This window comes from Bacteroidota bacterium (genome assembly GCA_016195025.1).
Taxonomy (GTDB): domain Bacteria; phylum Bacteroidota; class Bacteroidia; order Palsa-948; family Palsa-948; genus Palsa-948.
Genome location: JACQAL010000038.1, coordinates 1 through 57,671, shown reverse-complemented (window position 1 = coordinate 57,671; position 57,671 = coordinate 1). Strand labels below are relative to the sequence as shown.

The 57,671-nt window shown below is 40.5% G+C and carries 53 protein-coding genes (1 of these 53 running past the window's edge); 28 read left to right on the top strand and 25 right to left on the bottom strand.

The features are described from left to right. The 7 genes in view from HY063_07965 to HY063_07935 are tightly spaced (at most 60 nt apart) and all read right to left on the bottom strand, a layout consistent with a single transcriptional unit that may run on beyond the window. Positions 1 to 24: the beginning of a nucleotide sugar dehydrogenase gene (locus HY063_07965; GenBank protein MBI3501716.1), read on the bottom strand. Its footprint begins 1,266 nt before the window's first position; the window shows 24 of its 1,290 coding nt (coding positions 1–24); the start codon lies at positions 22 to 24; its stop codon lies beyond the left edge, outside the window. Then, positions 5 to 1,051 (bottom strand): Gfo/Idh/MocA family oxidoreductase, encoded by a 1,047-nt coding sequence (locus HY063_07960; GenBank protein ID MBI3501715.1) that lies wholly within the window; start codon positions 1,049 to 1,051, stop codon positions 5 to 7. Before HY063_07960 ends, HY063_07965 begins: the two co-directional genes overlap by 20 nt. Beyond that, positions 1,048 to 1,617, bottom strand: coding sequence for an N-acetyltransferase (locus HY063_07955; protein ID MBI3501714.1), 570 nt, complete (start codon positions 1,615 to 1,617; stop codon positions 1,048 to 1,050). Before HY063_07955 ends, HY063_07960 begins: the two co-directional genes overlap by 4 nt. A 60-nt stretch (positions 1,618 to 1,677) precedes the next feature. Then, positions 1,678 to 2,244 carry an RNA 2',3'-cyclic phosphodiesterase gene (gene thpR / locus HY063_07950; GenBank protein MBI3501713.1) on the bottom strand — a complete coding sequence of 189 codons (567 nt, stop codon included), beginning with the start codon at positions 2,242 to 2,244 and terminating at the stop codon, positions 1,678 to 1,680. Further along, on the bottom strand, positions 2,228 to 2,497 hold the full coding sequence (locus HY063_07945; protein ID MBI3501712.1) for an acylphosphatase: 270 nt from the start codon (positions 2,495 to 2,497) through the stop codon (positions 2,228 to 2,230). The genes thpR and HY063_07945 overlap by 17 nt, the downstream gene beginning before the upstream one ends. 40 nt (positions 2,498 to 2,537) lie before the next feature. Beyond that, positions 2,538 to 3,551 (bottom strand): SDR family oxidoreductase, encoded by a 1,014-nt coding sequence (locus HY063_07940; GenBank protein MBI3501711.1) that lies wholly within the window; start codon positions 3,549 to 3,551, stop codon positions 2,538 to 2,540. Then, positions 3,551 to 5,158: a PD40 domain-containing protein gene (locus HY063_07935; GenBank protein MBI3501710.1), complete on the bottom strand. Its 1,608-nt coding sequence runs from the start codon at positions 5,156 to 5,158 to the stop codon at positions 3,551 to 3,553. The genes HY063_07940 and HY063_07935 overlap by 1 nt, the downstream gene beginning before the upstream one ends. A 94-nt stretch (positions 5,159 to 5,252) precedes the next feature. Between HY063_07935 and pdxH the strand changes: the two genes are divergently transcribed. From pdxH to HY063_07915, 4 genes are all read left to right on the top strand, one after another. Then, positions 5,253 to 5,849: a pyridoxamine 5'-phosphate oxidase gene (gene pdxH, locus HY063_07930; GenBank protein MBI3501709.1), complete on the top strand. Its 597-nt coding sequence runs from the start codon at positions 5,253 to 5,255 to the stop codon at positions 5,847 to 5,849. Between the two features lie 107 nt (positions 5,850 to 5,956). After that, complete coding sequence (locus HY063_07925) at positions 5,957 to 7,879, top strand: T9SS type A sorting domain-containing protein (GenBank protein ID MBI3501708.1); 1,923 nt, start codon at positions 5,957 to 5,959, stop codon at positions 7,877 to 7,879. A gap of 93 nt (positions 7,880 to 7,972) precedes the next feature. Then, positions 7,973 to 8,422 carry a hypothetical protein gene (locus HY063_07920; GenBank protein ID MBI3501707.1) on the top strand — a complete coding sequence of 150 codons (450 nt, stop codon included), beginning with the start codon at positions 7,973 to 7,975 and terminating at the stop codon, positions 8,420 to 8,422. Further along, positions 8,316 to 9,863, top strand: a complete 1,548-nt coding sequence (locus tag HY063_07915; GenBank protein ID MBI3501706.1) for a T9SS type A sorting domain-containing protein — start codon at positions 8,316 to 8,318, stop codon at positions 9,861 to 9,863. The genes HY063_07920 and HY063_07915 overlap by 107 nt, the downstream gene beginning before the upstream one ends. Before the next feature lie 458 nt (positions 9,864 to 10,321). On the opposite strand, the gene bshB1 is transcribed toward HY063_07915, so the two are convergent. Then, a complete protein-coding gene (gene bshB1 / locus HY063_07910; protein MBI3501705.1) occupies positions 10,322 to 11,029 on the bottom strand; it encodes a bacillithiol biosynthesis deacetylase BshB1 in 708 nt (235 codons plus the stop codon). A 73-nt stretch (positions 11,030 to 11,102) separates the two neighbouring features. Then, entirely contained in the window at positions 11,103 to 11,639 is a 537-nt protein-coding gene (locus tag HY063_07905) for a glutathione peroxidase (GenBank protein MBI3501704.1), read from the bottom strand. Positions 11,640 to 11,726: 87 nt separating this feature from the next. Between HY063_07905 and HY063_07900 the strand changes: the two genes are divergently transcribed. The 14 genes from HY063_07900 (at position 11,727) to HY063_07835 (ending at position 25,083) form a co-directional block, all read left to right on the top strand. Then, positions 11,727 to 12,383: a heme exporter protein CcmB gene (locus HY063_07900; protein MBI3501703.1), complete on the top strand. Its 657-nt coding sequence runs from the start codon at positions 11,727 to 11,729 to the stop codon at positions 12,381 to 12,383. 98 nt (positions 12,384 to 12,481) lie between these two features. Then, positions 12,482 to 13,141: a cytochrome c biogenesis protein CcsA gene (ccsA, locus tag HY063_07895; GenBank protein MBI3501702.1), complete on the top strand. Its 660-nt coding sequence runs from the start codon at positions 12,482 to 12,484 to the stop codon at positions 13,139 to 13,141. Next, a complete protein-coding gene (locus HY063_07890) occupies positions 13,138 to 13,347 on the top strand; it encodes a CcmD family protein (GenBank protein MBI3501701.1) in 210 nt (69 codons plus the stop codon). Before ccsA (HY063_07895) ends, HY063_07890 begins: the two co-directional genes overlap by 4 nt. Before the next feature lie 18 nt (positions 13,348 to 13,365). Continuing rightward, entirely contained in the window at positions 13,366 to 13,749 is a 384-nt protein-coding gene (locus tag HY063_07885; protein MBI3501700.1) for a cytochrome c maturation protein CcmE, read from the top strand. Between the two features lie 134 nt (positions 13,750 to 13,883). Further along, positions 13,884 to 16,334 (top strand): cytochrome c biogenesis protein CcsA, encoded by a 2,451-nt coding sequence (gene ccsA, locus HY063_07880; GenBank protein MBI3501699.1) that lies wholly within the window; start codon positions 13,884 to 13,886, stop codon positions 16,332 to 16,334. Continuing rightward, a complete protein-coding gene (locus HY063_07875) occupies positions 16,331 to 17,104 on the top strand; it encodes a DUF2520 domain-containing protein (GenBank protein MBI3501698.1) in 774 nt (257 codons plus the stop codon). Before ccsA (HY063_07880) ends, HY063_07875 begins: the two co-directional genes overlap by 4 nt. Next, positions 17,101 to 18,072 (top strand): geranylgeranylglycerol-phosphate geranylgeranyltransferase, encoded by a 972-nt coding sequence (locus HY063_07870; GenBank protein ID MBI3501697.1) that lies wholly within the window; start codon positions 17,101 to 17,103, stop codon positions 18,070 to 18,072. Before HY063_07875 ends, HY063_07870 begins: the two co-directional genes overlap by 4 nt. Continuing rightward, positions 18,073 to 18,663, top strand: coding sequence for a septum formation protein Maf (gene maf, locus HY063_07865; protein ID MBI3501696.1), 591 nt, complete (start codon positions 18,073 to 18,075; stop codon positions 18,661 to 18,663). Positions 18,664 to 18,807: 144 nt separating this feature from the next. Further along, positions 18,808 to 19,620, top strand: a complete 813-nt coding sequence (locus tag HY063_07860) for a ParA family protein (protein ID MBI3501695.1) — start codon at positions 18,808 to 18,810, stop codon at positions 19,618 to 19,620. A 106-nt stretch (positions 19,621 to 19,726) separates the two neighbouring features. Beyond that, positions 19,727 to 20,638, top strand: coding sequence for a ParB/RepB/Spo0J family partition protein (locus tag HY063_07855; protein MBI3501694.1), 912 nt, complete (start codon positions 19,727 to 19,729; stop codon positions 20,636 to 20,638). Further along, positions 20,631 to 21,215, top strand: coding sequence for a hypothetical protein (locus tag HY063_07850; GenBank protein MBI3501693.1), 585 nt, complete (start codon positions 20,631 to 20,633; stop codon positions 21,213 to 21,215). Before HY063_07855 ends, HY063_07850 begins: the two co-directional genes overlap by 8 nt. 29 nt (positions 21,216 to 21,244) lie before the next feature. Then, on the top strand, positions 21,245 to 21,961 hold the full coding sequence (dapB, locus tag HY063_07845) for a 4-hydroxy-tetrahydrodipicolinate reductase (GenBank protein ID MBI3501692.1): 717 nt from the start codon (positions 21,245 to 21,247) through the stop codon (positions 21,959 to 21,961). 46 nt (positions 21,962 to 22,007) lie between these two features. Beyond that, positions 22,008 to 23,738, top strand: coding sequence for a signal peptidase I (lepB, locus tag HY063_07840; protein ID MBI3501691.1), 1,731 nt, complete (start codon positions 22,008 to 22,010; stop codon positions 23,736 to 23,738). Between the two features lie 46 nt (positions 23,739 to 23,784). Beyond that, positions 23,785 to 25,083 carry an aminotransferase class V-fold PLP-dependent enzyme gene (locus HY063_07835; GenBank protein MBI3501690.1) on the top strand — a complete coding sequence of 433 codons (1,299 nt, stop codon included), beginning with the start codon at positions 23,785 to 23,787 and terminating at the stop codon, positions 25,081 to 25,083. Between the two features lie 4 nt (positions 25,084 to 25,087). On the opposite strand, the gene HY063_07830 is transcribed toward HY063_07835, so the two are convergent. The 5 genes from HY063_07830 to HY063_07810 form a co-directional block, all read right to left on the bottom strand. Then, entirely contained in the window at positions 25,088 to 26,959 is a 1,872-nt protein-coding gene (locus HY063_07830) for a menaquinone biosynthesis decarboxylase (protein MBI3501689.1), read from the bottom strand. Continuing rightward, on the bottom strand, positions 26,960 to 28,282 hold the full coding sequence (locus HY063_07825) for a citrate (Si)-synthase (protein MBI3501688.1): 1,323 nt from the start codon (positions 28,280 to 28,282) through the stop codon (positions 26,960 to 26,962). A 98-nt stretch (positions 28,283 to 28,380) separates the two neighbouring features. Continuing rightward, positions 28,381 to 29,670: a phosphopyruvate hydratase gene (gene eno, locus HY063_07820; protein ID MBI3501687.1), complete on the bottom strand. Its 1,290-nt coding sequence runs from the start codon at positions 29,668 to 29,670 to the stop codon at positions 28,381 to 28,383. Positions 29,671 to 29,748: 78 nt separating this feature from the next. Beyond that, the gene (locus HY063_07815) at positions 29,749 to 30,606 is read right to left on the bottom strand and encodes a hypothetical protein (protein MBI3501686.1); all 858 of its coding nucleotides are present in this window, start codon (positions 30,604 to 30,606) and stop codon (positions 29,749 to 29,751) included. 66 nt (positions 30,607 to 30,672) lie between these two features. Further along, a complete protein-coding gene (locus HY063_07810; GenBank protein ID MBI3501685.1) occupies positions 30,673 to 31,641 on the bottom strand; it encodes an acetyl-CoA carboxylase carboxyltransferase subunit alpha in 969 nt (322 codons plus the stop codon). Between the two features lie 125 nt (positions 31,642 to 31,766). Between HY063_07810 and HY063_07805 the strand changes: the two genes are divergently transcribed. Beyond that, on the top strand, positions 31,767 to 32,657 hold the full coding sequence (locus HY063_07805; protein MBI3501684.1) for a 4-(cytidine 5'-diphospho)-2-C-methyl-D-erythritol kinase: 891 nt from the start codon (positions 31,767 to 31,769) through the stop codon (positions 32,655 to 32,657). 2 nt (positions 32,658 to 32,659) lie between these two features. On the opposite strand, the gene HY063_07800 is transcribed toward HY063_07805, so the two are convergent. The 4 genes from HY063_07800 to HY063_07785 are packed head-to-tail and all read right to left on the bottom strand — an operon-like array spanning position 32,660 to position 36,074. Then, a complete protein-coding gene (locus HY063_07800; protein ID MBI3501683.1) occupies positions 32,660 to 33,736 on the bottom strand; it encodes an LptF/LptG family permease in 1,077 nt (358 codons plus the stop codon). Beyond that, positions 33,736 to 34,107 (bottom strand): CrcB family protein, encoded by a 372-nt coding sequence (locus HY063_07795; protein MBI3501682.1) that lies wholly within the window; start codon positions 34,105 to 34,107, stop codon positions 33,736 to 33,738. The genes HY063_07800 and HY063_07795 overlap by 1 nt, the downstream gene beginning before the upstream one ends. Beyond that, positions 34,097 to 34,660 (bottom strand): phosphatase PAP2 family protein, encoded by a 564-nt coding sequence (locus tag HY063_07790; GenBank protein MBI3501681.1) that lies wholly within the window; start codon positions 34,658 to 34,660, stop codon positions 34,097 to 34,099. The genes HY063_07795 and HY063_07790 overlap by 11 nt, the downstream gene beginning before the upstream one ends. Then, the gene (locus tag HY063_07785; GenBank protein MBI3501680.1) at positions 34,653 to 36,074 is read right to left on the bottom strand and encodes a hypothetical protein; all 1,422 of its coding nucleotides are present in this window, start codon (positions 36,072 to 36,074) and stop codon (positions 34,653 to 34,655) included. The genes HY063_07790 and HY063_07785 overlap by 8 nt, the downstream gene beginning before the upstream one ends. A 171-nt stretch (positions 36,075 to 36,245) precedes the next feature. Here HY063_07785 and HY063_07780 point away from each other — a divergent pair, with 171 nt between their 5' ends. Continuing rightward, positions 36,246 to 37,307: a hypothetical protein gene (locus tag HY063_07780; GenBank protein MBI3501679.1), complete on the top strand. Its 1,062-nt coding sequence runs from the start codon at positions 36,246 to 36,248 to the stop codon at positions 37,305 to 37,307. A gap of 13 nt (positions 37,308 to 37,320) precedes the next feature. Here the strand turns inward: HY063_07780 and obgE are convergent, their stop codons facing one another. From obgE to ggt, 5 genes are all read right to left on the bottom strand, one after another. After that, positions 37,321 to 38,328 carry a GTPase ObgE gene (obgE, locus tag HY063_07775; protein ID MBI3501678.1) on the bottom strand — a complete coding sequence of 336 codons (1,008 nt, stop codon included), beginning with the start codon at positions 38,326 to 38,328 and terminating at the stop codon, positions 37,321 to 37,323. Between the two features lie 91 nt (positions 38,329 to 38,419). Beyond that, positions 38,420 to 38,995: an adenylate kinase gene (locus HY063_07770; GenBank protein MBI3501677.1), complete on the bottom strand. Its 576-nt coding sequence runs from the start codon at positions 38,993 to 38,995 to the stop codon at positions 38,420 to 38,422. A 37-nt stretch (positions 38,996 to 39,032) separates the two neighbouring features. Continuing rightward, positions 39,033 to 39,404 (bottom strand): four helix bundle protein, encoded by a 372-nt coding sequence (locus tag HY063_07765; GenBank protein MBI3501676.1) that lies wholly within the window; start codon positions 39,402 to 39,404, stop codon positions 39,033 to 39,035. 43 nt (positions 39,405 to 39,447) lie between these two features. Next, positions 39,448 to 39,990 (bottom strand): hypoxanthine phosphoribosyltransferase, encoded by a 543-nt coding sequence (hpt, locus tag HY063_07760; GenBank protein ID MBI3501675.1) that lies wholly within the window; start codon positions 39,988 to 39,990, stop codon positions 39,448 to 39,450. 31 nt (positions 39,991 to 40,021) lie between these two features. Continuing rightward, positions 40,022 to 41,773, bottom strand: coding sequence for a gamma-glutamyltransferase (gene ggt / locus HY063_07755; GenBank protein ID MBI3501674.1), 1,752 nt, complete (start codon positions 41,771 to 41,773; stop codon positions 40,022 to 40,024). A 60-nt stretch (positions 41,774 to 41,833) separates the two neighbouring features. Between ggt and purE the strand changes: the two genes are divergently transcribed. After that, positions 41,834 to 42,346 (top strand): 5-(carboxyamino)imidazole ribonucleotide mutase, encoded by a 513-nt coding sequence (gene purE, locus HY063_07750; GenBank protein ID MBI3501673.1) that lies wholly within the window; start codon positions 41,834 to 41,836, stop codon positions 42,344 to 42,346. Positions 42,347 to 42,436: 90 nt separating this feature from the next. Then, the gene (locus tag HY063_07745) at positions 42,437 to 43,276 is read left to right on the top strand and encodes an alpha/beta fold hydrolase (protein ID MBI3501672.1); all 840 of its coding nucleotides are present in this window, start codon (positions 42,437 to 42,439) and stop codon (positions 43,274 to 43,276) included. A gap of 2 nt (positions 43,277 to 43,278) precedes the next feature. Here HY063_07745 and creD read toward each other — a convergent pair whose 3' ends face one another. Together creD and HY063_07735 are read right to left on the bottom strand one after the other, a co-directional pair. Further along, on the bottom strand, positions 43,279 to 44,604 hold the full coding sequence (gene creD, locus HY063_07740) for a cell envelope integrity protein CreD (protein ID MBI3501671.1): 1,326 nt from the start codon (positions 44,602 to 44,604) through the stop codon (positions 43,279 to 43,281). A gap of 46 nt (positions 44,605 to 44,650) precedes the next feature. Beyond that, complete coding sequence (locus HY063_07735) at positions 44,651 to 46,492, bottom strand: ATP-binding cassette domain-containing protein (protein ID MBI3501670.1); 1,842 nt, start codon at positions 46,490 to 46,492, stop codon at positions 44,651 to 44,653. Positions 46,493 to 46,644: 152 nt separating this feature from the next. On the opposite strand from HY063_07735, the gene rbfA reads away from it, so the two are divergent. The 6 genes from rbfA (at position 46,645) to HY063_07705 (ending at position 57,509) form a co-directional block, all read left to right on the top strand. Next, a complete protein-coding gene (gene rbfA / locus HY063_07730) occupies positions 46,645 to 46,986 on the top strand; it encodes a 30S ribosome-binding factor RbfA (GenBank protein ID MBI3501669.1) in 342 nt (113 codons plus the stop codon). A 2-nt stretch (positions 46,987 to 46,988) separates the two neighbouring features. Continuing rightward, positions 46,989 to 47,798 (top strand): methyltransferase domain-containing protein, encoded by an 810-nt coding sequence (locus HY063_07725; GenBank protein ID MBI3501668.1) that lies wholly within the window; start codon positions 46,989 to 46,991, stop codon positions 47,796 to 47,798. Between the two features lie 75 nt (positions 47,799 to 47,873). Beyond that, on the top strand, positions 47,874 to 49,145 hold the full coding sequence (locus tag HY063_07720) for an ABC transporter permease (GenBank protein ID MBI3501667.1): 1,272 nt from the start codon (positions 47,874 to 47,876) through the stop codon (positions 49,143 to 49,145). A 99-nt stretch (positions 49,146 to 49,244) separates the two neighbouring features. Then, complete coding sequence (locus HY063_07715; GenBank protein MBI3501666.1) at positions 49,245 to 49,823, top strand: hypothetical protein; 579 nt, start codon at positions 49,245 to 49,247, stop codon at positions 49,821 to 49,823. Positions 49,824 to 49,955: 132 nt separating this feature from the next. Beyond that, complete coding sequence (locus tag HY063_07710) at positions 49,956 to 56,354, top strand: gliding motility-associated C-terminal domain-containing protein (protein MBI3501665.1); 6,399 nt, start codon at positions 49,956 to 49,958, stop codon at positions 56,352 to 56,354. Positions 56,355 to 56,366: 12 nt separating this feature from the next. Continuing rightward, on the top strand, positions 56,367 to 57,509 hold the full coding sequence (locus HY063_07705; protein ID MBI3501664.1) for a PorP/SprF family type IX secretion system membrane protein: 1,143 nt from the start codon (positions 56,367 to 56,369) through the stop codon (positions 57,507 to 57,509). Positions 57,510 to 57,671 lie beyond the last annotated feature (162 nt).

The window sequence follows — 57,671 nt, the reverse complement described above, 5'->3', positions numbered from 1 at the left end:
TCTCTTAGAAAGTTTTTTGTAAATGCTCATAAGCAGGTTTTAAAGAATATATCTTTTCAATTATCTCTACCACTTTCATTCCTTCGAGCGCGTTGGCAGTGATGGTATTTCTTCCTTTCAACGTATCGATTACATTTTGAATCATCAATGGATGATTATTTGCAGAACCTTTGTATCCACCGTAATCATTCGCAGGATTTGTCTCAGCCAAATTCGGCATAGAATAATTTTCAATGTGGCAATATTCAACTTTGTCCATATACTGCCCGCCAATTTTCACCGTGCCTTTGCTTCCAATCACGGCAATGCTGCTCTCCATATTTTTATCCCACACCGAAGTTGAATACTGAATGCAGCCCATTCCGCCATTTAGAAAATTAAAGCTTACCAATCCGCTGTCATCATCAAACTCTGTTGTTGATTTATGATTGAAGTTTTTGAACTTCGCCTGAATATCTTTTATATCTCCGAAAAGCCAGTACATAATATCTATGAAATGTGAGAACTGAGTAAAGAGAACTCCGCCATCAAATTCTTTTGTTCCTTTCCAACTTCCTTTTTTATAATAGCGCTCATCGCGGTTCCAGTAACAATTCAACTGCACCAAATAAATATCCCCGAGATTTTTTTTGTCAATCAATTCTTTTATCCAGGCGGAAGGCGGTGAATAACGATTTTGCTTCACCACAAAAATATTTTTCTGCACCTGCATGGATTTGTGAATCATGTTTTCACAATCTGCTTTTGAAAGCGCCATCGGTTTTTCACACACCACGTGTTTTTTTGCTTCAAGCGCTTTGACGGAAAGAGCAGCATGCAATCCGTTTGGCGTGCAGATATTCACTACTTCAATGCTTCGACTCCGCTCAGCATCCGCGAGCATTTCATCTATAGAAGAATAAAACGGAGCAGAAAATTTTTCAAGCGATAATTTTTCTTTCGGAAGAATATCGCAGAGAGCAACCAGTTCTGCTTCGGGATGGCGCGAAACCATTTCAGCATGGCGTTTGCCAATATGTCCGCAGCCGACTATTCCAAATTTTATTTTCATTTTGTTTTTATAACCTTACCCTGTACAAGTTTATATTTATCTTTTGATTCCGGACAAACAGCAACACCTTTTTTGAAATTCAAACGATGACCGTATTCACTCATCCAGCCAATTTGCTTTGCAGGATTTCCAACCCATAAAGAATATGCCGGAATATTTTTTGTAACAACTGAGCCAGCGCCAATGAAAGCAAATTCTCCTATGTCATTTCCGCAAACTATCGTTGCATTCGCACCAATGCTTGCGCCTTTCCCAACGTAAGTTTTTTCATATTGCCCTCTTCTTACCACAGCGCTGCGGGGATTTGTAACGTTTGTAAAAACCATTGAAGGTCCGAGGAAAACATCATCTCCGCAAGTAACACCTGTGTAAATAGAAACATTGTTCTGCACTTTCACATTTTTTCCAAGCACTACATCAGGGAACACAACACAGTTCTGACCAATAATATTATTTTCTCCAATCACACAATTAGGCATAATGTGAACGAAGTGCCAGATTTTTGTTCCCTTGCCGATTGTGCAGCCCTCGTCTATGACTGCGGTTGGATGAGCGTAATAGTCCATAATTAAAGAGGTCAAAGATAGAAACTTTGATAGTTCTCGGCTACTCTCGAACTGACAAATTCAGAAAGAGAATTTCATCACCGAACGGTAATCGCTTCTTCCTTCAACTTTAATTGTTTCCCAAAGTTCGCAGGAATTTATTTTTATTTCCAAACCCCGAAGGCTTTCAAAACTTACGAGGTTTATATCAGAATAATTTTTCATGGAGCGAAATCTCGCAAGAGTTATATGAGGAACCGGATCTTTTCGGAAAAATTTATTTTCCGGAAGATATTTACTTAATGCGTTATGAATATTTTCAGAGAAGAAAGAAAATAATTCATGCTTATGAAATTTCACCCAGAGCATTTCCGGTTTATGCGAAGGAGCGAAGAAAAGCGAATCAAATTTCAACGTGAATTCTATTTGCTCGGTAATGACGGGAAGAATTAATTCGATTACATCTTCAACTTCTTCGGCAGGAATGTTTCCGATAAAATAAATGGTGAGATGAATATTTTGATTTCTCATCCATTTTATTTTTTTCAGATGAGAATTTTTCCCGCGAAGTTTATCCTGCAAAGAAATTATTTCAGCAGGAACAGGAACCGCCAAAAATATTCTTCTGCTCTTATCTTCTGATTTCAAAGGATGAAAAGTTTTTTAATTCACTTTCTGAGATTTTAACTTCTGAAACAATTGCACGTGTCGGTCCTTTTTTGCACCAGTCAATTAATTTTTTCAGTTGTTCTTCTTCTCCTTCGGCTTCGATGAAAACATTTCCGTTCGGTTCATTGCGCACAAATCCTTTCACGCCTGATTGATTTGCAATTTCCATAGCGGATTGGCGGAAAAAAACTCCCTGAACTTTTCCGGTGACTATTATATTGTAATGTTTCATCAGAAATATTTCTCGCAGAGACGCAGAGAGCGCAGAGAAATCACTTCACGTACTTCTCAAAATTCTTGTGTTCCACTTTTGTAAGTTCGTCTTTGGTGAGCGATTTAAAATATGCGTAGGTAATTTTCAATCCTTCCGCACGATTTACTTTTGGTTCCCATCCTAAAAGTTTTTTTGCGAGAGAAATATCCGGCTGGCGCTGTTTCGGATCATCTTGCGGCAAGTCTTTGTAAATCATTTTTTGTTTTGTTCCTGTCAACTTAATTATTTCTTCTCCGAATTCTTTAATAGTGATTTCATTGGGATTGCCAATATTTACCGGAAGAGAATAATCACTCAGCAGCAAACGATAAATCCCTTCCACCAAATCGTCAACATAACAAAACGAACGCGTCTGGCTTCCATCTCCGAACACAGTTAAATCTTCTCCGCGTAATGCTTGTCCGATAAAAGCAGGAAGAACTCTTCCGTCATTCAAACGCATTTTCGGACCATACGTATTAAAAATTCTGACGATGCGGGTTTCTACTTTATGATAGGTGTGATATGCCATCGTGATGGCTTCGGCAAAACGTTTTGCTTCATCGTAACATCCGCGCGGGCCGATTGGATTTACATTTCCCCAGTAATCTTCTGTTTGCGGATGAACCAGCGGATCGCCATACACTTCAGAAGTGGAAGCGATAAGAATACGCGCGTTTTTATTTTTGGCAAGTCCGAGACAATTATGCGTACCGAGCGAACTTACTTTTAATGTTTGAATCGGAATTTTTAAATAATCTATCGGAGAAGCGGGAGAAGCAAAATGAAGAATGTATTTTATTTCTCCTTCAATGGAAATATGTTTGGTTAAATCGTGTTCAATAAACTGAAAAGACCTCACGCCCAACCCCTCTCCCAAAGGAGAGGGGAGCAGATGTGCAATATTTTTCCGGTCACCGGTAATAAAATTATCCATGCCGATAACATGAAAACCTTCCTTAATAAATCTGTCGCAGAGATGCGAGCCGAGAAATCCGGCAGCACCTGTGATGAGAACTTTTTCTTTCTTCACTATTGTTTTTTCAGTTTGATATTTTTTGTCACCTCCGGACTGAATTTCAAAACTTCGTCAAAGATATTTATATCCTCAGAGTAGGGCTGGTAGCCCTCGGCTTCCACTTTCATAGTCCATTTTCCCGGGGGAAGAGCTATAACATAGTATCCGCTGTTCGCATCGGGAGAATAAATTCCCTGTTGTTCATTTGTTTTCTTGTTGATGATTTCAACTTTTGCCTTTTTAATTTTCGTCAGCGAGTCAGTGCTTTGAATGTATCCCCTGTAAACAGTTTCTTTTCCTTCCACATCTTCGAGAATCACGCGGTAAATATCCAAATCGCCCAGCCCGCCTTCGCGCATGGCGGAGAGGTAGGCAATTCTTCCGCCCGAAGTGAAACTGATGCTGAGGTCGTCATCGGCAGTGTTGATGGGATAGCCGAGGTTTTTCGGAGCGCTCCATGTTTGATTCACTTCATCCCATACCGATTTGAAAATATCAAAACCGCCCATGCTCGAATGCCCCTGCGAAGCGAAATAAATGGTTTTTCCATCTTCTGAAAAATGCGGAAACTCTTCCTTGTATTTAGTGTTGATGTTGGGCCCGAGATTTTTTAATTCGCTCCATTGCCCGTTCGGAAGTTTTCTACATATATATATGTCGGTTTCTCCGTAATTGGGATTATCGGAAGTTCCCGGGCGGCTGCTTGCAACAAGCAGCACTTCTTCTTCGGTTAACGGATTTTTCCAGATGGAAGCGGAAGTTTCGAGTCCTGCATTTATATTTTCGGGAAGCCGCTCGGGTTTGAGCCATTGCATTTTATTGTTCAGCCGCCTGGCAATCCAAATATCGCCAAACACTTCTATGTGGTCAATGTAAAAAAGCATAATGGTTCCATCGGCAGAAACATCCACCACCTGCTCATCGAGGTTTGTATTCACGGCAGCAACGGGCTGAACCTTTGCGGGCTTTCCGTTTTTTATTTCCACCGAAAAAATATCGGAAGGATAGAAGCCGTCAAACTCGGGCTGCTGCGCGGTGGGAGATTTTCTGCGCGAAGTGAAATAGAGCATGGTTTCATCAGGCGAAATGATAGGATAAAAATCAGGATACTCGGAGTTTACTTCCTTGCCTAAATTCTGAAACGTAACATTGAGCGGGCGCTTCACTAATTCTTTTCCGTTGTGGCATTGCTCAATGAGGCGGTCAATGGTTTCAATTTCTTTTTTGTCTTTTGTTTTTGATTTGTATTTATTGTAGGCGTTGATGGCATCGTCAAAACGGTTTGCATAATGATATGCTTTTCCCAAATCAAACCAAACATCATCCGGAAATTTTTCCTGTTTGATGATAAGTTCCAGATGCGGAATTGCTTTTGCTTTGATGGAGTGTGAAAGAAGATAACACTGCGCAATTTTATGATTGTATTCTATATTATCCGATTCTTTTTTCAGTAGAAGCAAATAACATTTTATGGCGGCAGGATAATTATGCTTGGCGAAATAATCTTTGGCTAAATCGGGGTCGCCTTTAATAATGATGGGCTGGGAAAAACAAGTTGCAGGAGGCAGCAGCAGAAAGCAGAAAAAAATAACCATTCGTATCATTTGCAGTATTCGTTTCATTGGTACAATTCGCATATTAGAATCGTGCGGCTGTTTGCAAAAATAATACCTTTGGTAAAACAAATGACAAATTACTTTTCCAAGAAAATTTTTCATGCTAAATGAATCTTCCATAGATAAAAATCCGTTTCATCAATTTGAAAAATGGTATGGTGAAGCATATAAAGTTTCAGGAGAAGATGCCAGCGCAATGACGCTTGCCACTTCCCTGAAAAATCATCCCAATGCCAGAACAGTTTACCTGCGGGGGCAGGATAAAAAAGGGTATTGGTTTTTTACAAATTACAAAAGCAGCAAAGGAAAAGAATTAATAAAAAACAAAAATGCATGCTTGCTTTTTTTCTGGCCGCGATTATTAAGACAGGTTAAAATGCTGGGCTATGTAGAAAAACTTTCTGCCAAAGAATCGGATAATTATTTTGACGCTCGTCCGCGCGCAAGCCAGATAGGAGCATGGGCATCTCCGCAAAGCCAATTGCTTCCAAGCCGCAGTTCATTGGATGCATGGGTGGAAGAATACACAAAACTTTTTGAAGGGAAAAAAGTAAAACGCCCTTCGCACTGGGGAGGATTCAGATTCATTCCTGTTTATTTTGAATTCTGGCACGGAAGAGAAAGCCGCCTTCACGATAGAATTATTTTCAGGAAAGAAAAAAACGGAAAGTGGAAAATGCAGCGCCTCTCTCCGTGAATTGAATGTGAAGAACCGGAGGAAAATATATTTTTGGCAGTATAGAAAAAGAATATATATTCGCAACCTCAATTAAAAACTCCGTATAACTAAAAACAAAAAAAGTCATGAAAAAAACATTACTTATCGCTTTCGGTTTTGCAATTGCAATTGGAGCCGGAGCGCAAACAGGCAGAAAAAAGATAGACCAAAAATATCTTTGCGCCAAGCCCAGTTTCAAAGACCGCGAAATGGCAGAACCAACAACTTCTGTTCCGCTGGTAAGACACGAAAGAAAATCTCCTCTGAAAATTAATCCGAAGGCGCTTGTAATTGCCGATGTGGCAACCATGGGACATGCCAACAATGCCTACGGAGGATTTACCCGCCCGGGCCGCGAAATTATTGACTGGAGCGATGCTTCAGGCACAGGAGTTTTAACGTGCACTCACCGCGCCTGCCCCGCTTGCGGTGATGGCTCTTCCGGTTCAGGAGAGTACAGGGTTGATTATTCCATAGACGGAGGCACCACATGGAAAGGACAACTCGGTGGTATTTATATTCCCAGCCCTGACTTTGGGCGCTATCCTGCCGGTGTTATTTACAACGTTGCCGGAAATACCATTGCTGACAGTTGTTTTATTTCTTATCACGGACCTTCGTGCACTACCTGCGCAGGAGCCGGTGATGAGTGGATACATTATTTATACGGTACTGCCGTATTGGGTGATGCTGCTAACACCGCCAAGCAAGGTGAAACTAATTTTACAGCTAACGTTGCTTCTCATGGTTTAATTCCGGATTGCATGATAGAGGCAAACGGAGTTACCTGGGTGAGCGACATGGGATATGACGGAACTGATTATACCGATTCTATTATGATTCGCAAGGGAGTTTGGAATACTTCCACACGCATGCATGATTACACAACCATTAAAATTCCTTTTCCTGTTGCATCAAATACAGCCGGTGCAAAAATGTTCGGAACCACTAATGTGGCATTCTCTTCAAACGGGCAGATTGGTTATATAACTGCAACCGGACATGATACTTCATGGACATTTAATCCTGACAGCAACTATACTGTTAATGTTTTCAAAACTACAAACGGAGGAAACACATGGTCAGGACCCATCCGCATCAATGTAAATTGTGTGGGCGCTCAATTAGGAACTTCAGATACTTTGTTCAATCCCGCCTTTCAATTAGACGGTGCGGTGGATAAGAATGGAAATTTACATCTTATACTCGCCATTGCTCCCTGGGCAACAGGCGGTGCAGTTACAACTGTTCCCGGAACATGGGGTGAGTTTTCCATCATCACAGATGGTTCTGCAGATAATGCTGCAGCCATTCAACTGCTTGACAAACCCATGACTTTTAGAGGAACTTTTGCCGCCATTACTGAAGACGGCCGCGGGCAGGTTTCTATTAACAAAGCAGCCGATAAAGTTTTCTATATATGGTTTGATACCGATACGAATGCTTTTCCCGGTGGCGGAAACACCAACCCCAATGCTGTTTGCAGATATTATGATGTTACAGCAGGTCAATGGGGAGCCGTAACCAATCTTACTGCAGGAAGCGCTGCTGAAGGCGTGGTTACTTTCGGTTATGTTTCTTACTGGGCGGAAGGCACAGCATCTCCTTACACGCTTCATATCGGTTATCAATTCATGACCGGAACGGATACACAGCCGGTGGATTTCCACTATCTCACAGGAGTTACTGTGGCAACCGGTTCAACTTCGGCAGGAAGCCCCTGCGGAAGTCTTGCTGTGCATGAACTGAATTCGGATATAAGTTCTTTTAATCTTTACCCAAACCCTACAACAGGAGTTTCTACCATTGAAATTACAATGAAAGAAGCCGGCAAAGCGGTTCTTGAAGTAAGTAATATGGTTGGGCAAACTATTTACAGCACAAGCAAAGAACTTGGTGCGGGCACGCATACATTCTCTGTTGATGCAAGCAAATGGAACAGCGGTGTTTATTTCTACACAGTGAAAACAGGAAACAGCAGCGTTACTAAAAAATTAGTGCGCGAGTAAATTTTCCGATAATCCAATTGAAAACCCCGGGCAGAAATGTTCGGGGTTTTTTATTTTTATATTTGCATTTCCATTCCATTAAAAACAAACAGCATGAAAAAATTATTATTCTTTTCAACTCTTGCAGCAATTTCATTTACATCCTCTGCTCAAAATGAAAAATACATTGCAAGCAAACCACAAAGAGATGTTGCGGAAACTTCTGCTGGGGTTTCTTTCATTAAACACGAAAGAAAAACTCCTTTCAAAAAAAATCCGAATGCTTTAGTTGTAAATGATATTCCTACAGGCGGTCATTCCAATAATGCGTACGGAGGTTTTACCCGCCCCGGGCGTTCGGTGATTGATTACAATGATTCCCTAAATACGTTAACTCTTATTCACCGCTCCTGCCCTGCGTGCGGAGACGGCTCTCCTAACTCCGGCTGTTTAAATTTTGACTATTCAAAAAACGGAGGCAACACATGGACCGGAAACAAAGGAGTTATTTTTTGTAGCAACGGCTTCTTTGCTGGCGCGCTATCCTTCTGCAGTAATTCATAATCCATCGGGAAATATAATTGCTGACAGCGCAAGCATTGCCTACCATGCACCTTCCTGCGGAACGTGTGTTTCTCCTGCGGTTTTTAATAAATATATTTCGGGAGCGGCTGTAATCGGAACTCCAACTGCTACGGCAACGTGGACGGTGGATTCATTTCCTCCCTCTATTGCAGGATTAATTCCTGATTGCATGGTGGAAGCAAACGGAGTTACGTGGGTGAGCGATGAGGAATATAACGGCATTGATTACAACGATACTCTTATTGCCCGCAAAGGAATTTGGAACGCCTCGCTAAAAAGATATACATACACAACACTTAAAATTGGTTTCCCTGTAAATGCTGATAATAAAGGAGCAAAAATGTTCGGCACTACCAATATTGCTTTTTCCAAAGACGGACAAACCGGATATTTAAGCTGCACCGCGCACGATGATTTTTCTTTTGAAGCCGACAGCGCCTTTTACATCTGCGTTTTCAAAACCACCGATGGAGGAATTACCTGGGTGGGACCCGCCCGCATTAATTTGCAGTGCGTTTACCAGCAACTGGGCGCAAGCGCAGGAACAATTTACAACACGGCTTTCCAATTAGATGGCGCGGTGGATATGAATGGAAAACTTCATCTCATTCTTGGAATTGCTCCCTGGGCTTCGGGCGGTTCCATTAATACAATACCGGGTACATGGGGAGAATTTTCTGTGATTACCGATGGAGTTGCCAGTGGCAGCGCTTCTATTAAATTACTTGACAAGCCCATGTCTTTCAGAGGAACTTTCGGAGGAATTACTGAAGACAGCCGCGGACAAATTGCAGTTTCAAAAGCAGGCGATAAAGTTTTCTATATCTGGTTTGATACAGATACCAACTCTTATCCCTTTGGCGGAAACACCAACCCGAATGCTGTTTGCAGATTTTATGATGTGGCTTCAGGAAACTGGGGCGCTGTAACCAATCTTACTTCGGGAACTGCGGGTGATGGAGTGGTTACCTTCGGATATGTGGCATATTGGGCGCAAGGTTCTGCTTCTCCTTACACCATTCATATCGGCTATCAGTTTTTAACAGGCACCGATACACAGCCGGTAGATTTTCATTATCTGCAAGGCATAACTGTATCCACCACTTCGGCTTCCATAGGAAACGCCTGTTCGGTAATTCCGTTGGGAACTTCTGAAACACATTCAGCAGAAAATCTTTTCACTATTTATCCGAATCCTTCCAATGGTTTCACAACTCTTGCTATAAACATGGCAACGGGCGGAAAAGTTTTGATTGAAATAAGCAACCTTGTTGGTCAAACCATTTACCACACCGGCAAAGAATTGGCTGCGGGCACGCATACCTTCTCTGTTGATGCAAGCAAATGGAACAGCGGTGTTTATTTCTACACAGTGAAAACAGGAAACAGCAGCGTTACTAAAAAATTAGTGCGCGAGTAATTGATTCCTTCTCATTAAAAAACCCTCTCTGATTTTTCAGAGGGGTTTTTTTGTTTTTGCGCTTATTCCAATAAAAACAAAAGCTATTTTTAAAAAGATTTTAAACAATAATACATTTTCAGCGAAATCATTAACCAAATTAGAGATTCTATTAGCCAAATTAGAGAAACTATTAGCCCGATTTAAGAAACAATTAACTTAATTTGACAAAGCGGAAACCAAAAATTGGAAACCGGAAACCAATTTTGAAGAAATAGTTTCTGAATTTTGGTTAACAGAAACCAAATTTGAAGTAATAGTTTCCAAATTTAAAATTATAGAAACCAAATTCGGGCTTCATTAATTTGGAATTTTACTTTCTTTTTGAAAATTTTAGTTTCATTATTCACCACCGTTGCAGTGATAAATTGAAGGGAAGGAATGGTTTCACAAATGCGAGGATTTGTTAACCAACAAAATTATACCAGAACTTCTCCCCTGTATTCTTCCATCACATTAAACCCTTCGGCATACTGCGCGCCAATAAGTTTTCCGTATTCCATTTCGCGCTGGCGCACGTAGTGAAAAAACTTAGGATGAGAAATTAAGGTTTCGGGCTCTTTTGAAACAGGATTATAAAACTGCGAGGCAAATGCCTGAATGGCTTCCATCTTTTTCTCTATATAAGGAGTAATGTCAATTGCAAAATCAGGTTTGTGTTTCCGGTATTGTATATAATGATACACCGCTTTCGGTCTCCACGATGGTTGCTTTTTGCTTTTTTCTTTTGTACCTATTCTCGGAAGCCCGGAAAGAAAACTTGCTTCGGCAATTAACTGCGCTGCCCTTCCATGGTCAGGATGGCGGTCGGAAATTGCAGGAGCAAGAACAACATCCGGTTTATAGTGGCGGATTTTCTGAATGACTTTGAGAATATTTTTTTTGTTGATTTCAAAAAAACCATCTGGCAGTTTTAAGTTCTCGCGAAAAGATACTCCGAGAATCTTTGCTGCGTTCTTCGCTTCTTTCTCGCGGATGGCGGCAGTGCCTCTTGTTCCCAATTCCCCTCTTGTCAAATCAACAATGCCAACTTTTTTTCCTTCAGAAATATTTTTCAGAATAGTTCCCGAGCAGGAAAGTTCTACATCATCAGGGTGAGCGCCAAAGGCGAGAATATCTAGTTTCATGGTTGAATGGCTGAATGGTTGAATGGTTGAATAGTTTTTAGCCATATAACCATATAGCCATTTAACAATTATTTTATCTATCCATTATCCAGTCCGTAATAATTTTATCATCGGGTTTTATTTTGGAAGGATAATATCCCTGCCATTCTCCGTTTCTTCCTATGAGAAATTTATTGAAGTTCCATTTCACATCGTTATCCTGCATGCCATTCTCCTCTTTTTTCTGAAGCCAACTGTAAATCGGAGCAATGTCTTTTCCCTTCACATCAATTTTCGCCATTAAAGGAAATGTTACGCCATAGTTTTTCGAACAGAAAGATTTTATTTCAGCAGGCGTGCCCGGTTCCTGTCCGCCAAAATCATTGCAGGGAAAACCGAGAATGACAAAATTGCTGTCCTTGTAATTCTTGTAAAGCCATTCCAGTTCTTTATACTGCGGAGTGTAGCCGCATTCGGAAGCCACATTCACCACCAGAATTTTTTTGCCTTTGTACTTATGCAAATCCACATCGTTGCCTTCAAGGTCTTTTGCCTTGAAATCATAAAAAGATTTTTTGTCTCCGCCAAAAAAAGAGAAAAGCAGAAAGAAAGAAAGAAGAATGGTTTTCATTGTAAAAATATTTAAGCGAAGATAAAAAGAAATGCTCGTTGCAAGATTCGTTATATTCGTAATTGAATTCGTTACTTCGTTACCGGAATGCTGAAAGAAATCTCCGCTTTAATCGGAAAAGAATTATTAATTGAATTCCGCCAGCGTTATGCGCTCGGAGGAATTCTTCTTTATGTAGTTGCAACGGTTTTCATCTGCTATCTTTCTTTCAAAAATAGTATTGAAGTGAATACATGGAACGCTTTGTTCTGGATCATCATTTTATTCGCTTCGATTAATTCAATCGCAAAAAGTTTTTTGCAGGAAAGTAAAGGAAGAATGCTTTACTACTTTACAATTGCAAGTCCGCAAGCATTTGTTCTTTCTAAAATAATTTACAATTCAATTCTCATGCTGATTCTTTCTCTGATATGTTTCGGGTTTTATTCGTTGTTCATGGGAAATATTGTTTCCAATCTTTCGCTCTTCTTCCTTATTATTATTCTTGGCTCCATTGGAATTTCTTCTTTGCTCAGCATGATGTCTGCCATTGCGTCCAAAGCGCATAATAATTTTACCATCATGGCTATTCTTTCTTTTCCTATCATCATGCCGATTCTCATAGTGATAATACGCCTTTCTCAAAACGCAATTGACGGAACTGATTTTTATTACAACCTGAAATATTTCGGAGTACTTTTTTCTTTAGATGTGATTGTTATCATTCTTGCTTACTTATTATTTCCATATCTTTGGAAAGATTAATCTACGGATGTACTAATTAGTACCAATGTACTAATGAACTGCAAAACTCCAAAAGAAAACTCATATTAGTACATTAGTAGAGATTAGTAAATTAGTAGATGAGAAAAAATTGGTGGAAAATACTTTGCGTTTTATTTTTAGTGTATACAATTACAGCAGGATTCCTTTCTGATGTTCCCCGCCTTCCCATTCTTCACGAAACCATCCGCAACCAATATTTTCATGTGTGCATGTGGTTTGCGATGATGATTTTATTTACTGTTTCATTAGTGTTCAGCATTCGTCATCTTTCATCGGGAAAACAAGAGCGGGATATTATTGCCTCAGAAGCAACCAATGTCGGAATCATGTTTGGAATTCTTGGTTTACTCACAGGAAGCATTTGGGCTCGCTACACCTGGGGAGCGTGGTGGACGAATGATGTAAAATTAAATGGAGCGGCAATCACCATGCTTACTTATTTTGCATATCTGGTTTTACGCAACGCAATCACCGATGAACAGAAGCGCGGAAAAGTTTCTGCGGTCTATAATATTTTCGCTTATGTGATGATGCTCGTCTTCATCATGATTTATCCGCGCCTGAGCGATTCGCTTCATCCCGGCAACGGAGGAAATCCGGGTTTTGGAAAATATGATTTGGATAACCACATGCGAATGGTCTTTTATCCCGCTGTCATCGGCTGGACATTGCTTGGCGTTTGGATAATGACACTGAGAATTAGAATTCAAAAAATAAAATTACAAACTGACCTATGAAAAAAATTATTTTGTCCTGGCTCTTGACTCTTATTTCTTGCTTCTGCTTTTCACAAGAGCAAGTAGAAATGGCTGACGGACTTCGCGCGGATGGAAAAATTTATGTGGTGGTGGCAGTGCTCGTAACCATTCTTCTCGGAATTATTCTCTTCCTTATTATGATTGACAGAAAAGTTTCGGATATAGAAAAGAAATTAAAGAAGTAATCGTATATTCGTGTTGCTATGAAGAAAACTCACATCATCGGTATCATTTTAATCGCAGTTGCCATTGGAGCCATCTTTGCTTCGTTGAGTGATGCAAGCACGTACGCAACTTTTACACAAGCTCAGCAAAAAGAAGGAAAAGAATTTCACGTAGTAGGAAAACTCGACAAGTCAAAAGAAATGGTTTATAATCCGCAGCAAGACCCAAATATGTTTGTCTTCTACATGAAAGACAGCGACAGTACCGAAAGAAAAGTTACGCTTCACCAGGGCAAGCCGCAGGATTTTGAACACACCGAACAAATTGTAGCCATCGGGAAATGCGTGGGAAATGATTTTCACGCAAGTTCTGTTTTAATGAAGTGTCCTTCCAAATATGTGGATACGAAGAAACAAATTTAATAGTTGATTTCGGGTATCTACTAATGTACCAATCTCTACTAATTTACTAATAACAGCATCTTTATTTCTATTTGTGTTTTGTATTTCATTAGTACATTAGTACCAATTAGTAAATTCGTAGATAAAATTTTTGCATGCAGTATATTGGTGAACATCTTTGGGCTGGTCAACTCGGAAATATTTTTGTAATTATTTCTTTTGTCTCAGCTCTGCTCTGTTCACTTTCTTATTTCTCTGCTGCTAATTCCCCTCTCCCTTCGGGAGAGGGACAGGGTGAGGGCTGGAAAAAAATCGCTCGCTGGTCTTTTTTAATTCACACACTTTCTGTTTTCGGAATGGTGGGAACACTTTTCGTCATGCTCATCGGGCATTATTTTGAGTATGAATACATCTGGCATCATTCCAACAAAACAATGCCGCTGCGCTACATCGCTTCCTGTTTCTGGGAAGGACAGGAAGGCAGTTTTCTCCTATGGATCTTCTGGAACGCAGTGCTCGGAACTTTTTTAATGAAACGTTCAAAAGATTGGGAAGCGCCCGTGCTCACCACCGTTTCTCTCGTGCAAGTTTTCCTTACTTCCATGTTACTTGGAATTTATGTGCTCGGATATAAAGTCGGCAGCAATCCTTTTGCGGTTCTTCTACGGGAACATCCGCAGTTCAAAGATTTGCCTTTTGTTCAGAATGCAAATTATCTTTCTAAGTTGGATGGAAAAGGTTTGAATCCTCTTCTGCAGAATTACTGGATGGTGATTCATCCTCCGACTTTATTTTTAGGATTCGCTTCCACAGTAATTCCATTTGCATTTGCAATCGCAGGATTGTGGAAGAAAAAATTTAACGAGTGGCAAAAGCCCGCGCTCACCTGGACATTTTTCGGAATCATGGTTTTGGGAACAGGAGTTCTCATGGGAGGCGCGTGGGCATACGAAGCGCTTTCGTTCGGAGGTTTTTGGGCGTGGGATCCCGTAGAAAATGCTTCGCTCGTTCCCTGGCTCACGCTTGTTGGTGCCGGACACGTGATGATGATTCACAAAAACAAAGGGCAATCTTTATTTGCAACACATTTTCTTGCGCTCATCGCTTTTATTCTTGTCCTCTACTCTACTCTTCTCACTCGCAGCGGAATTTTAGGAGACACTTCCGTTCACGCATTTACAGATTTAGGAATGAGCGGGCAACTTTTAATTTATTTAGGATTTTTTACGCTGCTTGCAATTACTCTTCTCATTATGAATTTCAAAAAACTTCCGAGAGAAGAACACGAAGACAGTATTTGGTCGCGAGAGTTCTGGATGTTGATCGGAGCGCTTGTACTTTTGATTGCGGCTTTTCAGATTTCACTCACCACTTCCATTCCCGTCATCAATAAAGTTTTCGGAACCAACATGGCTCCGCCAGCCGAAGGAAAAGTGATTCAGCATTATCACCAGTGGCAGATTCCGTTTGCAATTTTAGTTTTGATTCTGATTGCTTCCGTACAATTTCTTAAATACAAAAAAACAGATTCAAAAGAATTTCTGAAAATCATTTCTATACCGATGGGAATTGCTTTGGTGATTGCTATAGCCATCAGTTTTCATTTCAATTGGTTTTCTCAAGGAAGAACTGTTTTCTATTCTGCTCTTTTATTTGCGTGCCTGTTTGCCATCTTAGGAAACATGAACTATTTTTTCAAAATATTAAAAGGAAAATTTGACCATGCAGGCGCTTCAGTTGCCCACATTGGCTTCGGAATGATCCTGCTGGGCGCAATGATCTCCACTTCACGCAGTGAAAAAATATCCATCAACCAGAAAGGCGATGTTGAAATTTTCGGAAAAGATTTTTCAAACAGGGAAAATATTCTTCTGGCGAAAAATGATACGGTGAAGATGGGAGATTATTATGTCACTTACAAAGACAAAAGAAAAGAAGGCGTGAATATTTTTTACGATGTTGAATATCTGAAGAAAGAGGAAGGTGGAAAATATTCCAGCGCATTCATTCTTAGTCCGCGCATACAACTCAACCAGCAAATGGGAAATGTGGCAGAACCTGACACGAAACATTTTTGGAAAAAAGATATTTACACACATATTACTTATGCAGATCTGGAAAACATCAATAAGGAAAATAATTCTTCGGATGAATATTCTGAACCGCATAACAACAACATTGCAAAAGGAGATACATTTTTTTCAAAGAACAGTATTATCGTTCTTGGAAATCTTACTACAGCCCTCGACAAAGAAAAACTTGGAATACAAAAAGCAGATATTATTGTAGGAGCAAATCTGAAAATTTTAGATGTGTATGGAAAAGTTCACAGCGCAATGCCCATCTATTATATAACCGACAGCATTCCAAATGTCATCGAAGCGAAAGTAGATGAACTCGGATTAAAATTCGCCTTCTGGCAGATAAATCCTGAAACAGGAAAAGTGGACATTTCCGTTTCAGAAAAAAAATCTGATAAAAAAGATTTCATTGTGATGAAAGCAATTGTTTTCCCCTATATAAATGTGTTGTGGATGGGCTGCATCATCATGATCATCGGAACGGTGATGGCGATTCGCAGACGGTTAAAAAGAAAAACAGAATGAGAATTTTTCTGATCGGCTCAGGCAATGTGGCCACACAACTCGGCAAAGCATTCAGGCAATGCGGACATAAAATTGTTTTTGTTTACAGTCCGAATATTCTTCACGCAAATAAATTAGGAAAAGAATTAAAATGTGCATGGGGAAAATCGCTGGAAGCAATTGCGCATTTTCCTGCAGATGTTTACATCATTGCGGTAAAAGATGACGCAATTGCTGAAGTAATAAAACAAATGCCTGCGATAAAAAATAAATTTGTCATTCACACTTCGGGCGCAACAGATATTTCAATTCTTAAAAAGAAATTTAAAAATTGCGGAGTGCTGTGGCAGGCGCAAACCATTCAGTTAAGAAGCAAAATAGATTTTAAAAAAGTTCCTCTGGTGATTGAAGCAAGCAATCCATCATCTGAAAAGATTTTGAAAAAACTTGCAAACGATTTAAGCGATAAAGTTTATTCTTTTAATTCAAAGCAGAGAAGAGTTCTCCATCTTGGCGCGGTATGGGTAAATAATTTTCCGAATCATCTTTATGTTTTAGCAGAAACACTTCTGAAAAAATATAATTTACCATTTGAATTATTTGGTCCGCTCATGCTATCTACCGTTCAAAGCGGAATGAAAAATCCCAAAGCAGCCCAAACCGGTCCGGCAAAACGAAATGACAAGAAAACAATGAGCGCCCATCTGAAACTTCTTCCGGATAAAAATTATAAAACACTTTACAAACTTCTCAGCGCAAGCATTCTCAGAGCGCAAAACAAAAAATCGTGATTGCTTTTCTGCGATTAATCCGTTTTCCCAACCTGCTCATCATTGCCTTCACGCAATACATGATTCGGTTTTGTTTGCTTCAACCGATTCTTAAACTTTCCGGATTTGAATTGCAGATGAAAGAATGGGAATTTGCGTTACTCGTTCTCGCAACTGTTTTTGTTTCTGCGGGCGGATACATCATCAACGATTATTTTGATGTGCGCATTGACAACATCAACAAGCCCGATGAAAATGTGATAGACAAAGAAGTGAAACGCAGAGTTGCAATGGGCGCGCATGCTGTTTTAAGCGTTCTCGGAGTGCTGATTGGAATTTTTCTTTCCTGGAAAAGTCATATTCTCATCACAGGCGGAGTTCTGTTTACAATTTCGGTAATTGCACTTTGGTTTTATTCTACAACTTTTAAATATAAATTTCTCACAGGGAATTTGGTTGTATCGTTTCTCACAGGAATAGTTCCGTTTATGGTAGCGCTTTTTGAAATTCCAAGAATCATTCTCGCATACAACACGCAACTTATTCAGCAACTTTCCAAATACGGATTTGCTGCTACTACTACTATTCTGCTTTTATGCGGTGCCTATGGAATTTTTGCGTTCGCACTTTCTCTCATCCGCGAAATGATAAAAGACATGGAAGATGTGGAAGGCGATAAAGAATACGGCTGCAGAACAATTCCGATAGTACTGGGAATGAAAAAAGCAAAACTCATTCTTTATCCACTAATCATTCTCACAATGGCAGGAGTCGCATACGGACAAAATTATCTTCACGAGCAATTAAAGGATAAATATTCTTTCCTTTATTTTTTAATCCTTGTCCAGATTCCACTTTTGATTCTTGTCTTCCGGATTTTAAAATCGCACGAGAAAAAACAATTTCACTTCGCAAGCATGCTGGTAAAATTTATTATGCTCGCTGGAATTTGTTATTTGTTTTTATTTCGATTTCTTTTGCTTCAATAAATGCTCAGCAATAAACTCAAAAAATATCATATCATTCTCGCTTCAAAATCTCCGCGAAGGAAATTTCTTTTGAAAGAACTCGGATTAGATTTTGAGATTAGGACAAAAGATGTAGATGAATCTTTTCCTCAAAAACTGAAAGGAAAACAAATTGCTTTTTATCTCTGTAAAAAGAAAGCGGAAGCATTCAAAGATGAATTAAAGAAGAATGATTTGCTGATTACTGCCGATACAATCGTTTGGATAAAAAATAAAGTGTTGAACAAGCCTGCAAATTATTCTGAAGCAGTTCAAATGCTCAAACTTCTTTCCGGAAAAATGCATGTTGTTTATACAGGCGTTTCTCTAACAACAAATCAAAAGCAAAAAATTTTTTGTGTGGCGACAAAAGTATTTTTCAAAAAACTTTCTGAGAAAGAAATTCATTTTTACGTGAGCAACTACAAACCTTTTGACAAAGCAGGCGCATACGGAGCACAGGAATGGATTGGATATGTGGGCGTGAAAAAAATTATCGGCTCTTATTTCAATGTGATGGGGCTTCCGGTAAAAGAATTGTACGAAGAGCTGATGAAGTTTCAATCCTGCTAAACTTTTTTCCGGTTCGCTATTAACAATTCATTAGCGTTTTCAACACAGGGTAATTAACACGCCATTGTTTATAGTTTCGCTTCGCTTCAAAATCATTTCAGAGTACTTTTACCACAATAAATTTTATTACAAAAGAAAATCCTTATGGGAAAAATCATTGCAATTGCAAATCAGAAAGGCGGAGTTGGAAAAACCACCACCGCAATAAATCTTGCCGCTTCGCTCGCGGTGCTTGAACATAAAACGTTGCTTGTTGATGCCGACCCGCAGGGCAACGCAACTACAGGAGTTGGCTTCGACCCGAAAAAAGTGGGAGGAACAATTTATGAATGCATGCTGAATGATATTGACCCTTCGGAAGCAATTCTGAAAACACAAACACCGCACCTGAAACTTCTTCCTGCGAATATTGATTTGGTGGGAGCAGAAATTGAACTCATCAACCAGCCGAACCGAGAATATATGATGAAAAAAGTTTTTGAGAAACTGAAAAATAAATTCGATTTCATCATCATTGACTGCTCGCCTTCGCTCGGGCTCGTAACTGTAAATTCGCTTTGTGCTTCCGATTCCGTAATTGTTCCCGTGCAGTGTGAATATTTTGCGCTCGAAGGTTTGGGAAAATTGCTGAACACAATAAAAATTGTTCAGCATAAATTAAATTCCGAACTTGCCCTCGAAGGAATTCTTCTCACCATGTTCGACTCGCGCCTGAATCTTTCCAAGCAAGTGGTGGAAGAAGTGAAATTGCATTTTCAGAATATTGTTTTCGATACGATTATTCACCGCAACGTTCGCGCAGCCGAAGCGCCAAGTTTCGGTGAAACAATTATCATGCACGATGCAGGCAGCAGCGCGGCTGTAAATTATCTCAACCTCGCGCGGGAAATTCTGCAGAAGAACGAACTTACCCGCTTGACAGAGGCGGAGAGAATTATCAATATAGCGGAAGAATAAAAATCTTCGAAAAACGAAACGATACGAAAAGCAAAAAATGTCATTTGTGAAATTCGTACCAAGATTCATTACTTCGTTACCAGAAAATTCATAGTATATTAGCAAAATGACAAGGCGAACTTCACTCGGAAAAGGACTCAGCGCATTGCTCGAAGATTCTTCTTCTGAAATATCTTCAGCATCGAGAATTGCAAGTGGAAATTCTGCCATTGCAGGAACAGTTGCAAATATTTCTCTCTCGCAAATAGAAGCAAATCCTTTTCAGCCGAGAAATGAATTTGAAAAACAGGCGTTGCTTGAACTTTCGCAGTCAATAAAAGAATATGGATTGATTCAGCCGATTACTGTTCGAAAAGTTTCTACAAATAAATTTCAGATTATTTCCGGTGAACGAAGATTCCGCGCGTCACAGTTGGCAGGGCTGGAAGAAATTCCCGCCTTCATCCGTATTGCAAATGATAAAACAATGCTTGAGATGGCGCTGGTGGAAAATGTTCAGCGCGAAGATTTAAACTCCATTGAAATTGCGCTCGGCTACAAACGTTTGATTGAAGAATGCAATTTGACACAGGAACAACTCAGCCAAAAAGTCGGACAGGACAGAACTACGGTTACAAATTTTTTACGCCTACTGAAACTTCCGGAACAAATTCAGGCAGCGCTGCGCGATAAAAAAATTTCAATGGGACACGCGCGCGCGTTGCTTTCGGTCAATGATTCTGCAGCGCAAATAAAAATTCTGAATGATATTCTGAAAAATGAATTGTCGGTGAGAAGAATTGAGGAATACGCGAGGAATTATTCGGGAAAGCAGCCAAGTCAAAAGTCAAAAGTCAAAAGTCAAAAGAATAAAACAGCCGCTCTTTCATTTGAGGAACAAAAATTAAGCGAAGACCTTGCAGATTTGTTTAAGACAAAAGTATTTTTCGAAAAAAATAATGATAAAGAAGGAAAAATAGTGATTCACTTCAATGAACAAACTCTCAAAAGAATCAAATCTATTCTTGAACTTGACTAAATCTTTTTCGCTTCCATTTTTTTTACTTTTTGCTTTTCACTTTCTACTTTTTTCATTTCTTTTTTCTCAGGACACAGCAAAAACTTCTGTCAAAACAATTTCTTCTTCTGCGGAAAAGAAAAAAGTTTCTATTCATTCTCCAAAGAAAGCCATGATATTTTCCGCAGTCATTCCCGGACTCGGACAGGCATACAACAAAAAATACTGGAAGATTCCCATTGTGTATGCTACGATGGGCTCCACAATTTATTTTTTTGATTTCAATAATAAGTTATACAGGCAATACAAGCAGGCCTACATTTACAAAACCGATAATGACCCAAACACGATTGACCTCTATCCTTATTATGACGAAACGCAACTCAAAGAGCAGGTTGCCTATTACCGAAGATACCGCGACCTGAGCGTAATTCTAACAAGTTTATTTTACACGCTGAATATTGTGGATGCGTATGTGGATGCGCAACTGAAAACTTTTGACGTGAGCGATAATCTTTCTATGAAAATTTTCCCCAGCATAAATTTAACTTCTCAGAAAAACCCTGCGCTTGGTTTGACTATGACATTACGATTCTAATCGTATCTTCGCTTTCAATTTTTTTTCAAATGCAAATCGCACTCTTTGGCTACGGAAAAATGGGGAAAGAAATTGAACAATTCGCTCTTCAGCGCGGGCATGAAATTATTTTGAAGGTTGATGTGCACAATGCCGAAACATTTTTGAAAGAAGATTTGAAAAAATGTGATTCTGCAATTGAGTTTTCCACTCCGCATACTGCGATTTCAAATATGAATAAATGTTTTGATGCGGGAGTTCCTGTGGTGGTTGGCACAACCGGCTGGTATGATAAATTGGAAGAAATAAAAAAGATTTGCAACCAAAAAAATGGATGTTTGTTTTATGCTTCCAACTTTAGCGTGGGAGTAAATATTTTTTTCAAAGTTAATGAATGCCTGGCGAAGATGATGAACAACTATCCCGATTATAAAATCTCCATAGAGGAAATTCATCACATTCATAAATTAGATTCTCCGAGCGGAACAGGAATTTCTCTCGCAAATCAAGTAATGCAAACCATCTCGAAGAAAACTAAATGGGTAAATTCAAAAACTGAAAAAGAAAATGAATTGGAAATTATTTCAAAGCGCGAAGGAGAAATTTCGGGAACGCACATTGTAAAATACCATTCTACCGTTGACAATATTGAAATTATGCACAAAGCGCATAGCAGAAAAGGTTTCGCGCTCGGTGCAGTTCTCGCAGCAGAGTTTGTGAAGGGGAAGAAAGGAATTTTTGGAATGAACGACTTGCTGAACCTTTAACATTAATTAACTTAGTCGCTCGAAATAATAAAATATTTTTGCCAATATGAATTTACTCATCCTACTTTTTCTTCTCGGTGTTATACTTCCTTTTATCGGCCTCTATAAAATTTTTGAGAAAGCAGGTTATCCCGGATGGAAAGGGCTTGTCCCTTTTTATAATTATACAATCTGGTTAAAGATTATCGGCAAACCAAAGTGGTGGATGATTTTTTTGGTGATTCCGTTTATTAACATGATTGCGCTTCTCCTGATGCGCGCTGACCTTGCAAATGTTTTCGGAAAAAGAAGTTTTGTTGACCACTTGGGCGCGTGGCTTTTTCCTTTTATCTACTTACCCTATCTTGGATTCAGTAATCTGAAAATAGTTGGATATTCAGACAAAGACAAATTAAAACGAGGAACCATCCGCGAATGGGCAGACGCAATTGTGTTTGCCGTGATTGCCGCAACCATCATCCGCACTTTTCTCATCGAAGCATTCACCATTCCTTCTTCTTCAATGGAAAGAACTTTGCTCAACGGAGATTATTTATTCGTCAGCAAATTAAGTTATGGTCCGAGAATTCCGATGACACCACTTTCAATTCCATTTGTTCACAGCAGTTTCATGGGGAAAAAATCGTATGTGGAAAGTGTACAGCTTCCTTATTATCGCCTTCCCGGTTTTGGAAAAGTGAAACGTAACGATGTGGTTGTTTTTAATTTTCCGGAAGGAGATACGGTTGAATTAGAAAGATCAAATGAAAGTTATTATTCAAGAGTTAGAATTAAAGAAAGAGAGTTTAAAATGAAAAAATTAAATATAGATCCACGACAATGGATAAAACAAAATTATACTGTTATTTATCGTCCAGTCGATAAAGAGGACAACTATATTAAACGCTGTGTTGCAATTGCTGGAGATACTCTACAGATTATAAATAGAAAACTTCTAATCAATGGAAAAGAAGCATATTTCGCTTCTACAGCTCAATTTAATTATGATATTAAGTTAGAAGGAATATTGAATCCTAAAAAAGCTGAAGATCTAGAATTATATGAAGGAAGCCAACCTTCAAGAGATAGCTTTCAACTTTCATATCCTCTAACAGAAAAAAATAAAGAAAAATTAAAACAGTTTTCTGCTATTAAAGAAATATCTGTGCAACATTATCAGCCAGGAGAATACTTGCCACAAATGATTGAAGGTTCTTTCAATGCCGAAGGGCTCGCAGAATTAGTAGATGATGTTTTTCCTCACTCACCAAAGTTCAAATGGAACAGAGATAATTTTGGTCCGCTTGTGATTCCGAAAAAAGGAGTGACTGTTAAATTAACCATAGATAGTTTGCCTTTGTGGGAAAGAATTATTTCTCTCTATGAAAAAAATGATTTGAAAGTGAAGGATGGAAAAATTTATATCAACGGAGCCGAAGCAAACGCCTACACTTTCAAACAAGATTATTACTGGATGATGGGAGACAATCGTCATAATTCGCTCGACTCGCGCTACTGGGGTTTTGTTCCCGAAGACCACGTGGTGGGAAAAGGAGTTTTCATCTGGATGTCGCTCGACCCGTTTGTTTCGGGAATAAAAAAATTCCGGTGGAACAGGGCATTTACTTTTATTTCTGCCGAAGGATTATCGCGCTCGTTCTTTATTCCCTTCTTAATTATTCTTATCGGATTCTTCGGCTGGCAATGGTATAAGGGAAAGAAGATGCCGGAATCCATGGCTGTTCCCGGTATAAAATCATTTTATAAGGAGAAGAAGAATCAAGACACCACGAAATAATTTTTGGCAGTTCCAAAACATTTCTCACCTTCGGGAAAAATTTCACATGCCATCACGTAGAAACTTTCTCAAGCAAGCCGCCTGTTTCACGGGCGCATTTCCGTTTCTGGAAATTACCAATTCATCTTTCGCGAAAGAATTTCAGAAGCGCGCGGAAAAAAATTCTTTGCTTCTACCGGATGCTTCGTCTTCCGATGAAGATTTCTGGGGATGGATTAAGGAGCAGTTCACCGTTTCACCCAATCTTCTCAACCTGAACAATGGCGGAGTTTCTCCTCAGCCAAAAATTGTGCAGGACGCGCACATAAAATATTACCAGATGTGCAACGAAGGTCCTTCCTATTATATGTGGCGCATTTTGGACCAGGGAAGAGAAGCGCTTCGCGAAAAACTTGCCGACCTTGCGGGAAGTTCGCCCGATGAAATTGCAATTAACCGGAATTCGACAGAGGGATTGAACACATGCATTTTCGGATTGAACCTGAAAGCAGGCGATGAAATAGTAACAAGCAAAATGGATTATCCGAACATGGTGAACGCATGGAAGCAGCGCGAGAAAAGAGAAGGAGTGGTGATAAAAAGAATTGAGTTGCTGCTGCCCGAAGAAGACGATGCTAAAATTACGAAGCAGTTCACCGACCAATTCACGGACAAAACAAAACTCGTTCACATCACGCACATGGTGAACTGGAGCGGAAATATTTTACCCGCGCGCATGATTGCCGATGAAGCGAAGAAACGCGGCATTGATGTGCTTGCCGACACCGCGCATTCGTTTGCGCAAATTGATTTTAAGTTTTCCGATTTGAACTGCGATTATGCCGGAGTGAGTTTACATAAATGGCTCTGCGCTCCGTTTGGAAGCGGACTGCTATATATAAGGAAAGAAAAAATAAAAAACATCTGGCCCCTGCTTTCCGCGCCCGATACGCAAAAGGAAGACGACATACGGAAATTTGAAAACCTTGGCACGCGCTCGTTCGCCAGCGAAATGGCGATTGGTGCGGCTGTGGATTTTCACAATGTGATTGGCGCAAAAAGAAAAGAAGAACGCCTGCGTTTCCTTAAAGAGTACTGGGTTGAAAAAGTTACAAAAAATCCGAAAGTAAAAATTCACACGTCAAAAAATCCGAAACACTCCTGCGCGCTTTGTGTTTTTTCCATTGAAGGATGGAAGCCCGAAGACATTGAAGCGAAACTTTTGGATAAATATAAAATTCACGTCATCACCATTAACTGGGAAAATGTGCATGGCTTGCGCGTAACTCCGAGCGTTTATACTTCCACAAAAGATTTGGACAGGTTTGTGAAAGCAGTGGAGGAGATTGCGAAGGAAGCCAAGTAAAAGTTCATTCTTCCGCTACCGCTCCACCGGCATAAAGTTGCTTTCTATATTTCAAAGAAGGTGATTGTATGAAGGAACTTTTTTCTCCGAACATTTTTTTCCACTTTTCATCAACAGATTTTATTGTTGCTTCATCTGCGCAAATAATATTGGGCCAGGGTCTGTTAAAATTATCAAACTCTTTTGTCTTTCGCGTTCCATCCAATCCAATTCCATTTTCATAGAGAAAAGAATCACGCTTAGGGTCAAAGTTATTTGCGAAACGCCAGATGCAATCTTTGATATCTGAAATATCTGCCTTGTCTTCTACATAAATTACAAACTTAACTCCTGCAAACTCTTTTAAGAAAAAAAGTTTTTCATTCAGTTCTTTAATATGATTCTTTCTATTCTTCTTCACAGAAATAAATACAACCGAAATTCCTTTTTGCAAAAGTGAATCATTGATTGCAATTATTTCTGGAAATTGTTGCTTGATATTTTGTATTTGACTTGGAACTTGGAACTTGGAACTTGGAACTTGAGACTTTGTTGTTGCATCTAAACAAAGTTTTCCTCCAAACGCAAACTTAGAGCAGGCATGGTCGAGCACATCCATGGGGCCTTGCGAAAAATAAATATCATCGGCAGGATTTACATTCTCTGAAATTGCTTTCGCGACTTCTTCATAATTATGAATATTTGTTTCTCCATCCACAATCACTAAAATCTTATTGAACATCATTTGCCCCGCTCCCCACATGGCATTCATTACTTTCTGCGCGTGGCCTTCATATTCATTTTTAATTTTCACGATGACAAGATTATGAAATACACCTTCCACCGGCATGTGCATGTCAATTATTTCTGGGAGGATTGTCATCTTGATAGGAGCAAGAAAAATCCGTTCAATAGCTTTTCCCATCCAGGCATCTTCCTGCGGAGGAATTCCAACAATCGTGGAAGGATAAACCGGATTCTTCTTATGCGTGATACAAGTAATATTAAATTTCGGATAATAATCTGCGAGAGAATAATATCCGGTGTGGTCGCCAAATGGTCCTTCTAAAATAAATTCTTCATTGGGGTCAACATATCCTTCAATAATTATATCCGCATCGGCAGGCACATACATCTCCTGTGTTAAACATTTTACTAGTTCCACTTTTTTCTTCCGTAGAAAGCCGGTGAACATATATTCATCAAAGTTTGGCGGAAGCGGACAAGCAGCAGAAAAAACATAGAGCGGGTCACCGCCCAGCGCAACTGCAACAGGCATTCGTTTGCCGAGTTTTTTATATTCATTAAAATGCCCGGCAGAAACTTTATGCTTGTGCCAGTGAAGCGCGGTGAGTTTCGGTCCGAACACCTGCATTCTGTACAAGCCGACATTTCTTATTCCGGTTTCAGGAGAAACAGTATGAATGACAGGAAGCGTTAAAAATTTTCCGCCATCGTGCGGCCAGCATTTCATCACAGGAAATTTTGTGATGTCGGTATTTTCCATTACTACTTCCTGGCATTCCCCTCTGCCTGATTTGGTTTTCGGCATCCAGGAAGAAATTTTTCCCAGTTCAGGAAGCATTTTTAGTTTATCTGACAAAGAATTCTTTGGAGAAGTAAGCGAATGAAAAAGTTTTTCGATGTCCTTTGCTACATCATCCAACTTTTCCACTCTCAAAACCATGCACATTCTTTTTTCAGAACCCATGGCGTTGATTAGAAGGGGAAAATCTTTTCCAGTGTTCTCAAATAATAAAGCTTTGTTGTGTTGTGATTTTGAAATCCTGTCAACTATTTCTGCAATTTCCAATTCGGGATTTACAAATTCTCTAATGCGGATGAGTTCTCCGGCTTTTTCAAGCGCTTCAATAAAATGTTGAGAAGACTTGAACATCTACGCAGTAACTCCAACTTTCTTTTTCAACGCATCAATGGTAATAGAACCCGGACGTTCAATCGGCAGGCCAAGCACTCTGTCCCAGATTAAAGAAGCCATTACACCCAGTGCTCGCGAAACTCCGAAGAGCACGGTGTAATATTCAAACTCTTTTATTCCGTAGTGCATGAGCAATGCTCCACTGTGCGCGTCAACGTTTGGCCAGGGATTTTTTATTTTTCCGGTTCCTTCCAAAATTGGCGGAGCAACTTTATATATCATCTGCACAATTTCACAAAGTTCGCTCACTTGTCCGTCTTTTTTTATGTAGCGGTTATAAAAATCCTGCTGCGCGGTGAAGCGAGGATCGGTTTTTCTCAGCACCGCGTGACCATAACCCGGAACTACTTTTCCTTCTTCCAAAGTTTTTTTGATATAATCAGCAATTTGTTTTTCCGTGGGAAGTTTTGTTTTGAGTTCTTCCTGCATTTCAAAAATCCAGTGAACCACTTCCTGATTTGCAAGACCATGAAGCGGACCAGCCAAACCATTTAATCCTGCGGCAAAAGATAAATACGGATCGCTCAAGGCAGAACCAACCAAATGTGTTGCGTGCGCGGAAACATTTCCACCTTCGTGATCAGCGTGAATCGTCAAATATAACCTCATCAATCTTCTTACATCAATGGAATTATAACCGAGCATGTGAGCGAAGTTTGCCGCCCAATCCAGTTTTGGGTCGGGCTCAATGTGATCGTCCTTGTGATATTTCTTCCTATATATATAGGCAGCCACACGCGGCAGGCGGGCAATTAAATTCATCGCGTCCTCATAGGTATATTCCCAATAAACTTTTTTGCTGATGCCTTTGTGATAGGCTTCCGCGAATTCAGATTCTGTCTGAAGCGCCATCACTCCAATGCTGAACATCGTCATTGGATGCGTGTTGATTGGTAAATGATCAATCGTGTCAAACACGTGGCGCGGAACAATGGAACGTCTTGCCCAATTATTTGAAACATTCATCACATCATCTTTGCTGGGAAGTTCTCCCATTAACATGAGATAAAAAATTCCTTCGGGAAGCGGTTCAAAACCTTTTGGCGCTTTAGGAAGTTTGTCGCGGAGTTCAGGAATGCTGTAGCCGCGAAAACGGATTCCTTCTTCCGGATCGAGTTTGGAAGTTTCGGTAATCAGCCCGACAATTCCTTTCATGCCCTGGTAAGTTTGCGCGATGGTGTATTCACCCAACTTTTTTTCTCCGTGCTCTTTGATGAACGCTTTTACATCAGCCGCAATGGGCAGCGCTTTCTCTCCGAATTTTTCCTGTAATGTGTCCATGTTATTTGGGATTTGTCATTCCGAACGCAGTGAGGAATCTCCTGATAATTTGCAATTATAGTAATGAGATTTCTCCCTTTGGTCGAAATGACATTTATTTATTTTAAGTATTTAAAATCTTTGCCGGGATAAACTGCTGCTTCACCGAGTTGTTCTTCAATTCTCAAAAGTTGATTGTACTTTGCAACTCTGTCTGAACGGGAAGCAGAACCGGTTTTTATTTGTCCTGTATTCAATGCAACTGCCAAATCTGCAATGGTGGAATCTTCTGTTTCACCCGAGCGGTGGCTCATTACTGCTGTGTAAGAATTTTTATACGCCAGTTGCACAGCGCTGATTGTTTCTGTCAGTGTTCCAATTTGATTCACCTTTACAAGAATTGAATTCGCAGCGCCTTCATCAATTCCTTTTTGAAGCCGGATAACATTGGTTACAAATAAATCATCACCGACAATCTGAATTTTTTTCCCAAGTTTTTCTGTCATCAGTTTCCAACCATCCCAGTCATCTTCCGCCATTCCGTCTTCAATGGAAGCGATAGGATATTTTTTCACCCAATCCGCCCAGAAGTTTACCATATCAGCAGAAGAAAGTTTTTCTCCGGAAGATTTTTTGAAAATATATTTTTTTGTTTTCGAATCATAAAATTCTGAAGAGGCAGCGTCCATCGCGATGTAAATATCTTTTCCGGGTTTGTATCCTGCCGATTCAATTGCTTTCAAAACATATTTAATTGCTTCTTCATTTGATTTTATGTTCGGAGCAAATCCGCCTTCATCGCCCACATTAATAGAAAAGTTTTTTTCCCTCAGAACTTTTTTCAGGTGATGAAAAACTTCCACGCCCATCCGCAACCCTTCGCTGAAAGTGGGCGCGCCCACAGGCATTATCATGTATTCCTGAAAATCCAAACCGTTATCCGCATGCGCGCCTCCGTTCAGAATATTCATCAACGGAATGGGAAGCGTGTTTGCATTCACTCCACCGATATATTTGAAAAGCGGCAGGCGGCATTCTTCCGCAGCGGCTTTCGCCACAGCAAGCGAAACGCCCAGCATTGCATTAGCCCCTAAACTCTCTTTGTTATCCGTTCCATCGAGCGCAATCATTTTTTTATCAATTCCACCCTGGTCAAAAATATATGCACCATTTAATTCTTGCTTGATAACTGTATTCACATTGTTCACTGCCTTCTGAACTCCTTTGCCGAGATACTGATTTTTTTCTCCATCGCGAAGTTCGAGCGCTTCGTGCTTTCCGGTGGATGCTCCGGAAGGAACTGCCGCTCTTCCGAATGCTCCCGCATCGGTCAGCACATCCACTTCCACCGTTGGATTTCCTCTTGAATCAAGAATTTGTCTTGCGGTAATATTTGATATGAAAGGCATATTGTTTTTCTTTTCTTAGGGATAAAAAAAGTCCTCTAAAAAATTTTCAGAGGACTTTTTGTTTTTCAGTATCATTTTTTAACTTGTGATTTTATTTCTCAGAGCAGAAACTTTTTCCCGCAGGGCAGGAAGTCCATCCGCATTCCAGCCGGGACGGGCATAGGAAGCAAAAATAGTTTTCATCGGCTGCATTTCCTGCAAAAGTTTTGCGCAATCGGCATTGCTTTTATATGCTTCGAGGAGTTGATATATATAGGTAAATGCACTGCAATGCGCAGAAATGTTTTTATAAATGTCTTTCGTGTTCGCCCCTGTTGGATTTGTATTCAGCCCTTCAATGGAAATGAATACGCTTTCCACCCATCCTCCGGTAACGAGCATAACGGTTGTTGCCACGCGCTGATTGGAACGAAGATTTTTTTCCGCTTTGTCAAAGGCTTTATCAAGCATCATATTAAAAGTATCGGGCTTGCTGATGTTTGAAAGAAGTTGTTTTGAAAACTCCGGGTCAAATGCGCTGCTGATGCCAAGATCGGTTGCGAGTTTGCTGATTTGAGTAAGATATTCCAGCGCATCCTGCGGCTGATTGTAAGCAGCGGCAATTCCCAAATCAGCGCCCAGCGCGCCCATGCCGATTGCTTTCTGGTAATTGGAAGAATAACCTCCGGCTTTTCCCGATGGAAGAAGAAAACTTTTGTTGTAGGCGATTTTTGCAGCGGAAAGTTTGGATGTTAATTCTGCCGGCTTGGGAATGTTCACGCGAATCAAATCAAAATCTACTCTGACTTGTGAACTAACCGTATCGGTGGTTTGTTCAAAATCTTTTAGTTCAGGATTTTCTTCCTTGCTTCCTCCGCAGGAAGAAAAAAATAAACCTGCTAACGCCACAAAAATTGCAGCGAAAGAAATTGTGATGGGAGAAATTTTTCTGAGCATACTATGGGGTTATTAAATAAGTTGCGCCAAAGATATATTTTTATTGTGATTTGCTGCACATATTTTTTATCCTGAAACGGTTTCTCTTGCAACTACACCCATGGAGCAGAATTTTTCAACTCTCATTTTCATCCGCGCATCTGAATTTATAGTTTCTAATTCCGCAAGATATTTTTGAATTTCTTTTTTGACAAAGTTATACGTTTCTTCGGGATTTGTATGCGCACCTCCGAGCGGTTCGGGAATAATTCCGTCAATGAGTTTTTGTTTCAGCATATCTTCCGCAGTGAGTTTAAGCGCTTCGGCTGCTTTTTCTTTGAAGTCCCAACTGCGCCATAAAATAGAAGAACACGATTCGGGAGAAATCACCGAGTACCAGGTGTTTTCCAGCATCAAAACTTTATCGCCAATTGCAATGCCAAGAGCACCGCCCGATGCGCCTTCGCCAACGATGATGCAGATAACGGGAACTTTCAGCCGCGCCATTTCATAGAGATTGCGCGCAATGGCTTCGGCTTGCCCGCGCTCTTCGGCTTCAATGCCGGGATAAGCGCCCGGAGTATCAATCAAAGTTACGATGGGCTTGTTAAATTTCTCTGCGAGTTTCATGAGGCGCAAAGATTTTCTGTATCCTTCAGGATTCGCCATTCCGAAATTCCGCAGTTGCCGTTCTTTCGTTGTTCTTCCTTTCTGCTGACCGATGAACAGGATTGTTTTTCCATCAAGCGAACCGAATCCACCGACCATTGCTTTATCTTCTTTCACAAACCGGTCGCCTGCAAACTCAATGAAATTTCCTTTGGTGAGCGCATTTATATAATCCAATGTATAAGGGCGGTCGGGGTGGCGGGAAAGTTGAACACGCTGCCAGGGGGTGAGGTTGGAAAAAATTTCTGCGCGCTTGCCTTTTATTTTTGTTTCAAGTTCGAGAACCGTTTTGCTGACATCTATTTTACTTTTCTGCGCGGTCTGCTTCAGTTTTTCAATTTGCTCTCTGAGTTCGGCAATGGGTTTTTCAAAATCCAGATAATTCATAGGTGCGGATAACGAATTGTCTACGAATATACGAAAGAAGTCAAAAGACAAAATTCAAAAGTCAGAAGTGAAAAATTATCTTTTGTTGTTATTCGTAGATTCGCATAAGATTTGTTATCCGTACTATGATTACTTTTCCTAACGCAAAAATAAATATCGGTTTAAAAATTATCCGCAAGCGCGAAGACGGCTTTCACGATATTGAAACGGTGATGGTGCCGCTGAAAGGAATTTTGTTTGATGCGCTGGAAATAATTTCCAAGTCAAAAGTCAAAAGTCAGTCCGAAGGACTCCTTACGGAAAAGTCAAAAATTGAAATTCTGATTTCGGGAATAAAAATTCAGGGAGAAGAAAAAAATAATTTATGCGTGAAGGCATACGAACTTCTAAAAAAAGATTTTCCGCTTCCTGCGGTAAAAATTTTTCTTCACAAAGCAATTCCCATGGGGGCAGGGCTGGGTGGTGGCTCGGCTGATGGCGCCTTCATGCTCAAATTGCTGAACGAAGAATTTGAACTGGGATTGGCATGGGGAGAACTTCACCATTATGCGCGGCAACTCGGAAGCGATTGTTCTTTTTTCATCAGCAACCAGCCCGCATTGGCAAAAGGCAAAGGAGATGAACTTGAATCCATACAATTAAATTTAAGCGGCTGTCACATTGCTGTTGTTTATCCAACTATTCATGTGAGCACGGCTGAAGCATATTCAATGATGGAAGAATGGAAGAATGGAAGAATGGAAGAATGGAAAACTCCCCAACCTTCCAACCTTCCATTCTTCCAACCTTCCAAATTACCTATTAAAAAGTGGAAAGAAACTATTGTGAACGATTTTGAAAAAGTGATTTTTCCAAAACATCCGGAACTGAAAAAAATAAAAGAGAAACTTTATTCCCATGGAGCGCTCTATGCTTCCATGAGCGGAAGCGGATCGGCTGTGTATGGAATTTTTGAAAGCGAAAAAAAAATAAAAAAATATTTTTCAAATTATCATGTGTCGGAAGGAATTTTATAAAATCACTTCGGAGCAAACCGGAGCATATACAAAGCAAGCGCGGTAAAAATCACATTCGGAATCCACACGGCAATAAGCGCAGGCATTCCTCCGTTGGTGGCAAAGGTGGTGCTCACCTGCATGAAAAGTATATACGAAAAACTGATGGTCAGTCCTACACCTATGTGCCAGCCAATTCCTCCACGCACTTTGCGGCTGGCAACCGTGGCGCCAATCAGCGTGAGCACAAACGTTGCAAACGGAAAAGAACTTCGCCTGTATTTTTCCACTTCATAAAAAGGAATAAGGTGCGACCCTTTTTGTTTTTCTTCAGAAATAAAACCCGTGAGTTCCGGTGTTTGCATGGCTTCGGTGCGATTTTCTCTCCGCTTGAATTCGGCAGGAGAAATATTTATGATAGTATCCATTGCCAAACCGGTTTTTATTTTTTCATTCATGCCGTTAATTTTCCGTTCAAAAAAATTCTGCAGCGTCCATTTTCCCTTTATGCTGTCCCAAAAAATCCTATCTGCCTTCAGATAAAAATTCCGCTTGCCCTCCTGAATTTTTTCAAGCGCGAAATAAGAACCCGCCACGCTGTTGTTATCGAAAGCGGCAAAGTAGGCATAGGTATCGGGCGCAATGCGCACGTGAATGTTGCGGTCTAAAAACTGGTAAGGGCTGTGCAGATAAATTTCTTCAAACGCAAGGCGGGTTTTATTTGCCTTCGGAATTACATAGTGATTGAAATAAAGCGAAAGCAACGCAATGGCGGTTGCAGAAAGTAAATACGGGCGAAGCAGGCGTTTGAAACTCACTCCGCTTCCGAGAATGGCAATTATTTCAGAGCGATACGCCATGCGCGATGTAAAATAAATCACCGCAATAAAAGTAAACAGCGGGCTGAAAAGATTGGCGAAGAAGGGAAGAAAATTAAAATAGTAATCGAAAATAATTTCTTTGAGCGGGGGTTTTTTCGCTATGAAGTCCTCCATGCGCTCGGAAATATCGAATACCACCACAATCATCAGGATTAAAACAATGGAAAGAAAAAATGTTCCGAGAAATTTTTTGATGATGTATAAATCTAATTTCTTCATCATGCATTTGAACGAATGAAAATCGACATTATTCCGAAGCAAACCAAAATGCTGAGAAGAATATTCAACGCTGCATATAAATTATAACCGCCCTTAATCATTTCAACTGTCTCGTAACTGAAAGCAGAAAATGTGCTGAACCCTCCGCAGAATCCGGTAATGATTAGAAAGCGAATTGGCAAATCGGAATTTAATTTTTCTCCCATTAAAAAAACAGTGAGCCCCAGAAAAAAACAGCTCAGTGTATTTGAAATTAAAGTGGCGATTGGAAAACTTCCTCGGTAATAATTTACCATGAGCATAGCAATTCCGAAGCGAACCGCGCTTCCTATTCCTCCGCCAAGAAAAACATAAAGAAAATTATTGAGCATATTTTTTGTCTAAGTTCTTATATAATTTATACGTGACAAGTCCTAAAAAAATTCCAAGCGCCATTCCTCCAACAATATCGAATGGATAATGAACTCCTGCATACACGCGGCCGTAACAAACAAAACTTGCCCAAAGATACAAGCAAAGCGCAATACTCACTTTCCGAAAAAATAAACTGAGAAAAGTTATCAATGCAAAAGAATTTGCAGCGTGGTTGGAAACAAATCCGTACAAGCCGCCACATTCGCCATTTATCAGTTGAACTTTTCCCTGAAGCAGAAGATTATGACAAGGGCGGTAGCGCTGAAAAGTTTCTTTGAACAGGTGAACAGAAATCTGGTCAGAGAACGTAATAAGAATAGCAACCGATAAAACTACCAGCCACATTTTTTCCTGCTTTTTTCTCCACACAAAAAACAAAAGCAAAATGTAAAGAGGAATCCATGTTAATTTTCCTCCAGCTAAACTCATTACTTTATCCATGAACGGAGTATGATGCCCGTTAAATAAAAGAAAAAGCCGTGTGTCAACTGATTTCAGAAAATCAATCATGCTTATTGTTTTTTATCTCTTCAATTATTTTTGAAAATGCTTCGGAATTTTTTACGGAAGAAAATAAAGTATCGGATTGCATTCGCGCACTATCATTGAATCCGAGTATAACTGCATTCTGCAAATAAGAAATGGTTTTGTCGTTATTATTTTTCATGGCGTATAACTCTGCAAACATATATTGATGTTCTGAATTTTTCGGTTCAGCCATTTCATAAATTTTTAAATACGTTTCGAGCAAATCAAGTTGACGTTGCTGAAGAGCATTGGAGCAATTCATATACGCAAGCAAACTCAGATAACTCAACAGGCGCTTATTCATAGCAGCACTTTCCAAATCATTTTTAATTTTTAATTTTTGGTTGAGAGAATTTATTTCTTTCGTCCACCATTCCAGATTTTTCAAAAGAAAATTATTTCTGTATGCTTGCTGCGCCATCATTTCTTCTTTGGAAAGTTTTTCTTTTTTCTGCAAAATCTTTTTCATCTCTTCAGAATTCTTTAAGTCATTCGCTTTCTTTTTACAGGAGGAAATATCGGTGAGCCCATCGAGAAAATTTGCCATTCGTTTAGTCAAAATAAATTCATCATAAATATTTTTTCTCTTTTCCAAAGAATCTATTTTACTTTCATTCCTTTTTATAAAATTATTTACAAGCGAATCTTTTCTTGAAATCAATCCATCTTTCATTGCATTCATTTCGCACCAGAGAAAAGCATTTTCCACCTCTTCTGCAGGAGCCCATTCATGCTTTCCGTTAAAAATAATCAGATGATGCCGAATGGATGAATTGTCCATTGACGCAGCGAGAGAAATCATTTCGTTCATGTTAAAATCTTCGTTGCCGGCAAAGCCGATGTAATCAAATTTATTTTTGATTGGCTCGCTGAGCGAAGGAAACCCTGCGCCCATTCCAATCACTCCTGAAATTCCTCCGTCAAAAATTGCCACCGAACTTGCCACACGCGAGCCGCCCGAAAATCCGCAGGCATAAATTCTTTTTGCGTCAACATTTATTTTCTCCTTCACATCATTCATAAAAATTTTTATCTGCGGCTCATTGTCTTCCCAGCGCATTCCGTTCTTAGAATTGTTCGAGCCCGCAAGAATATATCCGTATTTCTCTGCTAACTCTTTATACTTATTTAAAGGAAGTTCTCCGCTTCCATGCGAGTCAAAAAAGAAAATAACGGGAAGTTTTTCATTCACAGGATATTTTTTCGGAAGATACAACGCATACTTGATTGAAGAATCTGCTTTGCATTTTATTGTATGAATGATAATTCCTCCGGGCAAGGAAGTATCTTTTGAAGAAACGGTATTAATTGGCGCAGGGATTTCGGCTTCATTCTTCGTTCCGGAAGAGCAGGAATAAAAAATAAAAAAATAGAAACAATAATAAATACACTTCATAGTTCACGCGAAGTTAGTAAATCCTCATAGTCAAAAAATATTTTTCATTTTGAAAAAAATTTCTCTAAACGAAAAAATATTTCCGGAAAAAACCTTTTCTATTAAATATTTTAATGGCATTTGCTTTGTTGAAATAAGAATCATGAGAACATTAAAAAAATATTTATTTCCTTGTTGCTATCTGTAACTATTGAAATTATTTCTTCTGAAAAAATTGCCGCTCAATATGCAACTGTAAGTTTTCAGGTTTTTTACGATGAACTTTCTCCCTATGGAAACTGGGTAGATTATCCCGAATACGGTTATGTGTGGATGCCGGCTGGCTATAAAAATTTCTCGCCTTATTATTCAAACGGCTATTGGGAATATGCTGATTTCGGATGGACATGGATTTCATATTATCCCTGGGGCTGGGCGCCTTTTCACTATGGCCGCTGGATTTTCGACCCGCTTTATGGTTGGCTTTGGACGCCCGATTATTATTGGGGACCTGCGTGGGTGATGTGGAGAATGGGCGGAGGATATTGCGGCTGGGCTCCGATGGCTCCGGGCATGAGTGTTTCATTCGGAGTTGTGCATACTATTCCAATTGAGCAATGGGTTTTTGTTGACCAGCAATATTTAGGCGCTCAAAATATTTCCACCTACTATGGTCCGCGAACTGACAATCAAAAAATTTATAACAATACTTCGGTTGTGAAAAATACTTTCGAAGATAAACCAAGAAACACAACTTATGTTTCGGGCCCGAAGAAAGAAGAAATTGAAAAAGCCACAGGAAAAACAATTACTCCATTAGTGGTAAAAGAAAGTGAAAAGCCCGGACAGAAAATAAATAAGAATGAACTCAGCATGTATCGCCCGGTGATAAAACCAACTGCCGAAGGTAAAAAAAAACCTGCGCCTGCAAAAGTGGTGAACCTGAAAGAAAGAAATCCTTCAGAAAAGAAACCGGAAAAAATGGAGAAACCAAAAGAACCGGAGCCGGAAAAAAATCCTCCTGCTAAAAAAGATAAATTGCCGAAAGGAGAACCGCCATCAATTCCTCCGAAACAAGTTCCTTCTCCGCAGCCAAAACAAGAACCGCCCGTAGTTCCACCGAAGCCAACGCCTATGCCTCAGCCAAAACCGGAAAAGCCGCACATGTTTCCAAAACCTGCACCGGTTTTTCCAAGACCGGAGCGTCCGCACAGAAATATGGAAATGGCTCCGCCAGAAATAAAAAAGAAATAAGAAGAATTGTTGTTTATGAATTAATGGATTTCCACAGCACCTCCTTTAATTCAATCAATCCCATTTGCGTGTGAGAAGAAAAATAAACAACAGGAATTTTTTTCTCTTTGAATTTCTTTTTCAGTTCTTTTTTCAGTTCGGAAAAAAGTTCTTCATCGAGCATATCGCATTTTGAAATTCCGAGTACGCGTTCTTTTTTTAAAAGTTCGGGATTATATTTTTTTAGTTCGTTCACCAAGATTTTATATTCCTTCACAATCTCATTCGCATCGCAAGGAACAAGAAAAAGCAAAACAGAATTTCTTTCAATGTGTCGGAGAAAACGCAAACCCAATCCTTTTCCTTCGGCAGCGCCTTCAATAATTCCGGGAATATCTGCCATCACAAAAGATTTATGCTCGCGGTACTTTACAATTCCAAGATTCGGAACGAGCGTAGTGAATGGATAATTTGCAATCTCAGGTTTGGCTGCAGAAACCACCGAGAGCAGGGAAGATTTTCCTGTATTGGGAAAACCAACAAGTCCAACATCGGCTAAAACTTTCAGTTCAAAAATTTTCCATTCGTTTTTTCCTGCTTCGCCCGGCTGCGCATTTCTTGGCGCCTGATTGGTAGCGGATTTAAAATGCGCATTTCCTTTTCCCCCTCTTCCGCCCGCAGAAATAATTTTTTCTTCTCCGTCTTTTGTAATTTCCGCTTCCACTTCTCCGCTTTCCGCATCTTTGATAATTGTTCCGAGCGGCACTTCAAGAATTTCATCTTTGCCATTTTTTCCTGAACGCAATCTTCCTTCGCCTTTGTTTCCTTCTTCGGCAATCACGTGCTTACGGTATTTCAAATGTAAAAGCGTCCAGACATTTTTACTTCCGCGAACGATAATATGACCGCCTCTTCCTCCATCGCCACCATCCGGTCCGCCCTTGTCAACAAATTTTTCCCTATGAAAATGCACCATGCCTGCTCCGCCTTTTCCCGAGCGGCAGCAGATTTTTACGTAATCTATGAAATTACTTTCAGCCATAATTGTTATCTACTAATTTACCAATCTGTACTAATATACTAATCAACAGCCGCTGCATGTATTCATTAGTAGATTAGTATCCATTAGTACATTAGTAGATGCTCTCAATTTGTTTACATAAAGCAGAAAAAATTTGTTCAATGCTTCCGATTCCTTTTACTTCTCTCAGTTTGTTTTGCTTTTTATAAAAATTTTTCAGAGGTGCGGTTTTGTTATTGTATTCTTTCACTCGGTTGCGAACAATTTCTTCATTCTGGTCATCGGCTCTTCCGGATTCTTTTCCTCGAAGAATAATTCTTTTCGTAAGTTCTTCTTCGTCCACTTCGAGAGCAAGCGTCATTGTAATAGAAAGATTTTTTCCTGCAAGAAATTTATCGAGCGCTTGCGCTTGCGCAGTAGTGCGGGGAAAGCCATCGAAAATGAATCCCTTCGGATTTTTTTCTTTGCTCACTTCCGATTCCAGCATTTTTATTGTGACTTCATCGGGAACTAAATTTCCTGCATCCATATAACTCTTCGCAAGTTTTCCAAGTTCCGTTCCGCCTTTAATATTCGCGCGGAAAATATCTCCCGTGGAAAGATGAATGAGTTTATATTTTTCTACAAGTTTAACCGCTTGTGTTCCTTTGCCAGCTCCCGGAGGTCCGAATAAAACAATATTTAACATATGGTTGATGTATGATGGTTTATGGATGATGTTAAAATCACTTGCGCTTTTTGCCTTCAGCAGTCATTTTTATAGAAGTAAATATTGCTTTGAATTCTTTTGCCTCTGATAAAAACTTATTCAGTTTTGCAGAGTATTTATCTTCAGAATATAACTTCAGCAAAACTCTCAACCAATAAACACATTCTCTCGATTCTTTACAAACAACGCCAATCTTATGACAAAAATCTCTTTTAGATTCTGCAGCTTGAGATTCCTCGTAGTTTGCTCCGATAGAAGTGGCAGCTCTCGCCAATTGCATTTTAGGAATATCATGAATTTTATTGAAAGGAAGTTGTCCGAGAAATTTCAAAATCTCGATACCAAATTCAAAAGTTCTGTCTAACAATAATTGCGTCTTGGGATCCATGTAATAGTATTATTTATTTTGTATTTCCATCATACATCATCCATCAAACCTCATCCATCACATAAACGTCCTGCAAATTTCTTCCAAGCCCGTCATAATCTAAACCGTAGCCAAGCAAAAATTTATCCGGCACATCAATTCCTTTATAGTCGAGTTTAATTTTTTTTGTGTATGCTTCGGGTTTGAAAAACAGCGCAGCAACTTTTATTAATTTCGGATTATGTTTTTTTAATTCGCCAATTACTTTCTCAAGTGTGTTGCCGGAATCAACAATGTCTTCTACAATAATTACAGTTCTACCTGCGAGATTTTCATTAAGTCCGATTAGTGTAGTTACATTTCCTGTTGAATTTATTCCTGAATAGGAAGAAACTTTGATGAAAGAAATTTCGCATTCGCATTTTATTTTTTTCAGCAAATCGGCAGAGAAAAGAAAAGAGCCATTCAGCACAGAGAGAAAAAGCGGTCTTTGATTTGCAAAATCTTTATCAATCTTTTTTGCAATCGAAGAAATAGTTTTCTGAATCTTCGCAGAAGCAATCAACGACTTAAATTTTTTTCCGTGTATTGTTACTGTCTTTGCCATTTGCCTTCTTACATTTTACATCTTAGATATTTTAATATCCCATTGCTTTATCATCACCTCTCGGGTCAGCAGCGCCTTCGAGTTTTCCATTCGGAAGAATAAGAATGCAATCGCTTCTCCCGATAGGCGCGCGCTTCACAATATGCTGTCCTTTCTTTTCCAAATTTAAAATTGTCAAACTATCAATCGCATTCTCTTCGACAAAAATAGTATCCGGCTTCCATTGACAATGAACTTTTTTTGAATTCACCGCTTCCTGCATGGTCATTTCGTATTCAATTACATTCAGAATATTTTGAAAAACTGTTGTGATAATTTTTGAACCGCCCGGAGTTCCAACGACCATAAAAAGCTTTCCGTCCTTCTCTATGATTGTTGGAGTCATTGAACTCAACATTCTTTTCCTGGGAGCAATTGCGTTTGCCTCTGAAGAACTGACGAGCATAAACATATTTCGCGCGCCAATTTTAGAATTAAAATCATCCATTTCGTTATTGAGAAGAAATCCCGAGCCGGAAACAAAAATGTAATTTCCATAATCACCGTTAAGGGTTGTGGTGACCGCGACTGCATTTTTCCATTTATCCACTATGGAAAAATGAGTTGTCTGTTCTTTTTCAGACCTCACCCCCGACCCCTCTCCTATAGGAGAGGGGAGAAATTCACCTGCAGAAATTTCTGAACTTGGTTTTGCTTTGTCAGGATTAAAATCTTTCATACGGGAAATAATATAGAGAGAATCCAAAAGTTGTTTCACGGGAACAGAAACAAAATCCGGGTCGCCAAGATATTTTTGCCGGTCGGCATAAACTCTTTTTTCTGCTTCAGCAAATAAGTGAATTGATTTTTCGGAATTGAATCCAAAATCTTTCACAGGAAAATTTTCTGCCATATTTAATAATTGCATAAGCGCAATTCCACCGCTGGAAGGAGGGGGCATGGAAATAATTTTATAATTCTTGTACCAGCCAACAACTGGCTCTCTCCATTTTGATTCATAGTTTTTTAAATCATCATAAGAAATAATTCCGCCCTTGCGTTTCATTTCATTCACAATATTGCTGGCAGTTTCTCCGGAATAAAATCCGTCTTTTCCTTTATCACGAATGAGCGTGAGAGTTTTTGCAAGAGATTTTTGAATAAGCATGTCGCCTGCTTTCCATTCCTTATTTACTAACGAACAAAGCGAATCGTTCCACTTCAGAAAATTATTTTTAGTCTCGTTCATTTCTTCTGCCTGCATTTTTGTAATCGAAAATCCTTTCTCTGCCAAATCAATTGCAGGCTGAACCAAATCTTTCCAGGGAAGTTTTCCATATTTTTCGTGCGCGCGAAACATTCCATCCACAGAACCCGGAACTCCAACGGAAAGCAAACCTTCCGTGCTTAAATTCGGAATTACATTTCCGTTTTTATCGAGATACATATCGCGCGAAGCGTTGAGCGGAGCTTTTTCGCGGAAGTCGAGAGAATTTATTTCTCCGCTGTTCATTCGCACAACCATAAATCCACCACCGCCAATATTTCCCGCATTCGGATAAATAACTGCGAGCGTAAACTGAACTGCAACGGCTGCATCAATTGCATTTCCTCCTTTCTTCAGAATGTCAACGCCAACTTTTGCTGCGAGTGGATGAGCGCAAACAACCATTCCTGAATCGGCAATCAATCCGGAATCTCTTTTGGTAGTTTGCGATTCCTGTTTTACATTCTCTTTTGGATTTCCACAGGAAAAAAGAAATATTGCACTAAGAAAAATAAATATTTGAAAAATAATTTTCATTGGCGGCAAATCTACCATTTATTGCAAAAGGTTTATCTTTACGACTCAAAATCACAACGTATGACTCCGAAAGTTTCAATCATCATGGGAAGCACCAGCGATTGGCCTGTCATGCAGGAAGCAGCAAAAATTCTTGACCAGTTTAAAATTCCTTTCGAGGTGAATGCGCTCTCGGCTCACAGGGTTCCCGAGCAAGTTGCGGAGTTTGGAAAAAATGCTTTTTCGCGCGGAATTAAAGTTGTCATTGCTGGCGCTGGTGGCGCAGCGCATCTTCCCGGAGTGATTGCGGCTTTCACTACTTGTCCTGTGATTGGCGTTCCGTGCAAATCAACTATTTCTCTCGATGGATGGGATTCTCTTCTCTCGATTGTGCAAATGCCTCCGGGAGTTCCGGTTGCGACTGTTGGCGTGGATGGCGGACAAAATGCCGGAATACTTGCCGTGCAAATTCTTGCTACAGGCGATGAAAAACTTTCTGCTGAATTAAAAACTTTCAAAGAAAAACTGAAAGAGAAAGTTCTCAAGGCGAATGAAGAACTTAAGCAGCATAAATTTAACAGTCGCGTTAGTTAATCCGCGAAACACGAACTTGTACGAAAAATACGAAATGAAAACCATTTCCTTTTTTTGTATTTTTCGTATCGTTTCGTTTTTCGAAGATTTATGAAATTATTTTTTAGAAAACTCGGAGAAGGAAAACCTCTCTTCATTCTTCACGGGCTTTTTGGATTATCGGACAACTGGGCAACAATCGGAAAAATGCTTTCCGACTCTTTCGAAGTTTATTTAATTGATTTACGAAATCACGGGAATTCTCCTCACAGCGATGAATGGACATATTCTGCTATGGCGAATGACATTAAGGATGTAATGGAAGATGTAAAAGGTCAGATGGCAGATGGAAAAATTATTTTAATAGGGCACTCATTAGGAGGAAAAGTTGCCATGCAGTTTGCAAGCATGTATCCAGAGAAAATAGAAAAGTTGATTGTAGTTGATATGGCACCGAAAGATTATCCTGGAAACCAGTTTGACTTTATTGAGAAACTTCTTTCAATAAATCTTTCGAAAATGAAATCAAGAAAAGAAGCGGAAGTTGAATTGAGAAAAATAATCAGGGATGAAGCGACAATACAATTGCTTTTGAAAAATATTCAATGGAAAAACTCACCACCTTCCCCTCTCTTTCAGAAAGAGAGGGGTGACGAAGTCGGGGTGAGTTCTTTAGAATGGAAATTTAATCTGCAAGTCATTGCCGAAAATCAAAACAAGATTGGAAAAACTTTTTCACTTGGAGAAAAACCAATTAACACTCCTACCCTTTTCATTCGCGGAGAAAAATCAAATTATATTTTGGATTCGGATATTCCGCAAATCAAAAAATATTTCCCCAGCTCAGTCCCGATAGCTATCGGGATTAAAACCATTGCCGGTGCCGGGCATTGGGTGCATGCGGATAAGCCAAAGGAGTTTGCAGAAGCGGTGAAAGAATTTATTTTATAAAATTATTTTTTTGTCTTACTCAAATTATACCAATCTATTTTTCTTGAATAAAACATTACAATGGCAAGCGTAATGAACAATCCAATACTTCCCATTAATAATGCATAATCTTCCAATTGAATAAGCGAGAAAATATAGCCGTGTAAAATTGCAAGAACTCCAGCAACAAGCAAAACTATTCGGTTTGCTTTAAAAATACTTTTCAAATATGCTGCTATTAATATAATAGTTGATAGTCCAGAAATAAAATAAGAGAAATTAAAATTAGTATGTTCAGATATTGAAATTAAAAGAGAGTAAAAAATACAAAGACCAAGTCCGATTAGTGTGTATTGAAGCGGATGCACTGCATATTGATTTAGAATCTCAATAAAAAATATCACAAGAAATGTTAGAGTAATAATGAGTATGGCATATTTTACTGAACGAGTTGATTTATGATAATTATCTACTGGCGTGAGAAGATTAACACCAAAAGAAGAGTTCTGAATGGAGTAACCGGAACCAATCCAACTTTGAGGATAATTTCTATTTAAGTGCAAGATTTTCCAATTCGCTGTGAATCCAGTATCATTTACTGTTCTTTCATCTGGAAGAAACGAACCGTCAAAACTTGGAGTTTTCCAATTTGAAACAACTTGAACTTTTGTTTCTTTTCCAAGAGGCGTAAAATATAAAAGTTCAGAACCTTTTAATTTGAGGTTAAAAGAAAATTCATAATCAGTTTTTATAGTATCACTCTTGCTGATCTTTATTTTAGTACTAATACCGCTCTGTAATACATCAGGCGATTCAATTCCGGCATTAAAAGAATTTTTTTCTGCATTCCAAGTAAGAGAAACCTCTTCTTCAATTCCTCTCAAATCCGAAATACCCATTGAAACAAAAGCATCATCATACATGATATTATCTTTAGGAATTTTTAAAGAAGAAAAATCTAATGGAATAAATTTTCCTGAAAATTTTAAATCAGAATTATAGACAACAACTTCATAAATTCCACGATATCTTTTTTCGGGAAATAATTTTCCTTGCACCTTTAAATCATTTGGAAGAAAATGTGCATATTTAATAACCTTATAATAACTTTTGCCAGTATCCTTATGAAATTCAAAATAAGGAACTGAAATAATTGGACCAGAAAGTGTTTGTCTTTGTCCCCATTTAGAACTTACTTCATTAATTGCTTCATTCTGCCGTTGCTGTCTTTCATCAATCAATCCCTGTATCATAAATGTTGACGCCCATAATAATAACATAAGGATTACAATAACAACAACTTTAACAGTGAGGCGGTCGCCTGAATTATTTTTCTGAATGGTTTCCATTTGATATGGGAATTAAGCAACGAATGTATAAAGAAAAAATTATCTGCTACACGAAAGTTTGCATATCATATAATTTTTTGTACGCACCATTCTTCGCCAAAAGTTCAGCGTGATTTCCGCGCTCGGCAATTTCTCCTTTGCTTAAAACAATTATTTCATCGGCATGCTGAATGGTGGAAAGGCGGTGAGCGATTACAACAGAAGTTCTGCTTTGCATTAATTTATTCAGCGCGTCCTGTACCAAACGTTCGCTTTCGCTGTCGAGAGCCGAGGTTGCTTCATCTAAAATAAGTAGAGGAGGATTTTTCAGCACCGCGCGCGCAATTGCAATCCGCTGTCTTTGTCCGCCAGAAAGTTTGCTGCCTCTGTCTCCAATATTTGTCTGATAACCTTCGGGCATTTGCAAAATAAAATCATGTGCGTTTGCAATCTTCGCAGCATTAATAACATCTTCTTCTTTAGCATTTAATAATCCAAAAGCAATATTATTAAACACAGAATCATTAAAGAGAATTGATTCTTGCGAAACAATTCCCATTAAATTCCGGAGCGAAGAAATTTTTACATCGCGGATTGAAATTCCATCTATGAGAATTTCTCCTTTGTCGGCATCGTAAAAACGCGGAAGCATATCAGCCAGCGTGGTTTTTCCCGAACCGGATTGTCCAACTAGCGCAATTGTTTTTCCCTTCGGAACTTTCAGATTAATATTTTTCAGAACATGCCCTTCATCTCCGCGCGTATAGGAGAAAGAAACATTTTTGTATTCAATTTCCCTGTTGAAAGTAGAAATAGTAACAGGTGAGGAAGATTCTTTGATTGCTTCTTCCGCTTTAATTATTTTTTCAATCCTTTCTGCCGAAGCCATGCCGCGCTGAATGGCGTAAAATGCGATGGTGAGTTCTTTCGAAGGACCAATCACCTGGTAAAAAATTGCGATGTAGGTAATGAACACAGAAGCGGAAAGCGTTTCATCCAGCACCAATCTTCCTCCGAGATAAACGAGCGTCATCAGTACGCACGCGCCCAAAAATTCGCTGAGCGGAGAAGATAAATCCTGCTTGCGATACATTCGAATCATGGTGTGCGTGTAAAAATTATTTTCCTGCTGAAATCTTTTGTCTATGAATTTTTCCGCGTTGAATGCTTTGATGATTCGCAGACCGCCCAGCGTTTCTTCAATGATGGAAAATAAAGTTCCCAAACGGGTTTTTCCTTTCACAGATGTTCTGCGCAAACTTCTGGCGACAAGAGAAATTAAAACTCCTGGAACAGGAATCAAAACTAGAACGAGCAGCGTAAGTTTCGGGCTCATGTAAACCATTGTGCCGAGCAAAATAATTATGTTGATGGGATTGCGGAAAATCATTTCAATGGATTGCATCACGCTCCATTCAATTTCCATTACATCAGTAGTCATGCGCGACATTAAATCTCCTTTGCGCTCGCTCGAATAATAAGATAAAGGCAGCGCGAGAATTTTTGTGTGCATGGCGTTGCGCAAATCTTTCACCACACCGTTGCGGATATTTGCCATATAAAACAATCCGAAATAGCGAAAGATATTTTTCAGAAAAATAATTCCAGCCACTAACAGGCAAATAAAAACCAGCGCCTGCAGTTTTCCTTTTTCCATGATGATTTGCGAGAGGTAATAATTAAAATTATCTATGAGCGATTCGGCAGAAACTTTAAACTGAGGCGCGCATTTCGCAAGAATAGTTTTGTATTCATCCGCCTGCTTCAGAAAAAGTAAATTCAGAAACGGGGCAATCATGGTAAGCGAGAAGAGAGAAAAAATTACAGAGAGAATATTAAAAATAATATTCAAAACTCCATAGCGCCAGTAACCGCGAACGTAAGAGAGGATGTGAAGAAAACGTTTCATCTAAATCTTCGAAAAGCGAATGTATACGAAAAATACGAAACGCTCAGATTAGAAAAATGTTGCATGAAAATAGTTTTCACTCGTTCTATGTTAATCATAATCCAAAATGTTTTTCTTTCGTACTTTCGTACGGTTGTTTTTTTTGATGATTCATGGCAACGCTGCGGCAAAATAAAGTTTCAAGTTTAATTCAGAAAGAGATTGCTGACATTTTCCAGAAGGAAATGAAAAATGCTTTCGGCTCAGGATTAATTACCGTTACGCACGTATTCATGAGTCCTGATTTATCTTTTGCAAAAACTTATCTCAGCATTTTCGGAGTAAAAGAAAAAGAAAAAATTCTGGAAGCAGTGAGAAAGCAATCAAGAGAAATAAGAAAACTATTAGGAGCAAGAATAAAAAAACAAGTTCGCATCATTCCGGAGATTGCTTTCTTCATAGATGAATCGGCAGATTATGCGGAGAAGATGGATGAAATCTTTAAGAAGATTTGATTATGGAGTACGACCCAATCAAGCGCTCACTCGGAAATGTTTTTAATAAAAATCCTTTCCTCAGAAAATTATTTTACAACCTGCTCGACTTGCTTTTGCTGCGATGCTGGCATGTGCATAAAGAGTTGAGAGATTGGGGTTCGGAGTCAGGAGAAAAAGAAATAAATATTCTTGACGCTGGTTCAGGATTTGGTCAATACAGTTACTGGATGACAAAAAAATTTCCGAAAGCAAAAATTCTGGCGGTAGATGTAAAAGATGAACAAGTTGCCGACTGCAATAATTTTTTTCAGCAAATCGGAAAAACAAAGGTAAAGTTTGAAGTTGCCGACTTAACAAAATTTGTTCAGGAAGATAAATACAATCTCGCGCTTTCTGTAGATGTGATGGAACATATTTTGGAAGACGTTTTGGTTTTTAAAAACATTCACGCTTCGCTGAAAAAAGGCGGAATGCTTCTAATCTCCACTCCATCCGACCAGGGCGGGAGCGATGTGCACGAAGGCCATGAAGGTTCTTTCATTGGCGAACACGTGCGCGATGGCTACAACATAAAAGAGATTGAAGATAAATTAAAGTTGGCAGGATTTTCAAAAGTAGAACCTGGATATTCTTACGGAACTCCCGGAAAAATTTCGTGGAGATTGTCTATGAAATATCCCATGCAAATGCTCAGCGCTTCAAAAATATTTTTCATCCTTCTTCCTTTTTATTATCTCCTAGCGTATCCGATTTCTTTTGTGCTGAATTTTTTTGACACTTACACAAATCACAAAACCGGAACAGGATTGATAGTCAAAGCATGGAAATAAGCAACTGATTACACTAATTACCACTAATTGTATTTCATTTCGTATTTTTCGTATACTTTCGTTTTTTGTTGATTCATGAATCTCTCTTTATTCATAGCAAAAAGATATTTAATCAGCAAGAAATCGCATAACGCGATTAACATTATCACTTACATTTCCGTTGCAGGAGTTAGCATTGGAACAATGGCTTTGATAATTGTACTTTCTGCTTTCAACGGAATTTCTGATTTGGTTTTCGGATTGTACAACACATTCGACCCGGATATAAAAATTATTCCCAAGGAAGGAAAAACTTTTTTGCCCGATTCAATTGCATTCGATAAAATAAAAAAACTGGAAGGAGTTGCTTATTACACGGAAGTGCTGCAGGAAAATGCTTTGCTGAAATATGACGACAAGCAAGTAATTGCCACCATCAAAGGTGTGAGCGATGATTTTGTAAAGATGACGCGGCTCGACACAGTGATTCGTGAAGGAGAATTCAGATTGATGGATGAGGGAAGAGATAGGATGGATGATGTGGATTCTCTCCATCAACCATCAACCATTAACCATCAACCATTGTATTCCGCTGTGCTCGGCTATGGAATTGCAAGGCGGTTAAATATTTCTCTCACCGATTTCATGCATCCTTTGGAAATATATATTCCGAAACGCGGCAAGCAATCTTACCTGAATCCCGAAGACGCTTTCACTATACGAAGCGTGGAAGTGTCGGGAGTTTTTTCTTTGAACGATGATTTTGATTTTAAGTATTGCATTCTTCCTCTTTCACTGGCGAGAACTTTGCTTGAAAGAAAAAATGAATTGAGCGCGGTGGAGATTGGATTAGAAAAAGGCAAAGACAAGAATAAGATTAAAGATGAAATACAAAATATTCTGGGAAAAGAGTATGAAGTAAAAACCCGCTACGAACAAAACGAAGTTCTTTTCAAAACCATCAACTCTGAAAAATGGTGGACGTTTTTAATTCTTGCTTTCATTCTCGTAATTGCAACATTCAATGTCATTGGCTCACTCACCATGCTCATCATCGAAAAGAAAAAAGATATTCAAACACTCATGTTTCTTGGCGCAGATAAACTTCTTATAAGAAAAATTTTCATGCGTGAAGGGTTAATGATTACGTTCACTGGGGCAGTTGCCGGATTATTGCTTGGACTTTTACTCTGCTGGATTCAAATTCAATTCAAGCCCGTTCCTTTCAGCGAAGGATTCATTGTAGATGCTTATCCTGTAAAGATTGTGCCGATGGATTTGTTGCTGGTATTTGCAACCGTACTGTTCATTGGTTTTTTTGCCGCGTGGTATCCTGTGAAAATTTTTACACAAAAGATTAAGGAATAATTTTTTGCTGCTATTACTATTTCGGTTAAAAACTAAAAACCGCAGCCATGCAGTAATTTTATATTTTTATTGCTCACTATTACTTTAAATATTATTCCTATGAAAAACTTTTTTACTTCCTTGTATTTACTAATTGCTTGTGCAATTATTTTTTCTTCCTGCAATCACGAAACCTATTTTTCCATGACCAAGCGGCATTACCGCAGCGGTTATTATGTTGAGTACGGCAACGGTCATGCAACGGCAAAAACAAATACTGCAGCCGAAAAAACTTTTTCAAGCGAGTTGGTGAAGCAGGAAAAAATTTCTGCCGCGCTGAAAAATACCGAAGCGCCATTACTCCTTGACAATCCGGTTGCAAATGAAAAAATAAAGAATGCAAAAAAAGAATACAAGCCGGTGAAAGCAGTAAAAACAAATTCTTCACCGGATAATTTCTCCTCTCAAATAAAAATCAATTCTATTCCTAAAGTATTTTCTCCCGCTAAAAAAGAAATCAAAAAAATTATTTCCTCTCATCACAACAACGAACATAGTTTGCTGTGGTGGCTCATTGTCATTCTGCTGATAATTGTTATTCTCGATTTTCTGACAGGCACATGGCTGGGCAACCTCGTGTGGCTGCTGATAGTTATCCTTCTTATAATTCTCTTACTGAAGTTACTTGGACTTGCCTGAGATATTTTTTCATATTAAGAATGGAGAAATTTCATCGGCAATTTTACCCGATTCGTCTAAAACAAGATTGAAGCAGGTGCTTATGTGTTGCGAAAAGATTATATTTGGCACGATTCAAAAAATAATTTTACTATGAATAAATTTTACCTGCCCGTTGTTTGTGCACTCATCGCTTCGACAACCTTCTCGCAAACTGCCCGCGTTGCAGAAAAACAGAAGGAAAGTTCCGCACAAAGTTCTTTGCCGTTCAAAACTCCTTCGGTGGTAAACCACGGTAACTACCATGCGCAGATTCTCAGCACAGGTAACGATAGAAAAAATTTGGCGTTCATCGAAAATGCAGGGCAGTTGAATTACAAAGAAGGGCTCGAAGAAAAAAATGTTTTGTTCGGCTTTGACGATAACACAGCGCTGGAAGTTTACTTCACCAAAAAAGGTTTGCTCTATAAAATTACAAAAGATGAACAAGTATCGGAAGAAGAATGGGAAGAGTTTGTAAAGGAGCATAATCTCGTTCGCGCAGAAGAGGAAGAAAAAGTTGGCGCGCCCAAATACTTAACCCGCACAAAATGGGTGGAGATGAAATGGCTCGGTTCCAATCCCCAACCTGCCGTAACGGGAAGCGAGCGCACCTCTTTTTACTTCAACTACTATGCGCCAGATGTAGACAAAGACAAAGTAATCGGAAATGTGCATGGCTATAAAAAAATTAGTTACAAAAACATTTATCCGAACATTGACATTGAATTCACTATTCATCCCGAAGAAGGAATAAAATATTCTTACATCCTTCATGCCGGTGCCGATGCTTCACAAATAAAAATGTCTTATTCTGAGGATGTAAAATTGAATGCAGAAAAAAATATAATCATCCCCACTCCTCTCGGCAATATTACCGACCATGCCCCGCTCACTTACACGGGAATGGAGCCATCGGGAAATAGTATTGAATCGCAATTTTTTCTTGCAGATAAAAACACAGTCGGCTTCCGGTTGGAAAACGGAATGACAAAAGTTTCTGAAGAAACCATTATTGACCCGTGGACGGTTGGACCTTCTTATCCCACAGGAGGAGGCACTTATATTCCCGAAGATATTTCAGTGGATGGCTCCGATAACGTATACGTCTACACGATTAAACCCGGAAACGGGCCCACCAATTCGAAATACAATGTAGATAAATACAACTCCGCAGGAACGTTGGTATGGACATTTGATTTAACAGCAAACGCAAGTTACAAAGCGCAGTCGCAGGGTGATGTACAGGTGGATGTTGGCGGAAACGCCTACGCAACGGTTGGACTGGGCGCTACAGGAGGAACTTATTATAATACTATTAAAATAAACACAACCGGCACTGCATTGGTCTGGGGTTCCGCCAGCGGAACTACCAGCGCAAACAACATGTACGAAACATGGACGCTCTCCTTCAACTGCGACTATACAAAACTCTACCAGTCGGGAGGAGGAATTTATCCTCCGGCTTACAACGTAAGCGTGCTGGAACCGGTGAACAGTGCAACCGGAGCCGAAGGAGCGCTTACCGAAAACGATACGATCGGTGAAATTCTTTCCGCAGTTTTTGCCACGAATGGGTTGCTTTATTTTGTTTCTGCCGACAGCAATGCCGGTTCTAACAGAACTGGTGCCGCATCAACAGGCGCACATAACCGCCTGTCTTGTTTCAACACCACTACCAACACCAAACTTTTCAGTGTGCATACAGGATATTCTTACCACGATGGCGACCAGAAAGCCATCAGCGGAACGGGCGCAGGGTTTGGCGGCTCCATCGGAATGAATGCCGTTGCCGCATCATGCAATTATGTGTACACAATGGATGGAGTAAAATTAGACCGGTGGAACCTGACAACAGGCGCGCATTTCAACCAGGTAACCATTCCGGGAGGAACCACTACGGCTCTGCAGGTGAATTCGGGGATCGTCACGGATAAATGCGGAAACGTATATGTGGGTTCGGCAAAAAATATTTATGTGTACGATGCCTTGTTAAATTCCCTCGGAAGCATTGCCGTTCCGGGAACCGTGTATGATCTGGCATGGGGAAGCAACGGAAAATTATTTGCCTGCGGTGGATTAAGCACTGCTGAATCCTTTCTCGCGCTGGTAGCGCTTCCCACCTGCAACACAGCCGCCAGCGGAATGACGGTTACTCCTACCCAGCCGGTTGGATGCGGAGGCACCGGCTCGGCAACCGTTACCGCAACTTTTTGTGCGGCTCCTTATACATACACCTGGAGCCCGGGCGGACAAACCACTTCCACAGTTACCGGACTTGCTGCGGGAACTTACACCGTAATTGTGAAAGGTTCGGCACAATGCCCCTATACTTATATAGACACTGCCACTGTAACAATTGTTCCCGGAGCAGGCACACTATCTACTACCCAATCGCAACTTAATCTTAATTGCAACGGAGTGTGCATCGGCAGCGCCACAGTTACACCATCGGGGGGAACTCCGCCTTATACCTATGCCTGGTCACCAAGCGGGGGAACTTCTTCTGTTGCCACCGGGCTTTGCGCAGGCACCTATACGTGCACGGTGAATGATGGAGGCGGCTGTGCTTCCACTCCCACAATAACGATTACTCAGCCAACGGCATTAACTGCCGCCATTTCTTCCACCACTGTTTCGTGCAACGGAGGAAGCAACGGCACCGCCACCGTAACAGCAGGAGGCGGAACACCTGCGTACACGTATGCATGGACTCCAAGCGGAGGAACTTCTTCCACCGCTACCGGACTTTCACAGGGAAATTATACCGTGACGGTTACCGATTCAAAGGGATGCACAAAGACAGCCACAGTTTCCATTTCTCAACCAACGCCTGTTACTGCCAGCATTTCTTCGCAGACAAATGTGAGTTGCAACGGGGGCAATAACGGAAACGCAACTGCCAGCGGCTCGGGAGGAACACCGGCATACACCTATGTTTGGAACACTGCTCCTGCACAAACGGCTGCTACCGCCACAGGGCTTTCTGCCGGAACGTATACGGTAACCACTTCCGATGCGAACGGATGCACCGGAACCCAAACGGTTTTAATTACTCAACCCGCTGCGCTCACCACCACCGCTTCTGCAGGCGCAAATGTTTCGTGCAACGGAGGAAATAACGGAAGCGCGTCCATTTCCGCAGGAGGCGGAACACCCGCTTATACCTATTCGTGGAGCAACGGGCAAACCACCACTTCTGCCACAGGACTGTCTGCCGGAAATTATACGGTGACAGTAACCGATTCGAAGGGCTGCACGCAAACAGCAACAATTGCCATTACGCAGCCCACTGCCATCACTGTTACCACGAGCAGTACCAATGCCAACTGTGGAAGCAATAACGGAACCACAAGCGCAACGGCTTCAGGAGGAAATCCTGCCTATACTTATTCATGGAACAACGGGCAAACCACCACCACAGCAACAGGGCTTACTGCCGGAAGTTATACCATTACGGTTACGGATAACAGCGGCTGCACCCAATCGGCAGTTGCCAATGTATCCAACGCAAGTTCTCCCACCGTAACGCTCACTTCTTCTTCACCCGTAAGTTGCAACGGGGGAAATGACGGAACGGCTTCCATTACTGCCACCGGAGGAACTGCTCCCTATGCCTATTTATGGTGCAACGGGCAAACCACCACCAATGCAACCGGACTCTCAGCAGGTTCATGCACGGTAACTGTTACCGATAATGCAGGATGTATTTCAATCATCACGGTCAATCTCACACAGCCCACCGCGCTCACTTCCTCCCTCACCCCCACTGCTGTTTCGTGCAACGGAGGAAATAACGGAAGCGCAACGGTTACAGCGGGAGGAGGAACTCCCTCCTATACGTATTCATGGACAGGAGGGCAAACCACGAGTACTGCAACAGGGCTTACGCAGGGAAATTATACAGTAACCATTACCGATGCGAATGGCTGCACCGCCACCGGAACAGTGTCCATATCTCAGCCAACAGCAGTGACGGCAAGCGTTACCGCCCAGACAAATGTTTTATGCAACGGGGGAAATAACGGAAGTGCATCGGCAAGCGGTTCGGGAGGAAACCCTGCTTATACTTACTCGTGGAGCAACGGGCAAACCACGAGTACCGCAACAGGACTTACGCAGGGAAATTACACCATCATCGTTACCGATGCCAGCGGATGCACCGGAACGCAAACAGTTTTGATTACACAACCGGCTGCGCTCACTTCGCCTGTTTCGCAAACGAATGTGAGTTGCAACGGAGGAAATAACGGAAGCGCAACCGTTACTGCGGGCGGAGGAAATCCTGCTTATACTTATTCATGGACGAACGGTCAAACCACAAGTACCGCAACAGGACTTTCGCAGGGAAATTATACCATCACGGTTACCGATGCCAACGGATGCACTTCCACCAACACGGTTGCCATTACTGAGCCAACTATTTTATCGAACACCACTGCTGTTACTCCTTCGGGCTGCTCTTCTTCCACCGGAAGTGCAACGGCTACCACCAGCGGAGGAACTCCTGCTTATACTTATGCATGGAGCAACGGGCAAACCACTTCCACCGCCACCGGGCTTTCAGCAGGAACTTATACGGTTACCATCACCGATGCCAACGGCTGCACCTTTGTTGACTTTGCCAACATACTTAATGGCGGAGCGCCCACTGTCAATGTAACTCCCTCCGGTGTTTCGTGCAACGGGGGAAATAACGGCAATGCCACCGCCACTGTTTCGGGAGGAAATCCGCCTTATACCTATTCATGGACAAACGGGCAAACCACTTCTACCGCCACCGGGCTTTCATCGGGAAATTACACCGTTACCATTACCGATGCCAGCGGCTGCTCGCAGGTTGCCACCATATTTATTTCCGAACCCAGCGCGTTAACAACAAACCCTTCGCAGAATAATGTTTCGTGCAACGGGGGAATCAATGGAGATGCCACCGCCACGGTTTCAGGCGGGACTCCCAACTACACGTATTCATGGACGAACGGGCAAACCACTTCCACCGCAACGGGACTTGCACAGGGAAATTACACCGTGAGCATTACCGATGCCAACGGATGCACTGCCACACAAACTTTTTTAATTACTGAACCTGCTGCCATTACCAACAGCATGACCATTACGCAGGCAAATTGTTCCGCATCGAACGGAGATGCCACGTCAACTCCTTCCGGTGGAACAGGAACCTATACCTATATATGGAGCAACGGACAAACCACGAGTACCGCCACAGGGCTTGCCGCAGGATTTTACACAGTTACGATTACCGATGCAAACGGATGCACGCTCACCGATGTCGCCAATGTTACCAATGCAGGCGCTCCCACCGTTACACTCGCATCCACCACGGTTACCTGCAATGGCGGAACGAACGGAAGCGCCACTGCAACGGCTACCGGAGGAAATCCGCCTTATACCTATGCGTGGAGCAATGGGGCTTCGACAAGCTCAGCTACCGGACTCTCCGCAGGAACGTATACCATCACCATTACTGATGCTTCGGGATGCATACAATCAAACACCGTTTCTGTTTCTCAGCCCAGCGCCATTACTTCAACCACCACCACCACTCCTGCGGTCTGCACCACTGCAACGGGAACAGCAACCGACAATCCCTCAGGCGGAACACCGGGTTATTCTTATTTATGGAACAACGGGCAAACAACTGCAACAGCAACCGGGCTTGCCGCAGGAAATTATTCTGTAACAATTACCGATGCAAACGGCTGCACACAAACGCAGACAGTTACAATAACATCTGTCAACACATTAACGCTCAGCACTTCTTCTACTCAAACCGGATGTACTGTGAATAACGGAACCGCTACAGCGAATGCCAGCAGCGGAACTGCTCCTTACACTTACAGTTGGACCAACGGGCAAACAACTGCAGCAGCAACCGGGCTTGCCGCAGGAAATTATACCGCAACAGTAACGGATGCCAACGGATGTATAAAAACACAAACCGTAAGCGTTACACAAATACCCGGACCAACCGTAACAGCTAACGCCAGTCCAACTATTATTAGCACCGGTGCAAGCACAACACTTACTGCCACCAGCGGTGGGGGAACCTACTCCTGGTCGCCTGCTTCCGGATTAAGTTGTACTACTTGCGCAAATCCTGTGGCAACACCAGCGCAAACTACTGCTTACTGTGTAGTTGTTACTGATGCCAACGGCTGCACCGACAGTGCATGCGTAACAATTACTATTGAAATTCCATGTATCATCCAATCATTGGACGCACTTTTGCCAAATGCCTTTTCACCGAACGGGGATGTGACTAATGATCAGTATTGTGTTCCGCAAAACGCCTGCATTATCAGTTTTGTTCTGAAAGTATATGACCGCTGGGGTGAAAAAGTTTTTGAGTCGGATGACCTTTCAAACTGCTGGGACGGAATGTACAAGGGACAAGCACTGAACACTGCCGTGTTCGTTTATTTCTTCGAAGCCCAACTCAGCAACGGGGACACATTTAAACAAAAAGGAAACATCAGTTTGGTAAAATAAAAATTCAACGACATGAAAACAAGAAAACAAAAACGGAAGAATGGAAGGATGGAAGGATGGAAGGATGATGTAATCCCAACATTCCAATATTCCAGTATGCCAACATTTCTTATCGGTGTACTCTTTTTTTTAATCAGTGTAATCGGTGCTGCTCAGGATATTCATTTTTCCCAATATGATTTTTCACCGCTCGCGGTAAATCCTGCTCTCACAGCGGCTTATAAAGATTTGCAGGCGACCTTACAGCACAAAGAGCAGTGGCGTGTAGTGGATGCTTACCGCACCTCAGCGGCAACGTTTGAAATGAGATTTGCACAACCCAACTGGACGAAGGTGAAAAATGCCACCTCTACTTTTAAGAAAGGGCTTGCCGCAGGCATCACCCTGTTTTCTGATAAAGCCGGGGATGGCAGCATAAAACAGTTTCAGGCAAACCTTAGTATCGCCTATCATGCCGTGCTCAATGACAAGAATGTATTTTCGGGCGGAATTATCGGAGGCATTGCCGAAAAAAGCATTTCGCCCGATGGATTAAGATGGAACAGTCAATACACCTCAGGCGTGTATGACCCGGGTGCTCCTTCGGGTGAAAAATTTTCAAGCCAATCTTTCGCGTATGGTGATTTTGGCGCGGGCATTTTGTGGAGTTATGGCGATGGGGAAAAATACATGACAGCCAACAGTCAAAAACACATTAACGCGGGAGTATCGGTGATGCACCTGAATCAGCCACCGCAATCTTATCTTGGAACTTCTGACGGGCTTAACGTGAAATGGACAGGGCACCTGGGTTCATTCTTCGGAATAAAAAATACCAATTACTCCATTGGTCCGTCAGCGATATATATGCAGCAGGGAAAACTCACCGAGTTAACTGCGGGAATGCGGATTAAATACAAACTCAAGGAAAATTCGGTCTATACAGGATTCATTAAAAGTTCAGCGTTCACCTTAGGATGTTATTACCGGAACAGAGATGCCGTGATTCCTTTTTTCATGTATGAGGTGGATAAATATGCCATCGGTATAAGTTACGATACCAACATTTCCGGGTTAACAGCAGCAACCACCGGCAGGGGCGGTTTTGAAATATCATTGCGGTTCAACACCCCCAGTGCATTTCTTTATCAGACAAAAGCAAGTTTTGCTCAATAGGAAACTTCTTGTACTGACTAATAACGTGAGTTTTGCTTAAGGACTTCATTATTGAATGAGATTCCTCATTTCGCTTCGCTCCATTCGGAATGACATCTTTAATTTTTATAGGGAGAGAAGCGGGCGCGCAGAGCGCGCCCGCTCCCAATCCTCCCAGATGTT

What these genes read in the sequence shown, in the direction of transcription:
- HY063_07960 (MBI3501715.1), bottom strand. Translation starts at nt 1,051, where the DNA reads ATGAAAATAAAATTTGGAATAGTCGGCTGCGGACATATTGGCAAACGC.
- HY063_07955 (MBI3501714.1), bottom strand. Translation starts at nt 1,617, where the DNA reads ATGGACTATTACGCTCATCCAACCGCAGTCATAGACGAGGGCTGCACA.
- HY063_07945 (MBI3501712.1), bottom strand. Translation starts at nt 2,497, where the DNA reads ATGAAACATTACAATATAATAGTCACCGGAAAAGTTCAGGGAGTTTTT.
- HY063_07935 (MBI3501710.1), bottom strand. Translation starts at nt 5,158, where the DNA reads ATGAAACGAATACTGCAAATGATACGAATGGTTATTTTTTTCTGCTTT.
- pdxH (MBI3501709.1), top strand. Translation starts at nt 5,253, where the DNA reads ATGCTAAATGAATCTTCCATAGATAAAAATCCGTTTCATCAATTTGAA.
- HY063_07925 (MBI3501708.1), top strand. Translation starts at nt 5,957, where the DNA reads ATGAAAAAAACATTACTTATCGCTTTCGGTTTTGCAATTGCAATTGGA.
- HY063_07920 (MBI3501707.1), top strand. Translation starts at nt 7,973, where the DNA reads ATGAAAAAATTATTATTCTTTTCAACTCTTGCAGCAATTTCATTTACA.
- bshB1 (MBI3501705.1), bottom strand. Translation starts at nt 11,029, where the DNA reads ATGAAACTAGATATTCTCGCCTTTGGCGCTCACCCTGATGATGTAGAA.
- HY063_07905 (MBI3501704.1), bottom strand. Translation starts at nt 11,639, where the DNA reads ATGAAAACCATTCTTCTTTCTTTCTTTCTGCTTTTCTCTTTTTTTGGC.
- HY063_07900 (MBI3501703.1), top strand. Translation starts at nt 11,727, where the DNA reads ATGCTGAAAGAAATCTCCGCTTTAATCGGAAAAGAATTATTAATTGAA.
- ccsA (MBI3501702.1), top strand. Translation starts at nt 12,482, where the DNA reads ATGAGAAAAAATTGGTGGAAAATACTTTGCGTTTTATTTTTAGTGTAT.
- HY063_07890 (MBI3501701.1), top strand. Translation starts at nt 13,138, where the DNA reads ATGAAAAAAATTATTTTGTCCTGGCTCTTGACTCTTATTTCTTGCTTC.
- HY063_07885 (MBI3501700.1), top strand. Translation starts at nt 13,366, where the DNA reads ATGAAGAAAACTCACATCATCGGTATCATTTTAATCGCAGTTGCCATT.
- ccsA (MBI3501699.1), top strand. Translation starts at nt 13,884, where the DNA reads ATGCAGTATATTGGTGAACATCTTTGGGCTGGTCAACTCGGAAATATT.
- HY063_07875 (MBI3501698.1), top strand. Translation starts at nt 16,331, where the DNA reads ATGAGAATTTTTCTGATCGGCTCAGGCAATGTGGCCACACAACTCGGC.
- maf (MBI3501696.1), top strand. Translation starts at nt 18,073, where the DNA reads ATGCTCAGCAATAAACTCAAAAAATATCATATCATTCTCGCTTCAAAA.
- HY063_07860 (MBI3501695.1), top strand. Translation starts at nt 18,808, where the DNA reads ATGGGAAAAATCATTGCAATTGCAAATCAGAAAGGCGGAGTTGGAAAA.
- HY063_07855 (MBI3501694.1), top strand. Translation starts at nt 19,727, where the DNA reads ATGACAAGGCGAACTTCACTCGGAAAAGGACTCAGCGCATTGCTCGAA.
- dapB (MBI3501692.1), top strand. Translation starts at nt 21,245, where the DNA reads ATGCAAATCGCACTCTTTGGCTACGGAAAAATGGGGAAAGAAATTGAA.
- lepB (MBI3501691.1), top strand. Translation starts at nt 22,008, where the DNA reads ATGAATTTACTCATCCTACTTTTTCTTCTCGGTGTTATACTTCCTTTT.
- HY063_07835 (MBI3501690.1), top strand. Translation starts at nt 23,785, where the DNA reads ATGCCATCACGTAGAAACTTTCTCAAGCAAGCCGCCTGTTTCACGGGC.
- HY063_07830 (MBI3501689.1), bottom strand. Translation starts at nt 26,959, where the DNA reads ATGTTCAAGTCTTCTCAACATTTTATTGAAGCGCTTGAAAAAGCCGGA.
- HY063_07825 (MBI3501688.1), bottom strand. Translation starts at nt 28,282, where the DNA reads ATGGACACATTACAGGAAAAATTCGGAGAGAAAGCGCTGCCCATTGCG.
- eno (MBI3501687.1), bottom strand. Translation starts at nt 29,670, where the DNA reads ATGCCTTTCATATCAAATATTACCGCAAGACAAATTCTTGATTCAAGA.
- HY063_07815 (MBI3501686.1), bottom strand. Translation starts at nt 30,606, where the DNA reads ATGCTCAGAAAAATTTCTCCCATCACAATTTCTTTCGCTGCAATTTTT.
- HY063_07810 (MBI3501685.1), bottom strand. Translation starts at nt 31,641, where the DNA reads ATGAATTATCTGGATTTTGAAAAACCCATTGCCGAACTCAGAGAGCAA.
- HY063_07805 (MBI3501684.1), top strand. Translation starts at nt 31,767, where the DNA reads ATGATTACTTTTCCTAACGCAAAAATAAATATCGGTTTAAAAATTATC.
- HY063_07800 (MBI3501683.1), bottom strand. Translation starts at nt 33,736, where the DNA reads ATGAAGAAATTAGATTTATACATCATCAAAAAATTTCTCGGAACATTT.
- HY063_07795 (MBI3501682.1), bottom strand. Translation starts at nt 34,107, where the DNA reads ATGCTCAATAATTTTCTTTATGTTTTTCTTGGCGGAGGAATAGGAAGC.
- HY063_07790 (MBI3501681.1), bottom strand. Translation starts at nt 34,660, where the DNA reads ATGATTGATTTTCTGAAATCAGTTGACACACGGCTTTTTCTTTTATTT.
- HY063_07785 (MBI3501680.1), bottom strand. Translation starts at nt 36,074, where the DNA reads ATGAAGTGTATTTATTATTGTTTCTATTTTTTTATTTTTTATTCCTGC.
- obgE (MBI3501678.1), bottom strand. Translation starts at nt 38,328, where the DNA reads ATGGCTGAAAGTAATTTCATAGATTACGTAAAAATCTGCTGCCGCTCG.
- HY063_07770 (MBI3501677.1), bottom strand. Translation starts at nt 38,995, where the DNA reads ATGTTAAATATTGTTTTATTCGGACCTCCGGGAGCTGGCAAAGGAACA.
- HY063_07765 (MBI3501676.1), bottom strand. Translation starts at nt 39,404, where the DNA reads ATGGATCCCAAGACGCAATTATTGTTAGACAGAACTTTTGAATTTGGT.
- hpt (MBI3501675.1), bottom strand. Translation starts at nt 39,990, where the DNA reads ATGGCAAAGACAGTAACAATACACGGAAAAAAATTTAAGTCGTTGATT.
- ggt (MBI3501674.1), bottom strand. Translation starts at nt 41,773, where the DNA reads ATGAAAATTATTTTTCAAATATTTATTTTTCTTAGTGCAATATTTCTT.
- purE (MBI3501673.1), top strand. Translation starts at nt 41,834, where the DNA reads ATGACTCCGAAAGTTTCAATCATCATGGGAAGCACCAGCGATTGGCCT.
- HY063_07745 (MBI3501672.1), top strand. Translation starts at nt 42,437, where the DNA reads ATGAAATTATTTTTTAGAAAACTCGGAGAAGGAAAACCTCTCTTCATT.
- creD (MBI3501671.1), bottom strand. Translation starts at nt 44,604, where the DNA reads ATGGAAACCATTCAGAAAAATAATTCAGGCGACCGCCTCACTGTTAAA.
- HY063_07735 (MBI3501670.1), bottom strand. Translation starts at nt 46,492, where the DNA reads ATGAAACGTTTTCTTCACATCCTCTCTTACGTTCGCGGTTACTGGCGC.
- rbfA (MBI3501669.1), top strand. Translation starts at nt 46,645, where the DNA reads ATGGCAACGCTGCGGCAAAATAAAGTTTCAAGTTTAATTCAGAAAGAG.
- HY063_07725 (MBI3501668.1), top strand. Translation starts at nt 46,989, where the DNA reads ATGGAGTACGACCCAATCAAGCGCTCACTCGGAAATGTTTTTAATAAA.
- HY063_07720 (MBI3501667.1), top strand. Translation starts at nt 47,874, where the DNA reads ATGAATCTCTCTTTATTCATAGCAAAAAGATATTTAATCAGCAAGAAA.
- HY063_07715 (MBI3501666.1), top strand. Translation starts at nt 49,245, where the DNA reads ATGAAAAACTTTTTTACTTCCTTGTATTTACTAATTGCTTGTGCAATT.
- HY063_07710 (MBI3501665.1), top strand. Translation starts at nt 49,956, where the DNA reads ATGAATAAATTTTACCTGCCCGTTGTTTGTGCACTCATCGCTTCGACA.
- HY063_07705 (MBI3501664.1), top strand. Translation starts at nt 56,367, where the DNA reads ATGAAAACAAGAAAACAAAAACGGAAGAATGGAAGGATGGAAGGATGG.